The sequence below is a fragment of the Agromyces sp. NPDC057679 genome (assembly GCF_042799635.1).
Taxonomy (GTDB): domain Bacteria; phylum Actinomycetota; class Actinomycetes; order Actinomycetales; family Microbacteriaceae; genus Agromyces.
The window spans coordinates 1-57671 of sequence record NZ_JBHVIK010000006.1; the positions used below are offsets into that span (position 1 = coordinate 1).

Annotated in this window: 47 protein-coding genes (1 of these 47 running past the window's edge); 32 read left to right on the forward strand and 15 right to left on the reverse strand. The window is 71.5% G+C overall.

The annotated features are described in order from the left end of the window. Positions 1–135 precede the first annotated feature (135 nt). Together ACFVAJ_RS21355 and ACFVAJ_RS21360 are read right to left on the reverse strand one after the other, a co-directional pair. Positions 136–531, reverse strand: a complete 396-nt coding sequence (locus tag ACFVAJ_RS21355; RefSeq protein WP_376947831.1) for a hypothetical protein — start codon at positions 529–531, stop codon at positions 136–138. 27 nt (positions 532–558) lie between these two features. Next, complete coding sequence (locus ACFVAJ_RS21360; RefSeq protein WP_376947833.1) at positions 559–2085, reverse strand: PLP-dependent aminotransferase family protein; 1527 nt, start codon at positions 2083–2085, stop codon at positions 559–561. Positions 2086–2163: 78 nt separating this feature from the next. On the opposite strand from ACFVAJ_RS21360, the gene ACFVAJ_RS21365 reads away from it, so the two are divergent. From ACFVAJ_RS21365 to ACFVAJ_RS21385, 5 genes are all read left to right on the forward strand, one after another. Then, a complete protein-coding gene (locus tag ACFVAJ_RS21365; RefSeq protein ID WP_376947835.1) occupies positions 2164–2853 on the forward strand; it encodes a pyridoxamine 5'-phosphate oxidase family protein in 690 nt (229 codons plus the stop codon). Between the two features lie 251 nt (positions 2854–3104). Further along, entirely contained in the window at positions 3105–3293 is a 189-nt protein-coding gene (locus ACFVAJ_RS21370; protein WP_376947837.1) for a hypothetical protein, read from the forward strand. Between the two features lie 113 nt (positions 3294–3406). Then, positions 3407–6382 (forward strand): AAA family ATPase, encoded by a 2976-nt coding sequence (locus tag ACFVAJ_RS21375; protein ID WP_376947921.1) that lies wholly within the window; start codon positions 3407–3409, stop codon positions 6380–6382. Between the two features lie 359 nt (positions 6383–6741). Further along, entirely contained in the window at positions 6742–7458 is a 717-nt protein-coding gene (locus ACFVAJ_RS21380) for a tyrosine-protein phosphatase (protein WP_376947839.1), read from the forward strand. A 9-nt stretch (positions 7459–7467) separates the two neighbouring features. Further along, complete coding sequence (locus ACFVAJ_RS21385) at positions 7468–8001, forward strand: GNAT family N-acetyltransferase (RefSeq protein WP_376947841.1); 534 nt, start codon at positions 7468–7470, stop codon at positions 7999–8001. A gap of 35 nt (positions 8002–8036) precedes the next feature. On the opposite strand, the gene ACFVAJ_RS21390 is transcribed toward ACFVAJ_RS21385, so the two are convergent. The 3 genes from ACFVAJ_RS21390 to ACFVAJ_RS21400 all read right to left on the reverse strand — a co-directional run bounded on the left by ACFVAJ_RS21390 (position 8037) and on the right by ACFVAJ_RS21400 (position 12069). Next, positions 8037–8750 carry a carbohydrate kinase family protein gene (locus ACFVAJ_RS21390; protein ID WP_376947843.1) on the reverse strand — a complete coding sequence of 238 codons (714 nt, stop codon included), beginning with the start codon at positions 8748–8750 and terminating at the stop codon, positions 8037–8039. Positions 8751–8833: 83 nt separating this feature from the next. Beyond that, positions 8834–10357, reverse strand: coding sequence for a leucyl aminopeptidase (locus ACFVAJ_RS21395; protein WP_376947845.1), 1524 nt, complete (start codon positions 10355–10357; stop codon positions 8834–8836). Next, positions 10354–12069: an MFS transporter gene (locus ACFVAJ_RS21400; RefSeq protein ID WP_376947847.1), complete on the reverse strand. Its 1716-nt coding sequence runs from the start codon at positions 12067–12069 to the stop codon at positions 10354–10356. Before ACFVAJ_RS21400 ends, ACFVAJ_RS21395 begins: the two co-directional genes overlap by 4 nt. Before the next feature lie 90 nt (positions 12070–12159). Between ACFVAJ_RS21400 and ACFVAJ_RS21405 the strand changes: the two genes are divergently transcribed. The 3 genes from ACFVAJ_RS21405 to ACFVAJ_RS21415 all read left to right on the forward strand — a co-directional run bounded on the left by ACFVAJ_RS21405 (position 12160) and on the right by ACFVAJ_RS21415 (position 15491). Next, complete coding sequence (locus ACFVAJ_RS21405) at positions 12160–13740, forward strand: SLC13 family permease (RefSeq protein ID WP_376947849.1); 1581 nt, start codon at positions 12160–12162, stop codon at positions 13738–13740. Between the two features lie 98 nt (positions 13741–13838). After that, on the forward strand, positions 13839–14465 hold the full coding sequence (locus tag ACFVAJ_RS21410; protein WP_376947851.1) for a TetR/AcrR family transcriptional regulator: 627 nt from the start codon (positions 13839–13841) through the stop codon (positions 14463–14465). 51 nt (positions 14466–14516) lie between these two features. Next, a complete protein-coding gene (locus ACFVAJ_RS21415) occupies positions 14517–15491 on the forward strand; it encodes a DUF389 domain-containing protein (protein WP_376947853.1) in 975 nt (324 codons plus the stop codon). An 80-nt stretch (positions 15492–15571) separates the two neighbouring features. On the opposite strand, the gene ACFVAJ_RS21420 is transcribed toward ACFVAJ_RS21415, so the two are convergent. After that, a complete protein-coding gene (locus ACFVAJ_RS21420) occupies positions 15572–18439 on the reverse strand; it encodes an immune inhibitor A domain-containing protein (RefSeq protein WP_376947855.1) in 2868 nt (955 codons plus the stop codon). Between the two features lie 532 nt (positions 18440–18971). Between ACFVAJ_RS21420 and ACFVAJ_RS21425 the strand changes: the two genes are divergently transcribed. The 7 genes from ACFVAJ_RS21425 to ACFVAJ_RS21455 all read left to right on the forward strand — a co-directional run bounded on the left by ACFVAJ_RS21425 (position 18972) and on the right by ACFVAJ_RS21455 (position 27231). Beyond that, the gene (locus ACFVAJ_RS21425) at positions 18972–20345 is read left to right on the forward strand and encodes an MFS transporter (RefSeq protein ID WP_376947857.1); all 1374 of its coding nucleotides are present in this window, start codon (positions 18972–18974) and stop codon (positions 20343–20345) included. A gap of 18 nt (positions 20346–20363) precedes the next feature. Further along, positions 20364–21884 (forward strand): FGGY family carbohydrate kinase, encoded by a 1521-nt coding sequence (locus ACFVAJ_RS21430; RefSeq protein ID WP_376947859.1) that lies wholly within the window; start codon positions 20364–20366, stop codon positions 21882–21884. 14 nt (positions 21885–21898) lie between these two features. Beyond that, a complete protein-coding gene (locus ACFVAJ_RS21435; RefSeq protein WP_376947861.1) occupies positions 21899–23572 on the forward strand; it encodes an FAD-dependent oxidoreductase in 1674 nt (557 codons plus the stop codon). Further along, positions 23569–25098: an FAD-binding oxidoreductase gene (locus tag ACFVAJ_RS21440; protein ID WP_376947863.1), complete on the forward strand. Its 1530-nt coding sequence runs from the start codon at positions 23569–23571 to the stop codon at positions 25096–25098. Before ACFVAJ_RS21435 ends, ACFVAJ_RS21440 begins: the two co-directional genes overlap by 4 nt. 7 nt (positions 25099–25105) lie before the next feature. Beyond that, the gene (locus ACFVAJ_RS21445; protein ID WP_376947865.1) at positions 25106–25726 is read left to right on the forward strand and encodes a glycerol-3-phosphate responsive antiterminator; all 621 of its coding nucleotides are present in this window, start codon (positions 25106–25108) and stop codon (positions 25724–25726) included. 82 nt (positions 25727–25808) lie between these two features. Next, on the forward strand, positions 25809–26114 hold the full coding sequence (locus ACFVAJ_RS21450) for a putative quinol monooxygenase (RefSeq protein ID WP_376947867.1): 306 nt from the start codon (positions 25809–25811) through the stop codon (positions 26112–26114). After that, entirely contained in the window at positions 26107–27231 is a 1125-nt protein-coding gene (locus ACFVAJ_RS21455) for an alcohol dehydrogenase catalytic domain-containing protein (protein ID WP_376947869.1), read from the forward strand. Before ACFVAJ_RS21450 ends, ACFVAJ_RS21455 begins: the two co-directional genes overlap by 8 nt. Before the next feature lie 39 nt (positions 27232–27270). Here ACFVAJ_RS21455 and ACFVAJ_RS21460 read toward each other — a convergent pair whose 3' ends face one another. The 4 genes from ACFVAJ_RS21460 to ACFVAJ_RS21475 all read right to left on the reverse strand — a co-directional run bounded on the left by ACFVAJ_RS21460 (position 27271) and on the right by ACFVAJ_RS21475 (position 30462). After that, positions 27271–27945 (reverse strand): HAD hydrolase-like protein, encoded by a 675-nt coding sequence (locus ACFVAJ_RS21460; RefSeq protein ID WP_376947871.1) that lies wholly within the window; start codon positions 27943–27945, stop codon positions 27271–27273. A gap of 74 nt (positions 27946–28019) precedes the next feature. Beyond that, positions 28020–28427 (reverse strand): hypothetical protein, encoded by a 408-nt coding sequence (locus ACFVAJ_RS21465; protein ID WP_376947873.1) that lies wholly within the window; start codon positions 28425–28427, stop codon positions 28020–28022. 28 nt (positions 28428–28455) lie between these two features. Further along, complete coding sequence (nucS, locus tag ACFVAJ_RS21470; RefSeq protein WP_376947875.1) at positions 28456–29151, reverse strand: endonuclease NucS; 696 nt, start codon at positions 29149–29151, stop codon at positions 28456–28458. Between the two features lie 9 nt (positions 29152–29160). After that, the gene (locus ACFVAJ_RS21475; RefSeq protein ID WP_376947877.1) at positions 29161–30462 is read right to left on the reverse strand and encodes an MFS transporter; all 1302 of its coding nucleotides are present in this window, start codon (positions 30460–30462) and stop codon (positions 29161–29163) included. Between the two features lie 200 nt (positions 30463–30662). On the opposite strand from ACFVAJ_RS21475, the gene ACFVAJ_RS21480 reads away from it, so the two are divergent. The 11 genes from ACFVAJ_RS21480 (at position 30663) to ACFVAJ_RS21530 (ending at position 43044) form a co-directional block, all read left to right on the forward strand. Beyond that, positions 30663–32105, forward strand: a complete 1443-nt coding sequence (locus tag ACFVAJ_RS21480) for a sulfatase (protein WP_376947878.1) — start codon at positions 30663–30665, stop codon at positions 32103–32105. A gap of 121 nt (positions 32106–32226) precedes the next feature. Then, a complete protein-coding gene (locus ACFVAJ_RS21485) occupies positions 32227–33501 on the forward strand; it encodes an ABC transporter substrate-binding protein (RefSeq protein ID WP_376947880.1) in 1275 nt (424 codons plus the stop codon). Positions 33502–33505: 4 nt separating this feature from the next. After that, the gene (locus tag ACFVAJ_RS21490; RefSeq protein ID WP_376947882.1) at positions 33506–34480 is read left to right on the forward strand and encodes a carbohydrate ABC transporter permease; all 975 of its coding nucleotides are present in this window, start codon (positions 33506–33508) and stop codon (positions 34478–34480) included. After that, positions 34473–35378 carry a carbohydrate ABC transporter permease gene (locus ACFVAJ_RS21495; RefSeq protein WP_376947884.1) on the forward strand — a complete coding sequence of 302 codons (906 nt, stop codon included), beginning with the start codon at positions 34473–34475 and terminating at the stop codon, positions 35376–35378. Before ACFVAJ_RS21490 ends, ACFVAJ_RS21495 begins: the two co-directional genes overlap by 8 nt. Before the next feature lie 4 nt (positions 35379–35382). Further along, the gene (locus ACFVAJ_RS21500; RefSeq protein WP_376947886.1) at positions 35383–36516 is read left to right on the forward strand and encodes a LacI family DNA-binding transcriptional regulator; all 1134 of its coding nucleotides are present in this window, start codon (positions 35383–35385) and stop codon (positions 36514–36516) included. Between the two features lie 8 nt (positions 36517–36524). Beyond that, positions 36525–37748, forward strand: a complete 1224-nt coding sequence (locus ACFVAJ_RS21505) for a Gfo/Idh/MocA family protein (RefSeq protein ID WP_376947888.1) — start codon at positions 36525–36527, stop codon at positions 37746–37748. Positions 37749–37874: 126 nt separating this feature from the next. Then, positions 37875–38918 (forward strand): L-threonine 3-dehydrogenase, encoded by a 1044-nt coding sequence (gene tdh / locus ACFVAJ_RS21510; RefSeq protein WP_376947890.1) that lies wholly within the window; start codon positions 37875–37877, stop codon positions 38916–38918. Positions 38919–38920: 2 nt separating this feature from the next. Next, positions 38921–40105, forward strand: coding sequence for a glycine C-acetyltransferase (locus ACFVAJ_RS21515; RefSeq protein WP_376947892.1), 1185 nt, complete (start codon positions 38921–38923; stop codon positions 40103–40105). A 101-nt stretch (positions 40106–40206) separates the two neighbouring features. Next, on the forward strand, positions 40207–40638 hold the full coding sequence (locus tag ACFVAJ_RS21520; protein WP_376947894.1) for an SRPBCC domain-containing protein: 432 nt from the start codon (positions 40207–40209) through the stop codon (positions 40636–40638). A 43-nt stretch (positions 40639–40681) separates the two neighbouring features. Beyond that, positions 40682–41767, forward strand: coding sequence for a LacI family DNA-binding transcriptional regulator (locus tag ACFVAJ_RS21525; RefSeq protein ID WP_376947896.1), 1086 nt, complete (start codon positions 40682–40684; stop codon positions 41765–41767). A 47-nt stretch (positions 41768–41814) separates the two neighbouring features. Further along, on the forward strand, positions 41815–43044 hold the full coding sequence (locus ACFVAJ_RS21530) for an amidohydrolase (RefSeq protein ID WP_376947898.1): 1230 nt from the start codon (positions 41815–41817) through the stop codon (positions 43042–43044). Positions 43045–43060: 16 nt separating this feature from the next. Here the strand turns inward: ACFVAJ_RS21530 and ACFVAJ_RS21535 are convergent, their stop codons facing one another. Both ACFVAJ_RS21535 and ACFVAJ_RS21540 read right to left on the reverse strand, forming a co-directional pair. Beyond that, positions 43061–44401, reverse strand: a complete 1341-nt coding sequence (locus ACFVAJ_RS21535; RefSeq protein ID WP_376947900.1) for an MATE family efflux transporter — start codon at positions 44399–44401, stop codon at positions 43061–43063. 81 nt (positions 44402–44482) lie between these two features. After that, the gene (locus ACFVAJ_RS21540) at positions 44483–44854 is read right to left on the reverse strand and encodes a YccF domain-containing protein (protein WP_376947901.1); all 372 of its coding nucleotides are present in this window, start codon (positions 44852–44854) and stop codon (positions 44483–44485) included. A gap of 44 nt (positions 44855–44898) precedes the next feature. Here ACFVAJ_RS21540 and ACFVAJ_RS21545 point away from each other — a divergent pair, with 44 nt between their 5' ends. The 4 genes from ACFVAJ_RS21545 to ACFVAJ_RS21560 all read left to right on the forward strand — a co-directional run bounded on the left by ACFVAJ_RS21545 (position 44899) and on the right by ACFVAJ_RS21560 (position 49474). Then, the gene (locus ACFVAJ_RS21545) at positions 44899–46902 is read left to right on the forward strand and encodes a M13 family metallopeptidase (RefSeq protein WP_376947903.1); all 2004 of its coding nucleotides are present in this window, start codon (positions 44899–44901) and stop codon (positions 46900–46902) included. Positions 46903–46997: 95 nt separating this feature from the next. Beyond that, positions 46998–47906 (forward strand): serine hydrolase, encoded by a 909-nt coding sequence (locus ACFVAJ_RS21550; protein WP_157423888.1) that lies wholly within the window; start codon positions 46998–47000, stop codon positions 47904–47906. A gap of 13 nt (positions 47907–47919) precedes the next feature. Next, a complete protein-coding gene (locus ACFVAJ_RS21555; RefSeq protein WP_376947905.1) occupies positions 47920–48447 on the forward strand; it encodes a GNAT family N-acetyltransferase in 528 nt (175 codons plus the stop codon). A 121-nt stretch (positions 48448–48568) separates the two neighbouring features. Next, positions 48569–49474: a hypothetical protein gene (locus ACFVAJ_RS21560; protein WP_376947907.1), complete on the forward strand. Its 906-nt coding sequence runs from the start codon at positions 48569–48571 to the stop codon at positions 49472–49474. On the opposite strand, the gene ACFVAJ_RS21565 is transcribed toward ACFVAJ_RS21560, so the two are convergent. Together ACFVAJ_RS21565 and ACFVAJ_RS21570 are read right to left on the reverse strand one after the other, a co-directional pair. Beyond that, positions 49440–50966: an alpha/beta fold hydrolase gene (locus ACFVAJ_RS21565; RefSeq protein WP_376947909.1), complete on the reverse strand. Its 1527-nt coding sequence runs from the start codon at positions 50964–50966 to the stop codon at positions 49440–49442. The two genes, ACFVAJ_RS21560 and ACFVAJ_RS21565, sit on opposite strands and share 35 nt — an antisense overlap. 20 nt (positions 50967–50986) lie before the next feature. After that, on the reverse strand, positions 50987–51391 hold the full coding sequence (locus ACFVAJ_RS21570; RefSeq protein ID WP_376947911.1) for an NUDIX domain-containing protein: 405 nt from the start codon (positions 51389–51391) through the stop codon (positions 50987–50989). A 77-nt stretch (positions 51392–51468) separates the two neighbouring features. Here ACFVAJ_RS21570 and ACFVAJ_RS21575 point away from each other — a divergent pair, with 77 nt between their 5' ends. Together ACFVAJ_RS21575 and ACFVAJ_RS21580 are read left to right on the forward strand one after the other, a co-directional pair. After that, positions 51469–52779, forward strand: coding sequence for an alpha-hydroxy-acid oxidizing protein (locus ACFVAJ_RS21575; protein ID WP_376947913.1), 1311 nt, complete (start codon positions 51469–51471; stop codon positions 52777–52779). A 113-nt stretch (positions 52780–52892) separates the two neighbouring features. Continuing rightward, positions 52893–54278: a glycine--tRNA ligase gene (locus ACFVAJ_RS21580; protein WP_376947915.1), complete on the forward strand. Its 1386-nt coding sequence runs from the start codon at positions 52893–52895 to the stop codon at positions 54276–54278. A 72-nt stretch (positions 54279–54350) separates the two neighbouring features. Here ACFVAJ_RS21580 and hrpA read toward each other — a convergent pair whose 3' ends face one another. Then, positions 54351–57671, reverse strand: the 3' portion of a protein-coding gene (gene hrpA / locus ACFVAJ_RS21585; protein WP_376947917.1) for an ATP-dependent RNA helicase HrpA. Its footprint extends 705 nt past the window's final position; 3321 of the gene's 4026 nt are visible here — the last part of the coding sequence; its start codon lies off the right edge, out of view — the gene reads right to left on this strand; it ends in the stop codon at positions 54351–54353.

A 57671-nucleotide genomic window follows, 5' to 3' on the forward strand; every position in this document is an offset into this window, starting at 1 on the left:
CGCAAGATGATGCAGGCGATCAAGGACACCGACCAGGCACTCGCCGGCAACTAGTCCCCACGGCTCGGCGGGTGCGGCATCGGCCGCACCCGCCGCCGCCCGCGGCGGTCCGACCGGCCGCAGGCGGCAGGCCGATCAGTCGTCGGCTTGGATCTCGGCGATCTCCCACTGCGCATCGCCCTGGTGCCGAAGCACGCCGCGCACGCGCTCGCCCTCGCGCTCGGCCTGGAATGCGACGGCGGCGGGTTCGCCCGGGCCGACGATCTGCTCGGCCGAGAACGTCGGCGATTCGTAGCCGACCGCGATGAGCGCCTTCCGCCGCTCGCCCTGATCCCAGGAGCCGGGCATGATGCCGAACATCGCGGCGAAGGCCACGATGGCGATGAGGAAGACCCCCGAGCCGAGCTCGCGCACGGGCTTCGATCGTCGCCGGGTGCCGAGGCTCGACACGACGACGCCGGCCGCGGCGATCACGATGGGGATCGCGAGCGGCCAAGGGCTCCACGGTTCGATGGTGACGATCTCGTTCACGGCAGGATGCCTCGCTTCAGCCCAACACTAGCCCTCGCCTCCGGCGGGGTCGAGGGTGTCGACCAGCGCTGCGCGGATGCGGGCGAGCCCCTCGCCCAGCTGGGCGTCCCCGACGCCGGCGTAGCCGAACACGATTCCGCCCGGCCGCTCGCCGGGGACGGCCGAGTAGTCGGCGAGCGGCGCCACGCCGACGCCCTCGTCCGCGAGGCGGGCGACGATCGACGCGGAGGCCTCGGCGTCGGCCAGCTCGACGACCGCGTGCAATCCGCCGTCGAGCCCGCTGAGCGGTGCGCCGGGCAGCTCGCCGAGGGCGGCCTGCACCATGCGACGCCGGTGGGCGTAGTCCCGCCGCGTGGCGGTGATGTGGCGGCGGAGTGCCCCTGACGCGAGGAACGCGCGCATGGCCTCCTGCGCGGGCCCGGGCACGGGGCACGGCTCGTCGGCACGGATGCGGAGGACGGCGGCGCGCAGCGCCGGGTCGCCCGGCAGCACGAGGTAGCCGAGCCGCAGCCAGGGAGTGAGCACCTTCGAGAAGCTGCCGACGAGCACGGTGCGCTCGGCACCCCGCTCGTCGCCGACGCTCGCGGCGCCGAGCCGGTCGAGCGAGGCGAGCGCGGGCAGCGGCGCACCGAGGTGGCGGAACTCGCTGTCGTAGTCGTCCTCGATGATGAGCGCCCCGGTCGCACGCGCCCAGTCGATGAGTTCGAGCCGGGATGCCACGGGCAGCCGCCCCCCGAGCGGGTACTGGTGGCTCGGGGTGACCATCACGGCCTGCGGCGGGCGGTGCATCCGTCGCAGCGCGTCGAGGTCGAGGCCGTCGACGTCGACCGGCAGCGGGGCGATCGCGAGTCCCCGTCGCTCGAGCAGGCGCCGTGCCGAGGGGTAGCCGGGGTGCTCGACGGCGACGACGGGCGGTGCGCCGCCCGGTCGGTCGTCGCGCACGAGCTCGAGGAGCGCGGCGCCGAGCAGGCCCAGTGCATCGCTCGTGCCCGCGGTGACGACGATGTCGTCGCGGGTGCAGGCGACCCCGCGCGCCTGGCGGAGATGGTCGGCGATCTCCTCGCGCAGGCCGGCGAGGCCCGCGCGTGGCGGCGACACCCGAGGGATCGGTGCCGCGGCGGCCCGTCGCCAGGCCGAGCGCCAGGCCCGTTCGTCGATGCGGGCGGTCGACGGGCTGCCGGGCAGCAGGTCGATGCGATGGTGCGGGCGTTCGTCATCGTGCGCGGCGTCGGCCGAGGTGGTCCGGTCGCCCGACCGCCCGACGGTCATCGGCCGGGCCGACGGCGCGGATGCCTCGGGCTCGACGACGAGCCGGGCCACCCGGGTCGGCGCGCCTTGGCGCAGTTCGAGGTAGCCCTCGCCGGCGAGCTGCTCGTACGCGGCGACGACCGAGCTGCGCGAGATGCCGAGCTCGGCGGCGAGCGACCGTGTTGACGGCACGGGGTCGCCGGGCTCGAGGAGACCGCCGAGGATGCCCCGGCGGATCCCGTCGACGAGTTGGACGCCGAGCGGCACGCCCTCGCGGCGGTCGAGCACGAGCAGGGGGCCGTCCACGGCTGCTCCTCACTGGACTGGTCGATACTGCAGCGACTGGACTGCAGACGAGGCCAGTGTACGTCCGAGACTCGAGCCATGAGCACGATCGAGACCCCCGCCGACCGCCCCGTACGACGCATCCGCCGCATGGCCGAACGCCAGACCACCGACCGTGGCGCTCTCTTCGAGCTGCTCGACGGCGAACTCGTCGGCCACCTCGCCGCCGTCGCCGACGGCGTGCCGATCGTCGTGCCGATGGGCTACGCCCGCATCGGCGAGGCGATCTACGTGCACGGCTCGACGGGCGGCGGGTTCGCCCTCCGGGCCGCCGCCGAGCGGGCCACGGTCGCCTTCTCGGTCACCGCGCTCGACGGGCTCGTCTACGCGCGCTCGCTCTTCGACAGTTCGATGAACTACCGCAGCGCCGTCGCGTACGGCGTGCTCGACGAGGTCGGCCCCGACGAGGCGGATGCCGCGTTGCTCGCGCTCTCCGAACGGCTCATGCCCGGGCGCTCCGCCGAGGTGCGCGGCATGCGGCGCAAGGAGGTCGCGGCGACCCGCGTGCTCCGGATCGCCCTGGACGACGTCGTCATGAAGTCGCGTGCGCACGGGGCATCCGAGGCCGTCGACGACGGCGAAGACCACTCGCAGTGGGCGGGCGTCGTGCCGCTCGAACGCGTGTGGGGCGAACCGCAGGCCTCCGGGCTGACCCCGGCGGGCACGCCCCTGCCCGAATCGGTGCGGGCGCTGACGACGCGCGGCGCCCGCTCCCGCAGTATCTCGTGACGGAAAGGGGGTTTCATCATGCTCGCGACCATGCTCATGCTGGGGCTGATCGGCGCGTCGGCGCTCGTCACCGCGCTCGTGCAGTTCCGCCGCGACGGCCTGCGCCGTCTGCCGACGATGCCCGCCTGACCGGCGAGCGGGCGCCCGTCTGAGGCGCCCGCGGACGAAATAGGGCGATCGTCCGATGAGACCGGGGTGCCTTAGCGAGCACCATCGAGACATCCGATCGCACAAAGACCGAAGGAATGATCATGCAGTACTCAGCAGAACTGCTCGCCGTGCACACCCACGAGGCGAACCTGCTGCAGGCAGAGCGTCGCATCGCCCACCGCCTCGCAGCGGAGGAGCGTGCGGTCGCGAGCGAGCCGGCGGACCGGGCCGAGCAGGTCTCCCGCCACCGTGCGTTCGGTCGCCGCGGCCTGCGTCTCGCCGTGCGGTGAGCGCCACGGTGGCGGCGCCCGCCGCGGCGCCCGCCGCGGCGCACGCGGGCCCGGATGCCTCGCATCGAACAGGGCCGCATGTCGGCGGCACGTGGCACGATGAGATCGTGACCATGTCAGCAGCGGCCATGATCGGCCGCGGCGCCGACCTCTCGCGGCTCGACGAGCGCCTCGACGGGGTGCGTGCCGGCGCGCCGTTCACGGTGATCGTCGGCGGTGAGGCCGGCATCGGCAAGACCCGCTTGATCCGCGAGTTCCAGCAGCACCTGCCGAGCGACGTTCTGCTGCTCGCCGGGCAGTGCGTCGACCTCGGCAGCGTCGCGGCGCCGTACGCCCCGGTCAAGACGGCCCTGCGGGCGCTCGTCGCCGAGGTCGGCGCGGCACCGGTGCTCGAGGCGGTCGGCCCGGGGCGTGCCGCGCTCGTCGCGCTGCTGCCCGAACTCGCGGCGGAGTCGGGCGAGGTGGGCGCACCGGGCGCCGGCATCGCCGCCGGCCAGCTGCACGAGGGCATCGCGGTGCTCCTCGAGACCTTCTCGCGCGAGCGGCCGATCGCGTTCGTGATCGAAGACCTGCACTGGATCGATGCGGCGAGCCTCGCACTGCTGCGCTTCCTGCTGCGCGCCCTCGGCTCGAGCCGCGTGCTCACCGTGCTCAGCTACCGCACCGAAGACGTCACCCGCGGGCACCCCGTCCGATCCTTCCTCTCCGAGGCCGAGCGCGACCGCTGGGTCGAGCGTCTCGAGCTCGGGCGGCTGTCGAAGTCGCAGGTGAAGCGGCTCGTGAAGTCGCTGATCGTCGACGAGGCCCCGAACGATCGGGTTCTCGAGACGGTCTTCCGCCGCAGCGACGGCATCCCCTTCTTCGTCGAAGAGCTCGTCGGCATCGACGGATGCCGCGACGAGGGCTTCGTGCCCGACACCCTCCGCGAGCTGCTGCTCGCCAGGTACGAGCGGCTGCCCGAGTCGGCCCAAGAGCTGCTGCGCCTCATCTCGACGGGCGGGGTGCGGGTCTCGCATGCGCTGCTGGCACAGGTCTTCCAGGGCGACGACGCCGAGCTCGACGCGGCCGCCCGGCAGTGCGTGCACTACGGGGTCATCACGATCGACGGCGACGACTACTCGTTCCGGCATGCGCTCGTGCGCGAGGCGATCCTCGACGATCTGCTGCCGGGCGAGCGCGCCCGGTTCCATGCCCGCTACGCCGAGGCGTACGAGGCCGCCGCCGAGGCCGGCTCCCGCCGCCTCGCCGCCGAGATCTCCTACCACTGGCTCGGGGCGCACGACGCGGTGCGCGCGTTCCCGGCGACGATGCAGGCCATGCGCGAGGCGCGCGCCGCCGCGGCCTACGCGACCGCCGCCCAGCTCGGCGAACGCGCGCTCGAACTGTGGGACGTGGTGCCCGACCCCGAGACGGCTGCCGGCATGGGCAAGCTCGAGCTCATGGGCCGCACCGCCTCGCACCTGCGCAACGCGGGCGAGATCGAACGCGGGCTCGCGCTCGTGAAGGCCGCGCTCGCCGAGTGCCCGCGAGACGAGCCGCAGTACCCGCGGTTCCTCCGCGACAAGGCGCTCTACCTCGCGGCCATCGGCAAGCCCGGCTCCATCCCGCTCCTCGAAGAGGGGCTCGAGGTGCTCGGCGACGACGGCGACCCCGAGATCAAGGCGGGGTCGCTTGCAACCCTCGCCGGACGATTCCTGATCGAGGGGCGCACGGGCGAGGCGGTCGAGACGGCCGAGCAGGGCCTGGCCGTCGCCCTCGAGCACGACCTGCCGCGCTCGGCCTCCATCTCCATGAACATCGCGGCCGCCGGCCGCGCCGTCCGCGGCGAAGTCGAGCGCGGGCTCGAGATGCTCGCCGAGGCCCGCGAGCTGGCCGAGGGCGACGGCGCAGCCCTCCTGCGCTACTGGGTCAACTCCTCAGACCTCGCCTACCTCATCGGCGACTACCCCGAGGCCGTGCGCCTCGCCGAAGACGGGCTGGGGCGCGCACGGGCCCAAGGCGTCGAGCGGAGCACCGGAGTCATCCTCGCCTCCAACGCCGTCGACCCGCTCTTCGCGCTCGGCGAATGGGAGCGCGGAGAAGAGATCATCGAACGAGCGCTGTCGCTCGACCCGCCGGTGCCGTTCACCGTCTACCTCCACCGCGCCCGCATCTCCTCGATGCTGTGGCGCGGCGACCCCGTCGGGGCGGCCGAGGCGCTGCGCCGGGTGCGGCCGATGATGGCCGGGGTGCAGGCGGTCGAGATGCAGACCCGGCTCGCGGTCGGCCAGATGGCCGCCGAGGTCGCACTCGCGAACGACGACCTCACCGGCGCGTGGGCCGAGATCCGGGGCATCTTCCACGAAGAGCACGCGCTCCACCCCGGCTACGCGCACCCGGGCTTCTGGGTCGCCGCACGCGTGGCCGCTGCGATCGCCGTACGACCGCATGCAGTGCCCGAGGCCGTCGTCGCCGAGGTCGGTGCATCCGCCGTCGAAACCGACCGCCTCCTCGAGGCGGGGTCGTTCTGGCCGCATCACGAGACCTGGGTCGCGCTGATCGAGGCCGAACGCGCAGAGGCGACCGAAGGCGCCGGCGCCCAGGTTCCGGGTACCGATCCGGCCGCCTGGCGCCGAGCGGCCGACGCCACCGGACGCGGGGGCGTCCCCGGCTTCCTCCACCCGTACTCGCTGCTGCGGCTCGGCGAGGCCGAGTTGGCTGCGGCCGACCGCACTGCCGCTCGGGCGACGCTGCAACTCGCCCTCGACCGGGCCGAGGCCGGCGGGGTGACCGCGGTACGCGAGCGCGTCGAACGCGTCGCGGCGACCGCGGCGCTCGTACTCGACGGGGCGCACCGCCCGGCCGGCGGCGAGGTCGCGGGCATCGCCGGCGCCGCGGCATCCGACGCCGATGCCGCCGCGACCGCGGAGCTCACCGCACGCGAGCGCCAGGTGCTCGAGCTCATCGCCGAGGGCCTCAGCAACCGCCAGATCGGCGAGCGGCTCTTCATCAGCGGCAAGACGGCGTCCGTGCACGTCTCGGCGATCCTGCGCAAGCTGGGCGCTGCAACTCGCACCGAAGCCGCTTACCGTGCGGGCGCCCTGCGCTGAGCGGAGCATCGCCGCCGCTCGCCCGTCGTCCGCCCCGACCGCCCCTGGTGCCGAGCCGCGCGTTCACCGGTGCGGCGAGCAGTTTCCGGGCGGCCGCTGCGGCGGGCCGAGAACGGTACGCCGGGGTGGTCACGGAGTGGGCGGCCATCGCCGTGGACGACGTCACTGATATGCGAGTGGTATCGGCCGGCCGGGAGATCGTCGGCGCGCCGCGAGGCGATGCCACTCGCGTATCAGTGACGTAATGGTCTGCCTCCACACACCCCACTCCGAGGCGCTTGACTCCGGCCGTTGAACCTGCAGCGCCGGGGAACGGCTCCCGTGGGACGGGGAGGGCTGCCTCCGGTAGCGTCGACCGCATGACGCGTCGTATGACCTGGGCCGGGCTTCCGAACACGTGGGATCTGGGAGGGCTCGAGGGTGCACTCGGCACGACCCGGCATGGTCGGATCTACCGCTCAGCGCAGCTCGACCACCTCGACGAGACCGGGCGCGCCGAGCTCTACGACGAGGGCGTACGCACGATCATCGACCTGCGCAACGGCGACGAGGTCGGCGCCGCGATCGATGCGCCGTTCACGCGGCATCACCGCCCGGTCGAAGACCAGTCCGACGCCGAGTTCATGGCGCGATGGCCGCATCTCGACACTCCCGGCTACTACGCGGAGGTGCTCGAGCGATGGCCCGGGCTCATCGCGGCGGTGTTCGGCGAGCTCGCGGCGGCCGGCACGGGTACCGGCGCCGGGGAACCGGCCGACGGCGGCGCCGTGCTCGTCCATTGCGCCCATGGTCGGGACCGCACGGGCATGATCACCGCGATGCTCCTGCAGCTGTGCGAGGTCGATCGGGGTGCGATCGTCGCCGACTACCTCGCAGCAGTCCACGCCATCGCCGAGCAGTCGAGCGCCGGTGATGGTGGCGGCGAGACCGCCGATGCCGACGTGCGCGATCTCGACGCGCGTCGCGTGCGTGAACTCGAGGAGTTCCTCGACGGTGTCGACGTCGCCGGATTCCTGCGCGAGAACGGACTCACCGCACCCGACCTCGAGCGCGTGCGCGCTCGCCTGCTCGGCTGAGGCGCGCCCATGACACCCCCCGACAAGCAGGCCGCTCCCGCCTCCGCGCCGGTCATCCGCGCGGCGCGGGCCGACGACGCACCCGGCATCGCCCGCATGCACTGGGAGAGCCATCAGACGACCTACATCGATCCGGGGTTCGTCACGCGCGAGCGCATCGAGGCGTGGACGCTCGAACAGCGCCTCGAGGGATGGCGGCAGGTGCTCGACGTCGCCGGGGGCCCCGAGCGAACCGTCGTCGTCGCCGTCGACGGCGATCTGATCGTCGGCTTCGCGGACGCGTGTACGGTCGATCTCGCCGACGAACCCGATGCGCCGCGCGATCTCGAACTCAAGGGCCTGTACCTGCTCGACGCCCACCAGGGCACTGGGCTCGGGCAGGCGCTGCTCGACGCCGCGATCGGCGACCGGCCCGCCTACCTGTGGGCGATGGCGGGCGAGACGAGAGCACGGGCGTTCTACCGTCGGAACGGCTTCGAACCCGACGGCGCCGAAGCGCCGTTCGAACTCTGGGACATCATGACCGTGCGGCTCGTTCGCTGACGCGAGTCGGTGGCACGCTACGACGCAGTCCGAGGTCAACTGCCCCGATCGCTGGGAGCGCTCGGCGATCGCGATCCGGCGGCTCGTCCGGGCCATGGGGCCGCGGCGAGTGCCGCCAGTGGCGCCGCGAGTGCGTCATCCCATGCCGCGTCCCGCGCGTCGGGTGAGCCGGGTCGATCGCCGTGCGCGAGGAGATGCGCGACCGCGGCGACGGTACCGCACGGCCGCAGCGGGGGAGCGCCCCCGCTCGTCGTCGTGAACGCCGCGGAGCGCGCGAGCCGGTCGAGCCCCGCGGAGGAGCCGGTGCGACCGCGAGGCATCCACACCGGTGCTTCGCGGTCGACGACGAGCCGAACCTCCGGGTGCTCGACCGCGGCGAGCAACTCGTCGAGCCGGGCCTCGTCGGTGAAGGTGACCCCGCTCACGACGACGAGGTCGGCGTCGGCGATCGCCCCGCGAGCCTCCTCGTCGATGGGGATATCGCGCAGGGCGATCGCGGGCTCGTCGGGTCCGGCGCGTCCGCCTCCGTCACGTCGATCGATGACCACCCGTGCGGTGCCGCCACCCGGCCCGCCCGCGATGAGGCGCACGCCGTAGTCGCGGAGCACGGAACGGATGCGATCCCCGTCTTCATCGTCGCCGACCGCTGAGACGAGCGTCGCCTCATCGCCGAGGATCGAGAGCCCGATCGCCGCGTCGACCCCCCGGCCGCCCACGAACTCGCGCGACCCGCCGGCATCGCGGTGCACTTCGACATGCGCGTCGCCGACGACCGTCACACGCGCTCGAGCGCGCGGCTCGCCCGAGTTCGCCGAAGCGTCCACCCGCCCGCTCACCCGTCCGCCCGGAACCCCCGTGCCACCTCGATGAGGATGCGCGTGCCGAACCCGGTCGCGCCCTTCGAGCGCCACGAGTCGTCCGAGTCGGACTGCATGGTGCCGGCGATGTCGAGATGGGCCCACGGGGTCTCGCCGACGAAGTGCGCGAGGAACAGTGCGGCCGTCGTCGCCCCGGCGTAGGGGCCGCCCAGGTTCGAGAGGTCGGCGATCTCCGAGTCGAGCTGCTTGCGGTACCGCCGTTCGAGGGGAAGCCGCCAGACCTGTTCGTCGGTCGCGGCGGCGGCCCGCTCGACCTCGCCGAGCATCGTCTCGTCGTTGCCGAGGAGTGCCGCCGTGATCTGCCCGAGCGACATGAGCGCCGAGCCCGTGAGCGTCGCGATGTCGACGATCGCGTCGACGCCGTCCTCGTTCGCGAGCACGATGCCGTCCATCATGACGAGGCGGCCCTCGGCGTCGGTGTTCTTCACCTCGACGGTCGTGCCGCCGCGCGCGGTGAGCACGTCGCCGAGCTTGTAGGCCGAGCCCGAGGGCATGTTGTCGGTGCACATGAGCCAGCCGCTGACCGTCGCGGTGGCGCCGAGGTCGCGGAGCGACGTGAAGGCCGCGAGCACCGAGGCCGCCCCGCCCATGTCCATCTTCATGAGCAAGTGCATCGGGTCGGACGGCTTCAGGCTGATGCCGCCCGAGTCGTACATGATGCCCTTGCCGACGAGGCCGAGATGCCCGGTCGACTCGCCGTCGGGCGTGTAACGCAGCTTGACCATGCGGGGTTCCTCGGCCGAGCCCCGGTTCACGCCGAGCAGCCCGCCGCAGCCGAGCTCGATGAGCTGCTGCCGATCGAACACCTCGACGTCGAAGCCGAACCGTTCGCCGAGGGCGACCGCGACGTCGGCCATGCCGGTCGCCGTCAGGTGCCCGGGCGGAGAGTTCGCGAGATCTCGGGCGAGGTTCGCGGCGCGCGCCGTGACGAGGCCGACGTCGACGCCCGACGTCGCCTGCGAGGCATCCGCACCGTCGATGCGCAGCTCGACCCGCTCGAGCGCGACGTCCTTCGGTTCGCGCTTCAGGGTGTCGAATCGGTAGCGCGCGAGCAGCGCGCCCTCGGTGAGCGCCTGCGCGGCGCCGGCGGCGTCGGCGCCGCCCGTCGACGGCACGCGGAGCCCGATGCGTGCGAACCTCGCGCCGGCGCGGGCGAACGCCGCGGCGGCGTCGCGCAGCCCGTTCACACCCAGCTCGCCACCGGGGCCGACCCCGACGAGCACGAGCAGCGGGCCCGAGCCGTACGGCAGTGCGAGCGTCGTGCCCGGTTTCGCTTCGAACCCCGATCGGGCGAGCGCCGCACGGTCGAGGTCGACGCCGGCGGGCAGTTCGCCGTCACTCGTGACCAGCACGCCGATCGCGCCGAGCGACGATTCGTCGAGCTCGTCGACGACGGCGACCGTCGCCGCGTCGGACCTCGCGAGCGAAGGCGTCGCCGTGAAGTCGTCGGGGATGAGTGAGTTCGGATCGCGGGTCATGCGCGCGCCTCCTTCTGTGCCTGGTCGATGCGCGGGCCCCGGTCGGTTCGCGCGGGCGCCTCGTCGTCGACGACCGGATCGATGGCGTCGTCATCGTCGGGCTCGAGCTTCTCGGGCAGATCGCCGTCGCGGCGCCCGGGCATGCGCGTGGCCGGCACGATCGCGAGCAGCGAGAACGCGGCGAGTCCCAGCAACGAGATCTGGAGGGCCTGGAGGCGGGCCTCGGCGTTCACTGCGATCGCCGCATCGAGCTCGGGACCGGTCGCCCGCGACTCCAGCACGGCGGCGAGCTGTTCGTTCGTGAGGAAGTTCGCCTCGTTGAAGTTCACCTGCGCGATGAGTTCGTCGCTGATCTCGGGGTGCTCCTGCGCGCCCGCGAGCAGCAGCGAGGAGAGCATGCCGACCGCGAAGGCGCTCGCGACGGCGATGCCGACCGAGCCCGAGAGGTTGTGCACCAGTCCGCGCCAGGCACCGACGTCGCCGGCCAGCTGCTTCGGGGCCGCCGACAGCAGGGTGTTGAACACCAGGGCGACGATCGCGCCCTGACCGAGACCGAGCAGGATGAGGCCGGCGATCACGAACCCCTGGCTCCACTCGCCGCGCACGGTGAAGCCGAGCAGGGTGAGCGCGGATGCCACGACGATGAAGCCGACGGTGGCGAGCACCCGCGGCGTGAAGCGCCCGTAGAGGTACGCGACGAACGTCGAGGCGAGGAAGATCGAGAGCGTGTAGGGGATGATCGAGAACGAGGTCTCGATGCTCGAGCGCCCCTGCACCACCTGGATGTACAGCGGGATCAGGAAGTTCGCCGCAGTGCCGACGAAGAGCATCGTCGCCATGCACGCGGTGACCGCGCGCTCGGAGCCCGTCGCGAGCACCCGGAGGTCGAAGATGCGCGGCTTGTCCTCCCGTGCTCGCCGTCGCAGCCAGGAGAAGAACACCTGGCCGACCACGAGTCCGGCGATCACGAGCAGCGGTGCGGGCGAGATGCCGAGCACCTCGAACGGCGCCTGCGGCGTCGCGAGCCAGACGCCCCAGGTCGCGAGTCCGCTGAATCCGAAGCTCAGCAGGATCACCGCGACGGCGGCGATGATCGCCCCCGTCCAGTCGATCGTGAGGCCGGGCTGGGCCGGCACCTTCTTCACGGCGAAGCTCAGCCCCAGGTTCACGACCGCGAGTGCCACCATCAGGATGAACGACCAGCGCCACCCGATGGTGGTCGCGAACGAGCCCGCGATCAGGAGGGCGAGCACGCCCGCCGCGGGGATGGCCGCGGCCAGCAGGCCGATCGCCTTGCCCTGCTGCTCGCCGTGGTAGTTCGTGGCGATGAAGACGGTGAGCGCGGGCGCGATGAGCGCGATCACGGCGCCCGAGGACGCCTGTGCGATGAACAGCATCGCCGGGCTCGCGCTGAGTGCCACCCCCAGCATCGCGAGGCCGTGCACGGCGACGGCGATCTGGAACACCCCGCGCGTGCCGAACCGCGACCCCACCTTCGCGCCGAGCAGGATGAACGCCGCCATCGCGAAGGTGCCCGCGGTGATCGCGGTGCCGACCGAGGTCGCGGGGGTGTCGAGGTCGCTCGTGATCCCGGCCATCGACACCGTGAGCGCGTTCACCGCGAAGGAGGCCTGGATCTGGGTGAGCACCACCACGATGAGCGGGAGCCACGATGTCTTCGATGTCGGCTCGACCTGCCGTGCTGCGGTCATGCGTCCCCCTCGCATCGGCATTGCACTGGGGATGCGCCTCGTCGCGGCATCCGCTCGCCTTCACTGTATTGCGCCGCTAGCCTGAGCGCCATGGACCCCGTCGTGGTGACGTTCGTGATCCTCGGCGTCGCCGTGGCGGCGTTCATGACGAGCCGGATCCCCGTCGCCGTCACCGCCGTCGGCGTCGCACTCGCGCTCTGGGCCACCGGCATCCTCACCCTCGAGCAGTCGCTCGCCGGCTTCGCCGACCCGACGGTGATCTTCATCGCCGCGCTGTTCGTCGTGAGCGAGGGGCTCGACGCGACGGGCGTGACCGCCCGGCTCGGCCGCATCGTGGCCGCCAGGGGCGGCTCGAACCGGCGACGGGTGCTCGTGCTCGTGATGGTCCTCGTCGCCCTGCTCACCGCGCTCATCAGCGTCAACGGCGCAGTCGCGGCACTCCTGCCGATGACGGTCGTCGTCGCCGTCCGCATCGGCCTGCCGCCGTCGCAGCTGCTGCTGCCGCTCGCCTTCGCGGCGCACGCCGGTTCGATGCTCGCGCTCACCGGCACGCCGGTCAACGTGATCGTCTCGGAGTTCGCGGCGGAGTCGGCGGGCGGGCCGTTCGGCTTCTTCGAGTTCGCGATCGTCGGCGTCCCGCTCGTGATCGGCACCGTGCTGCTCGCCATGCTCCTCGGCGATCGGATGCTTCCGGCGCGCAGCGCCGCCACCGTTCCGCGCGACCTCAGCGACCACGCCTGCACCCTCCTCGGCGATTACTCGGTGCTCGCGGACGCCGACGGCGGCGGCCGCGCGGTGACGATCGACGCCGAGAACGGCGTCGCCGAGGTGCTCGTGCCGCCCCGGTCGGAGCTCGTCGGCATGCGCGTGTTCCCGGGCATGACGACGCCGAGCGGCAAGCTCGTGATCCTCGCGGTCTCCCGCAACGGACGCGAGCTCACCTCGCCGGAGGCCGATGTCGAGGTGGGCGACGTCCTGCTCCTGCAGGGCACCTGGGACGACCTCGAGGAGAACACGGCGGGCGACGACGTCCGCGTCGTCGACGCACCGGCTGCCGTGCGCGGGCAGGCGGCGCCCATCGGTCGCCGCGGCGTCGTCGCGATCGTCGTCCTCGCCGCGATGGTGCTGCTGCTCGCGACCGGGCTGGTGCCGCCGGTGGTCGCGGGGCTCGTCGCCGCCGGCGCGATGATCCTCACCGGCGTCGTCTCGCTCGGTCGGGCGTATCGGGCGATCTCGTGGACGACGGTGATCCTCGTCGCGGGGATGATCCCCATGTCGACCGCGTTCACGACCACGGGTGCCGCCGAGCTCGTGGGCTCGACCCTCGTCGACCTTGCGGGCCCGGGCGGACCGCTCGCGGTGCTGTTCGTCGTGTGCCTGCTCGTCGTCGTGCTCGGCCAGCTCATCAGCAACATGGCGACCGCGCTCATCGTCGCGCCGATCGCCATCTCCGCGGCCGTCGAACTCGGGGTCTCGGCCCGTCCGTTCCTGATGGCGCTCACGGTCGTGGCGGCGGCGGCGTTCCTGACGCCGATCGCGACGCCGGTCAACCTCATGGTGATGGGGCCGGGCGGCTACCGCTTCGGCGACTACGCCCGCTTCGGGTGGCCGTTCACCCTGCTGTTCCTCGTCGTCGGGGTGCTGCTCGTGCCGCTCGTCTGGCCGTTCTGAACGCGTTCGGCGCGCTCGCGCGGCGAACGGGGGAGTGCCGCCGACGGCCTCCGGCGTCGAGTAGCGTTGATCGTCGACCACGAGGAGCAGCACCGCACATGAAGCCCGGCCCCCGGCGCAGCGTCAGCCAGTCAGACATCGTCGACGCCGCCTTCGAGATCCTCGAGGAGAAGGGCGTCGCCGCGGTCTCGGTTCGCGGCGTCGCCGGCGCGCTCGGCCTGACGCCGACGGCCATGTACACCTACTTCGCGTCGAAGAACGCGCTGCTGCAGGCGATGGTCGAGCACCTGCTCACCGGCGTCGCGGATGCCTCGGCGCCCGACTGGCGCGATCGGGTCGTCGCGATCGCGCTCGCGTTGCGGGCGAAGCTCGCCGAGCACTCGGGTTCGCTCGTGCTCGTCACGAGCGGGCCGCTCGACGGCCCGAACGCGCTCTCGCTCGCCGAACGACTCATCGAGAGCTTCGTCGAGGCCGGCCTCTCGGTCGACGACGCGGCTCGTGCCGGCCACGCCGTGCGCGCCTTCGTCGTCGGTCAGTCGGCGCTCGAGGCGGCCCGCCGCACCGAGCCGGTCGAGGTGTCGGAGGTGCAACCGCTCTGGTCGGACTCGCGGCATCCGCTCGTCGAGCAGACTGCGGGCCTCTCGCTCGATGACGGCGGAGACGAGGAGTTCGCGGCGCTGCTCGGGCGCCTGATCGACGGCTTCACCGCGGTCTCCGTCGTCTGACGCGGCGCGCCTCGCGGCGCTGCGGCCGGGTGCCTCGGTCACACTGGGTGAGTGCTGCACTTCCGGATGATCGTTCCGATCGAACTGACCGCGAGGGTCGACGCGGTGCTGACCGAACACGGCGACGACATCTCGAACATCATCCGCTTCCCGGGTGCGGCGACCAGCCCGAACGGCGACCTGCTCCTGTGCGACGTCGCACGGGGCACCGCGAGCGACCTGCTCGCCGAGCTGCACGCCGTCGGTCTGGACCGCCAAGGGTCGATCACGGTCGAATCGGTCGATCTGGCGCTCTCGCGCACCGCGACGCGCTCGACCGTGGGCGCGTTCGGCGGAGACGACGATGCCGTGGTCTGGCAGGAGGTCGAAGCGCGAGCGGGTGACGAGGTGCGCCTCTCCGCGACCTTCCTCGTCTTCATGTCGGTCGCCACGATGATCGCGGCGGTCGGAGTCGTCACCGACCAGCCCATCCTCATCGTCGGCGCCATGGTCGTGGGTCCCGACTTCGGTCCGCTCGCGGCGATGGCCGTCGGCATCGTCCGTCGTCGGTGGCTCGTCGTCGGCCGCTCGGCGGTCGCGATCACGGTCGGGTATCTCTCGGCCATCCTGGTGACCGTCGCGTTCTCGTTGCTGATGATCGCGGTCGGGTGGTTCCCGCCCGATGCGCTCGATTCAGAACACCCGTACACCGGCTTCATCTGGCAGCCGAACGTGCTCAGCTACGTGGTCGGCTTCCTCGCCGGCATCGCCGGGGTCCTCTCGCTGACCTCGGCCAAGTCGGGGGCGCTCATCGGCGTGCTCATCTCGGTGACCACGGTGCCCGCGGCGGGGGCCGCGGCCGTGGCGTTCGCCTCCGGTGAGTGGGCGACGGCCGGAACCTCGCTCGTGCAGCTCGGGGTGAACCTCGTCGCGATCGTCACGGGCGGAGCGGTCACGCTCGCCGTGCAGATCGCGATCGTGCGCCGCAACGACCGTCGGCGTCGCGCGCACGGTGCGTCTCGCCGTCCGGCGGCCGGACCGCGTTGAGCCGATGACGCCCGACGCGGCGAGGCGCCGACCCCCGGAGGGGCCGACGCCTCGTCGGTACTGCGTGGTTGCGTCGCTGCTCAGCCTGCCGTGGGGGGCGTGATGCTGATGAGCGCTGCGGTGTTGCCCTTGAAGGCCTTCTTCACCTGGATGACGGTGCCGTAGCCCACGCCGGCGTCGGCGGGGTTGCCCGAGCCGAACGGGCCGAGGCCGATGTCCTCACCGTCGTAGGCGGGCAGGCGGTTGCCGGCGAGGTCGTACAGCGGGGTGCTGTACTGGCCGTTGCCGACCGAGGGCACGACGGTCGAGGCGTCGCGGTCGCGGTAGAAGAGCGCACCGTCGGACTCGCGCAGGGCGAAGCCGGGCACCCAGCCGCGGTCGTCGGTGAAGGTGCTCACCGGGGCCTGGGCCGGGACGTCGGTGCAGTACTCGCTGCCGTTGGCGCCGATGAAGCACTCCGAGAACGGGTACGTCTTCGTGAGACCGAACGACGCGTTCGACGACTGGGCACGCGACGGCATGATGTTCAGCGTCGACGGGTCGGCGTCGGCCGCGGCACCGGTGCGCTGCAGCGGGTTGAAGTGGCTGTCGACGAGCAGGAGCCCGCCCTTCGCACCGTAGCTCGGCAGCGCCGCCTCGTTCGAGAGGATCTGGTTCGAGTTGCCGTACGTGGTGTCGCGGTACCAGACCAGAGCGCCCGGCGCGTTGTACGCGAGCTTCTCGACCCTCCAGGCGCCGTCGCTGTAGACGGAGTTGTAGCCGTACTTCAGGCCCTCGTCGAAGCCGTCGAAGTTGCGCCACTCGACCAGGTAGTACTGGGCCTTCACCGAGGATCCGGTGTCGATGCGCCAGCCCGGGCCCGTGGTGTCGGCGAAGCTGCCGACCTTCGGGGTCCAGCCGTTCTCGCCCGACTCGACGTCGTCGCTCCACGTGGTGGTGGCGCCGCTCGTCAGCGAGAAGTCGTCGGCGAACCAGCCGCGCTCCTGGAAGGCGGCGTCGGTCGCCATGCGCAGGCGCACGCCGATCGACTGACCCGCATAGGCCGAGAGGTCGACGTACTGGTGCTGCCAGCCGTGCGAGTCACCGGTGAGGCCGTACTTGCGGTCGCCGAAGCCGTGCAGGTTGCCGTTCGGGTCGGGGTAGCCGTCGGGGGTGGTCGCCTCCGTGCCGTTCTCGTTGTACACCTTCTGGTCGGTCCAGGTGGTGCCGCCGTCGGTCGAGATCTCGACGAAGCCGAAGTCCCAGTCGGACTCGATCACGAAGTTGTTCCACATCCAGAACTTCGCGTCGGCGCCCACGTCGAGCGTGCGCTCGATGCGGATGTCGCCCCAGTCCTGGTCGGAGCCGGTGAACCACATGTTCTCGCCGCCGTGCGGTTCGGCGAGGGTGATGTGCTTGTCGGGGAGGTTGATCTTCACGCCGTCCTCGCTGCCCTTGAGGGGGCGCGAGTTCTGGCCGACCTTGACGGTCGTCTCGTCGTCACCGGGGTTCACGACCTGCGGGTCGGCCCAGCCGAGCACCCACTTGTCCCAGAGGCCCATGTGCGTCGGCATCGACTGGAAGATGGGGCCCGCGTGCGAGCCGGAGCTCATGAGGTCCCAGAAGTCGATGTCGCTGCTGCCGGCGTTCGAGGTGTCGTAGAGGTCGGGCAGACCGAGGTCGTGTCCGTACTCGTGCGCGAACACGCCGACGCCCGAGTCCTCGGGCTGCACGATGTAGTTCGACAGCTGGAGGTCGGTGCCGGGGATCGTCGCGCCGCCGAGGACGGCCGAGGAGTGCGCCCACAGGGCGTAGGTGCCCTGTGCGCCGCCGCCGCCGGACTTGTCCTCACCGGCGTGCACGAGCACGACGTGGTCGATCACGCCGTCGGGCTCGTTGACGTTGCCATCGCCGTCGCGGTCGCCCTGGTCCTCGATGTCGTAGTCGGCCCAGGGGAAGTCGGGCTGCGCCGCGGCGAGGGCTGCGACCGCGTCGATCGGCAGCTGGCCGGGGCCCTTGGGGTTCGAGGGGTGGCCCTGCTGGTCCTGCATGGGACCGGCCTCGTAGACGCCCTCTTCGTTCTGGTGGCACACCGTCGCGCCGTAGTACGCCTCGGAGTGGGGAACCGTGATCCACGGGGTCGCCTCACCGGTGACGGTGTAGGCGCCGCGCGACATCTCCTCGTACATCGACTTCATCGTGTAGCCCGAGATGTCGAAGCCGGGCTTGCCGTCGGGGCCGGTGAGGTCGGTGCGGACGCGCTCGGTGATGCCTTCGTCGGTGAAGAGCATCTTGTTGAAGTGCTCCGACGAGAAGTCGGGCACCCACATCGAGTTGTTGTCCTCGAGCTCGTAGTCGGCCGGGTTCGGGATGCCGTTGTGGAGGGGCCCGTTCTGGACGTTGCCGGGCTTGCACGTGGTCGCACCGAACTCGGTCGGCACGTAGCTGCCGGTGAAGTCGTCGTTCGCCGCGTCGTTGAACTCGACGAGGATCGTGAGGAGCTTGGCCTCCTGGGTGACGTCGGCCTGCTTGTAGTTGGGGGACTTCTTCGGCTTCTTCGCCTTCTTGTCGGCCTTGAGCTGCTCCTGCTTGAGCTGCTTGGGGCTCTTGCCGGTCTCATTGGACTTGTTCTCGAGCTTGGCCAGGCCGCTCGCGGCCTGCGGGTTGCCGGCGGCGAACTTGGCGTCGATCTCCATGGCGGTCTCGAGCGCGGTCCGGGCGCTCTGGTCGACGACCTTGTTGCCGTGGATGTCGAAGGCGGCTTCGTCATCGGCGCCCACGACCGCCTCCGCACGGGGGGCGACATAGTTCATGTAGTACTCCGAGTCGCTGATCACCGGCGGCGACACCGGTGATTCAGCCGCGGCTGCGGTGCTCACTCCGAACGACACCATTCCGGTGGCGGCGAGTGCGAGCACCGGAACGACCGCGACCGCGCGCTTGCGCGCGCGGCTGGTGAATCCAGACATGCTTCTCCCTTCGAGTGACTCGGCGGAGGTGACCGTCGAGACACGCACGGCGCCCGTCGGTGGACGGACGTAATCGGCATCCTGCCGTGGAGTGCCGGGTCTATGGAAGAGCTGTGCCGAAACTGTGGAGAACCTCGCACCGTCGTTGCGCGGAACGGTGCGGATCGTCGGTCGAGAGCCGTTTCGGGCTGTCGTGATCCCGCCACGTGGCGGGATTACGACACCTGCCGACACGGGGTTGCACCCGTCCGCCCCGACCGATGGGTCCGACGTATCCGAGCGGGTGCGGGAGCACGAGCTCCGGCCGCAGCGGGTTTGACCGGCGCCCGAACATCGGCTAACGTCGGCGGCAATAGGGTAAGAATGGAGACCTCCTGTTGGAGGTTTTCGTCTGCCCTTTTTTGGTTTGTGCGCGTCTCTGACAGGGTTTCCCGACAGAGAGGTCGGACACGTGGCACAACATGTTCTGAGAGGCGTCAGCGACGTCATCTCCTTTATCGACGCACGGTCGCGCATCGGCGGCCGAGCGGGCGTGATCTGGTGGCTCGCGCTCAGCGGGCTGTTCCTCGACGCGTTCTCGAACTCGGCGCTCTCCGCCGGTCTCGGCCCGATGACCCGGGATATGGAACTCAGCGCCACGCAGGTCGCGATCCTCACGTCGATGGCCTCATGGGTCGCGATCGCGTTCAACCCGATCGGCGGATGGCTCGCCGACAAGTGGGGCCGCATCCCCCCGCTGCTCATCGCCAAGGTGCTCGCGCTCGCCGGAGCGATGCTCGCCGCGTTCGCCCCGAGCTTCGAGATGGTGCTCGCCGGCCGCTTCTTCGTCGGCGCCGCCTACGGCATCGACTTCGCGATCGCGATGGCGCTGCTCGCGGAGTTCACGCCCGCCCGGTTCAAGGCCCGTCTGAACACCTGGCAGGGCATCTGGTACGTCGCGGTCTGCTCGAACCTCGTGCTCGCGATCCTCTTCTACAACCTGAACGTCGGCGACTCGATCTGGCGCTACTCGGTCGGCACCGCCGGTCTCGTGGCCCTCGTGCTCTTCGTGCTGCAGGCGACCTTCATGGTCGAGAGCCCCACCTGGCTCGCCCGGAAGGAGAAGCTCGGCCGCGCCGCGTCGTCGATGACGAAGATCTACGGCGAGCCCTTCAGCGCCGCGCCCGTCGAGGACCGGATCCCCGTCACGAACCAGGCCACGAAGGGCTTCGCGAACGTCGCCCTCATCTTCCGCGGCATCTACCTCCCGCGCACCGTGCTCGCGGCGACCGTCCAGATGGCGCAGTCGATCCAGTACTTCGCCGTCGGCTGGTACCTGCCGATCATCAGCATCGCCCTGTTCGGCGAGGACTTCGTCGTCGCGACGCTCGGCGCCCTCGTGTTCAACGTGTTCGGCATCGTCGGCGGCTTCATGTCGCCCGTCATCGGCAAGCGCTTCGGCCTGCGCCGGGCGTCGGCGATCGGCTTCGGCGCGGTCTTCGTGATGCTCGTCGTGCTCGGCTTCTTCTACGAGTCGATGCCGCTCTGGCTCGCCTTCGTGGTGCCCTCGCTGTTCATCCTGTTCCACTCGGGCGGCCCGGGCGCCAACGGCAAGAGCCTCTCGACGCTCTCGTTCCGCAGCGAGCTCCGTGCGGGCGCCAACGGCATCATCGGCGCGATCGGCAGCGCCGGTGCAGCGCTCGGCCTGCTCGTGTTCCCGCTGCTGAAGGAGGGCATCGGCCTCGGCCCGACGTTCCTCATCCTCTCGCTCGTGCCGCTCGTCGCGTTCATCATCTGCTCGGTCATCAAGTGGGACCCGACGCGCACCGCGATCAGCCCCGACGAGGAGCAGGACGCGCCGCAGTTCAAGAGCGACGCCGCGGCGCAGGCGGCTGCCGCCGAGGCATCCGTCCTGGCCGCCAAGTAACGCGAAACGGCATCCGACATGACGACTCCCGCGATCCTCGCGATCGATGAAGGAACGACCGGCACGCGTGCGGCGTGGGTCACGGCCGACGGCCTCGTGCACGCGCTCGAGTACCGTCCGCTCCGTGTCAGCACTCCCGTCGCGGGCGTGGTCGAACAGGATGCGAACGCGATCCTCGACAAGACCATCGACGCCTGCCGTGCGGTCATCGCGCGCGCGGCAGGCGACGGGGTCACCCTCGTCGGGCTCGCCATCGCCACCCAGCGCGCGACGACCGTGCTCTGGGACACGTCCACCGGGCGGGCCCTCGTGCCCGCCATGGTCTGGCAGGACAGCCGGTACGCCGACGAGCTCGCGGCACTCGGGCCCGAGTGGAACGAACGCCTGATCCGCACCGTCGGGCGCCCGACGGGGGTGCGCTCGCCCTACCTCTGGGCGGCGCACCACCTGCGGGAGACCCCCGAGGTCGCCGCCGCCCACCGGGCGGGACGCCTCGGCTTCGGCACGATCGAGACGTGGCTCCTCTGGAGCCTCTCCCGCGATCGCACCTACGCCGCCACCTCGACGAACGCGACCTCGGCGGGCGCCTACGTGCTGGCCCGCCACGAGTACGAGCGCGAGTGGATCGAGGCGCTCGGCTTCCCGGGCGAGCTCCTGCCCGAGCTGCGCCAGGACGCCGACGACTTCGGCGTCACGGATGCCTCGGTGCTCGGCATCGAGGTGCCGATCCTCTCGGCGGCGGGCGACCAGCACGCCGGCACCGTGGGTCTCGGCTGCCTCCGCAAGGGGCAGGCGATGTGCGTGCACGGCACCGGCAGCTTCGTCGACCTCGTCATCGGCGGCGAGGCGCCGGCGAGCCCCGGGCTCTACGACGGGGCGCTCACCCTCACGGCCTGGCGGCGGCACGGGACATCCGTCTTCGCCATCGAGACCTTCACCGCGACGACCGGGTCGGCGCTCGACTGGGTGTGCGACACGCTCGGCTGGTTCGAGTCGTCCAAGCGCATCAGCGAGCTCGCCGCGACCGTCTCGTCGGCGAAGGGCGTCATGTTCGTGCCCGCCCTCACGGGCCTGCGGATGCCCGTCATGGAGCCCAGGGCGAAGGCCTCGCTCACGGGATTCTCGATGTCGACGACGCTGCCCGAGATCGCCTACGCGGTGCTCGAGGGCATCGCCCACTCGGTCGCCTCGAGCGCCGAGGCCGACGAGCAGGTCGCCGGCACGGCGATCACCGAGATCGTCGTCGGTGGCGGGATGTCGGCGAGCGACCCCCTGATCCAGATGCAGGCCGACCTCGTCGGCGTGCCGATGCGGCGCCTGCCCGCCTCGGAGGGGGCGAGCCTGCGAGGCGCCGCGTTCCTCGCAGGCTCCGACGGCCTGCTCTGGAACTCGCTCGAGGAGGCCGCGGCGTCGATGGGCGACGGCGACGTCTTCGAACCCCTGATCAGCGGCGACGAGCGCGCCGAACGCCGAGCGGCGTGGAACGAACGCATCGACAACGAACTCCGGCTCACGCAGAGCCGTGCAACACGGAAGTAAGAGAGAACCACACGATGGTAGGACTGCCAGCCCGCAAGACCGACACCGCGCGCGAGCGCATGACCAGGGTCGAGCCCCTGCAGCTCAGCCGAGCCGAGCAGGTGGCGGACGTCGAGGGCGGTCGCTTCGACATGATCATCGTCGGCGGCGGCGTGACCGGCGCGTACGCCGCGATGGACGCGGCGCTCCGCGGCTACCGGGTCGCGCTGCTCGAGAAGGACGACTTCGCGTCGGGCACCTCCTCGAAGTCGTCGAAGATGATCCACGGCGGACTCCGCTACATCGAGCAGGGCAACCTGCCGCTCGTGCGCCACTCGCTGCTCGAGCGCCAGCGCCTGCGGAAGAACGCCAGGCACCTCGTGCAGCGGCTGCCGTTCCTGTTCCCCGTGCTCTCGCACGACGGCGTCTTCGACCGCCGCCTCGCGGCCGGCTTCGAGAGCCTGCTCTGGACGTACGACCTCGCGGGAGGATGGCGCGAGGGCGTGCTGCACCAGAAGCTCTCGAAGAACGAGGTGCTCGCGCACTGCTCGACCTTCAAGGCCGAGAACCTCGACGGCGGCTTCATGTACTACGACGCCCGCGCCGATGACGCCCGCCTCACCCTCACGCTCGCCCGTACCGCGGCGCACCACGGGGCCACGATCCTGAACGGCGCGAAGGTCACCGGGATCACGCGCAGCCGCGGAAAGGTCAACGGCGTCGTCGCCGAGGTCGACGGGCGCGAGATCGCCGCGCTCGCCGGCGTCGTCGTGATCGCGACGGGCGCATGGCTGCGCGACTGGAACGGCGCGGGCGCCGACGCGGACGCCCCGAACATCCGCCCGGCCAAGGGCGTGCACATCGCCGTGCCGTGGCACAAGATCCGCAATGACTGCACCGTCACGATCCCGATCCCCGGCCGCAACCGCCGCGCGACGATCACCCGCTGGGGCGACACCGCTTACCTCGGCACCACCGACGAGGACTACACGGGCGACCTCGACGACGTGAACTGCACCCGCGAGGAGATGGAGTTCCTCATCTCGGGGGCACGCACCGCGCTGAACACCGACCTCGAGGCCTCCGACGTCGTCGGCAGCATCGGCGGCTGCCGCCCGCTCGTCGCGCCGCCCGGCGGCAAGACCATCGACGTCAAGCGCAAGCACGAGATCCGCACCGACCGCGACGGCCTCGTGACCGTCGTCGGCGGCAAGCTCACGACCTCGCGCCACATGGCCCAGCAGACGATCGACGCCGCGCAGAAGGTGCTCGGCGAACGCCGCCGCTGCGTCACGAAGGACGCCTACCTGCTCGGCGCCGCGGGCTACGACCCCGAGGCCGTCACCGCTTCGGGCGGCCTCGCCGCCCACCTCGGGGAGCGCTACGGCAACGAGGCGCCGTTCATCACCGACATCCTCGGCAGCGACCCGTCGCTCGCGAAGCCGATCGTCGAGGGCCTGCCCTACCTCGAGGCCGAGGTCGTCTACTCGGCCCGCCACGAGATGGCCCGCAGCGTCGACGACGTGCTGAGCCGCCGCACCCGCGCCCGCCTCATGGCCCGCGACGCCTCCGCGGCCGCCGCGCCGCGCGTGGGGCAGCTGCTGCAGGCCGAGCTCGGCCTCAGCGACGCCGCGGTCACCGCGCAGGTGACCGCCTACCAGACCGCCACGGCGCACGAACGCGCCATCCTGATGGGAGAGTCCGAATGATCAGCAAGGAAGCCGTCAAGCGCGGTTACAACCGCGGCAACTACGTGGTGGGCGCACCCACCCAGCCGCACTACGCCGCGAGCATCGAGACCATCGGCGAGGAGGCGTCCTTCCAGGATGGCGTCGTCGCCGTGCCGGCGGCCGTGGTCGCCGACCTCGAGGCGGCGGCCGACGAGGTGATCACCGACGCGGCATCCGTCGTCGAGGGCACCCGCGACTGGTGGGCCGGCACCATGATCGGCGAGACCGGGGGCCGGCCCGCGACGCCGGACGCCGTGATCGTCAAGGTCTCGACGACCGAGCAGGTGCAGGCCGTCATGCGCATCGCCGACGCGAACGACCTGCCCGTGACCGTCTCGGCCGGTCGCAGCAACGTGACGGGCGCCGCCCTGCCCGTGCGCGGCGGCATCGTGCTCGACGTGTGCGAGCTCAACCGCTTCGTGAGCTTCGACGAGGAGAGCCAGATCGTCGAGGTCGAGGCCGGCATGTTCGGCGACGTCTTCGAGGAGCTCATCCAGTCGGAGTACGGCATGACGATGGGCCACTGGCCGTCGTCGTACGGCATCTCGACGGTCGGCGGCTGGGTCGCCTGCCGCGGCGCCGGCCAGCTGTCGACCCGCTACGGGAAGATCGAGGACATGGTCTACGGCATGGATGTCGTGCTGGCCGACGGCTCGCTCATCACCGTGGGCGAGAGCGCCCGCGCCGCCGTCGGACCCGACCTGCTGCAGCTCGTGATCGGCTCGGAGGGCACCCTCGGCGTCATCACGACGATCCGCTTCAAGCTGCACCGCCTGCCGTCGTACGGCCGCGCGATCGCGTACGGCTTCCCGACCTTCGCCGCCGGGCTCGAGGCCTGCCGCCAGATCATGCAGCAGGGTGCGAACCCCGCCGCGCTCCGCCTGTACGACGACCTCGAGAGCGGCGTCCAGTTCGACCTGCCCGAGCAGAACGTGCTGCTCGTCGCCGACGAGGGCACGCAGGAGCTCGTCGACGCGGGCCTCGCCATCAGCGAGCGGATCTGCGCCGAGACGGGCGTGAAGCTCGACGACGAGGCGATCTTCGAGCGCTGGCTCGACACCCGCTACCTCACGGGCAAGAGCGCCGAGGGCTTCACGCGCAGCCCCGGCTTCGTCGCCGACACGCTCGAGATGATCGGCCGCTGGCGCGACCTGCCCGCGATCTACGACGAGGTCGTGGCCGCGATCGACGCCGTGCCCGGCACCCTCGCCGGCTCGGCCCACCAGTCGCACGCCTACGTCGACGGCGCCTGCCTCTACTTCTCGCTCCGCGGCGACGTCGAGGTCGACCAGCGAGCCGACTGGTACCGGGCCGCGTGGGATGCCGCGAACGCCGTGATCCTGAAGCACGGCGCGACCCTCAGCCACCACCACGGCGTGGGCCTGCTGCGCGCGCCGTACATGGCCGAGTCGCTCGGCGCGGGCTTCGAGGTGCTGCGCGCGGTGAAGGCGGCGCTCGACCCGAAGAACCTGCTGAACCCGGGTAAGCTCGGGCTCGACGCCTGATGCTGCGATGAACGAGTCCGCAGACGAGGGCAGGAATGCGGTGAACGTGCTGGAGTTTCCGCGCTCGCTCGACGAGCGGCTCTACCGGAACCCCGTCGTCGCCTCCCTCTACGGCACGGAGTCGGTCGAGGCGTTCCTCGCCGGCCCGTGCCAGGTCGCGATCGCCGCGAACGTGGCGCTCCCCGACCTCGAGGGCATCGTGTCGACGCTCTCGTCTGCGGGCAAGTTCGTCTTCGTCAACATCGACAACAGCGACGGGCTCGCACAGGACCGCGGCGGTGTCGAGTACCTGCGCAAGATCGGCACGCAGGGCCTCATCACCACCCGCACGATGCTCATCCAGAAGGCCAACCAGCTCGGCATGGTGACCATGCAGAAGGTCTTCATCACCGACCGGTCCACGCTGCCGCGCAGCACGAACGCGGTGCGGCAGAACCGGCCGCACCTCGTGCAGCTCATGCCATGGCCGGTCATCCCCTACATCAAGCAGCAGGAGCTCGCCGAGCTCACGCCCTACGTCGCAGCCGGCTTCGTGCAGAGCCGCGACGACGTGATCGCCGCCCTCAAGGGCGGGGCGAAGGCCGTCTCGACGAGCGACGTCGAGCTCTGGTCGATCACCAGGCGCTGACCGGATGCCCCGTGGCCGATCCTCGGCCGCGGGGCTCCGCCGCTCCGACCGGCCCGCTGCGCCACTTCGACAGGAGACCCACGTGTCCGCACCCCAGTTCCAGGTCATCGCCCGCTACTTCCCGCTGCCCGGCGAGACCGAGGCCGTGCTCGAGCTGCTCGGGGAGCTCGCCGCCGCCAGCCGCACCGAACCGGCGAACCGCGCCTACGACTTCTACCGCGGGGTGGCGAACCCCGACGAGATCGTCATCCTCGAGCGGTACGACGACGAGGCCGGCTTCGCCGCGCACCGCGAGTCCGAGCACTTCCAGCGCATCGGCGTCGGCCGGATCATCCCGCTGCTCGCCGATCGCGTGATCGAGCGCTACCGCGAGGCCGCGGATGCGTAGCGCGGTCCTCAGGGAGCAGGGCGCGACCCGGCCCTATGCCGTGAGCCGTCCGCTCGAGATCGAGTCGCTCGGGCTCGCCGCCCCGCGGGCCGGCGAGGTCGGCGTGCGGATCGAGCGGGCGAGCCTCTGCCACTCCGACCTCTCGGTCGTGAACGGCTCGCGGCCCCGCCCGCTGCCGATGGCGCTCGGCCACGAGGCCGCCGGCGTGGTCGAGGCGGTCGGCGAGGGGGTCGACGGCATCGCGGTCGGCGACCACGTCGTGCTCGTCTTCGTGCCGAGCTGCGGGGCGTGCCGTGAATGCCGCTCCGCCCGGCCCGCGCTGTGCTCGCGCGCGGCCGAGGTGAACGGCTCGGGCGAGCTGCTGCACGGACCGTCCGTGCTCACCGACGGGGCGGGCGACCCGGTGCACCACCATCTCGGGGTGTCCGCCTTCGCCGAGCGCGCCGTCGTCGCGGCGGAATCGCTCGTCGTCATCGACCGCGACGTGCCGTTCGACATCGCCGCGATGTTCGGCTGCGCCGCCCTCACCGGCATGGGCGCCGTCTTCAACACCGCCGAGGTGCGGCCCGGGCAGTCGGTCATCGTCTTCGGCCTCGGCGCGGTCGGCCTCGCCGCGGTCATGGCAGCGGCCCAGATCGACGACGTGACGGTCATCGCCGTCGACCCGAACACCGACAAGCACGAGCTCGCGCTCCGGGCGGGGGCGAACGCCGTCGCGACCCCCGACGGCGCGGCGGAGCTCGTCGCCGGGCTCACCGACGGCGGGGTCGACGTCGCGATCGAGGCGGTCGGCAGCGCGCGCGTCATGGCCGCGTGCCTCGAGCTGCTCGCGCGGGGCGGAGCGCTCGTCTCGGTCGGACTGCCGCACCCCGAGCAGGAGCTGTCGGTGCCCGCGCTCCAGTTCGCCGGCGCGGGCAAGCGGCTGCTCGGCTCGTACATGGGCGACGCCTCGCCCGCGCGAGACATCGCCCGCTACGTCGAGCTGTGGCGCGCCGGGCGCCTGCCGATGGAGCTGCTGCACACCGACACGGTGCCGCTCGCCGAGGTCAACGAGAGCCTCGACGCGCTCGCCGACGGCCGGGTCGTCCGCCGGCTGTTCGTTCCCAGCGCCGCCTGAATCGGCCGGCGGCCCGTCCACCGGGCCGCCGCAGGGCGCTCAGCCGAGCAGCAGCGAACGCAGCTGGTCGGCCGAGTGCACGACGGCCATCGCGTCGCCGGCCTCGGCGGGCGAGCCGTAGCCCCACTCGACGAGGATGGTCGGCACGCCGTTGGCGAGCGCGCCGAGGGTGTCGTAGCCGCGGTCGCCGACCATGACGGAGTTCGTGGTGTCGACGCCCTCCGACTTCAGGCGGCGGAGCGCCTCGGCGACGACGTCGGCCTTGGTGCTGCGCGACTCGTCGTCGCTCGCGCCGGTGATGACGGTGAAGTACTCGCTGAGCCCGGCGTGGTCGAGCACCTGGCGCGCCATGCGCTCGGGCTTCGAGGTCGCGAGGGCGATCGGGATGCCCGCGGCGTGCAGCCGCTCGAGCACGCCGGCGACGCCGGGGAACACGGGGGAGCGCAGCACGTGCTCGCCGTAGTGGTCGCGGTAGACGTTCAGGGCCTCCCACGCCTCGGCGTCGGAGAAGCCCGCGGTCATGCGCAGGCTGTCGAGCAGCGGCGGGCCGACGTAGGCGCGCAGTGTGTCGTCCGAGGGCACGGGCAGGCCCATCTCGGTGAACATGTGCGCGAGCGAGCCCGTGATGTCGGCGGCCGAGTCGATGATGGTGCCGTCGAGATCGAAGAGCACGGCCGACCACGTACGGGTGGGGGAGAGGGTCGGGGAAGTCACCGTGACATCCTAGGACGCGAGAATACGAGCGATGCTCGAATTACAGCAGGCCCCAGTGAACCCGCAGCGCACGTTCAGGCGGCCCAGACGTCGATCCAGACCCGGCTCGGCGAGTCCATGTCATGAGACGGTGAGCCAACGCGAACGAATGATGCGGTGGTGAGCCCGTTCATGACGACTTCGTCGTCCGCGTCACCGATCTGAAGTCGGCCCGACGGCGTCTCAAGCCGGCCTTCGAAGACCTGGGTCCGCCCGTCGAGAGTCGGCGGGGCCTCCGACCGATGGATCACGGTCACCTCTGCCTCGGCCCACTCGAGATCGCCATTGAAGTCCTCGACGTCCTGCGCGTGGCGAACCAAGACGATGAGCCCGCTCTCGTTCGCCGAGACCCGCGATTCCGGATCGACCTCGGGGATCTGGCCGCCGAGGTCCGGGTCCGAGACGATCACGATGCCCCAGTGCCACGGTCGCTTCACCGTCACGGTCGCCAGAGGCTGCATGGGGAATCGCTCAGAACAGGCGCGAGTCGCCGTCGTCGACGCCGCGCATCGCGTCGTAGTCGAGCACGAGGCAGCGGATGCCGCGGTCTTCGGCGAGGGTGCGCGCCTGCGGCTTGATCTCCTGCGCGGCGAACACGCCGGTGACGGGGGCGAGCAGGGGGTCGCGGTTCATGAGCTCGAGGTAGCGGGTCAGCTGCTCGACGCCGTCGATGTCGCCGCGCCGCTTCAGCTCGACGGCGACGCTCGCGCCCGAGGCATCCGTCGCGAGGATGTCGACCGGGCCGATCGCCGTCATGTACTCGCGGCGCACCAGCCGGTGCCCGTCGCCGAGCAGCTCGATCTGCTCGGCGAGCAGCTTCTGCAGGTGGGCCTCGACGCCGTCCTTCTGGAGGCCGGGGTCGATGCCGAGCTCGTGTGCGGAGTCGTGCAGCACCCCGTGGATCGAGACGATCAGACGGTCGGCCGTCTTCTTGTGCGTGACCGTCCAGAGCTCGACGATGCCGGCCTCGCGCTGCTCGTCGTCGGGCTCGCTCGTCGCGAGCGTGCAGGGCGGGCTCATCCAGTTGAGGGGCTTGTAGCTGCCGCCGTCGGAGTGCACGAGGAGGCTGCCGTCGCCCTTCACCATGAGCAGGCGGGTCGCGAGCGGGAGGTGGGCTTGGAGCCGCCCCGCGTAGTCGACGGAGCAGCGGGCGATGACGAGACGCACCCGACGAGTCTACGTGCGGTCGGATGCCTCGTCGCCGCCTGCGACGGTGGTGCGGCTGCGTTCGCGCGCGGCCGGCGCCGCGAGGAACGAGAGCACGAGCAGCACGAGGATGACGAGCAGCGCATTCAGGATGCCGAGCTGCTGGCCGATGAACCCGAGCAGCGGCGGGCCCGTGAGGAAGGCGCAGTAGCCGATGATCGCGACCGCGCTCACGCGCGCCGCCGAGTCGGTCGGGTGATCGGCGGCGGCCGACATGCCCACCGGGAACCCGAGCGACGAGCCGACGCCCCAGAGCACGGTGCCGACCACGAGCATCCAGGTCTCGGTGCCGAAGATGAAGAGCGAGAGCCCGATGATGCCGACGACTGCGAGGGTGCGCAGCACGGGCACGCGTCCGTACCGGTCGAGGATCGGCCCGCCGACGACCCGGGCGGCCGTGATCGAGACCGTGAACACGCCGAACATGATCGCGCCGATCGTGGCGTCGAAGCCGTGCCCGTCGACGACGGCGAGGGCGAGCCAGTCGTTGGCCGAGCCCTCGGCGAACGACATGCCGAGCATGATGACCCCGATGAGGAGGAGGCGCACATCGCCCCAGACGGCGAGGTTCGCCTTGAGGCGCTCGGCGAACGGCGGGCGAGGGGTGTCGGCGTGGGTGTCGTCGCCGACCTCGGCGCGCAGGGGCACGTAGCGCACGGCCACGAAGATGGCGACGGCGATGCCGAGCGCGATGGCCAGGAGATGGATCGACACCGGCACGGCGGTCGCCGAGGCCGCCGCCGCGACGCCCGCTCCGGCGACCGTGCCGAAGGAGAAGAAGGCGTGCATGAGCGGCATGACCGTGCGGCCGATCTCGCGCTCGGCCTCGGCGCCCTCGACGTTCATCATCACGTCGACGGCGCCGTTGCCGAAGCCGAAGAGGGCGAGGCCGATGACGACGAGCGGCACCGAGGGGAGGAGCGCGGAGCCGCCGATGCCCGTGAAGACGAGCCCTGCCGAGACGGTCACGAGCGCACCGATCATGCCGAGGCGCGCCCCGAGCCGGGCGAGCAGCCAGGGTGCGGCGATGAGGCCGAGCACCGCGCCGGCCGACGACGCGAGGATGACGAGTCCGACCCCCTGCGTGCTGAGTCCGGTGTCGTCGCGGATCGCGGGGATGCGCGCGACCCAGCTCGCCATGCCGAGCCCCGAGAGGAAGAAGATCGCGAAGATGGCGTTTCGCCAGGCGACGAGCTCGCGGGGTGCGCGGGGCGAGCGGGCCGCGCTCGCGGCGCGGTCGCGCGACTCGTGGTGGGCGGTCGGTTCGGCCATGTCGGTCCTCGAGGTGGAGTGGGTGGTCGTCGGTCATCGATCCGGTACCGTTCCGCGAGCCCGGGATCGGCGTGGATCGAATCGATTCGATAACTGTAGCCGAGATGCCCGGCCACCGCACCCGGTGTGCTCGCTTGCCCGCCCGGCGCAGGCGCACTATCGTCGATTGCTAATCGATTAACAGCGGCGAAGGGGCAGCGATGACGAGGTCGGACGGCAGACGCGAAGTCGAACGCGAGGGTGCGGGTCCGAACCGCCGCCCGCCCAACATCCTCCTGATCGTCTCCGACGACCACGGCTATGCCGACCGATCGCATCTCGGCCTCGACCCCGACGTCCGCACCCCGTCCCTCGACCGCCTGGCGGCCGAGGGCGTCGCCTGCGACGAGGCGTACGTGACCGCACCCGTCTGCTCGCCCTCGCGAGCGGGCCTCATCGCCGGCGCCTACCAGCAGCGCTGGGGCGCGCACTGGTTCGACGACTCCTCGATGGCGGGCCCGGAGCATCCCTCGCTCGCCGAGCGACTGCGCGACGTCGGGTACCGCACCGGGTACTACGGCAAGGTGCACTACGGCGCCGAGCGCGAGGGCGACCGCGGCGCACCGCCCCAGCACGGCTTCGACGACAGCTTCTACGGGCTCGCCGGCCAGTCGATGGGGCGCCTCAACTACCTGCACCACTCGGATGCCGCGGTCGCCGACTACGGCGACGCGGCGAAGGCGATGGCGGTGCAGCCGATGTCGGCGGGCGGGGAGCCGGTCGAGGTCGAGCGCTTCCTCACCGACGAGATCGCCGATCGCGCCGCCGCGTTCATCGCGCAGGACGACGATCGGCCGTTCTTCGCCATGGTCGCCTTCAACGCCGTGCACAACTTCTGCTGGCAGCTGCCCGACGAGGAACTCGAGGCGCGCGGCCTGCCGAGGTTCGAGGACTGGTACCCCGGGGCGTCCGAGTACCTCGACTGGTACGACGGGGCGATCAGCCCGAACCTGCCGAACGGGCGCGCGTACTACCTGGCGCAGCTCGAGCTGATGGACCGCCGGATCGGCCGGCTGCTCGACCTGCTCGACGAGCGGGGCGAAGGCGACGACACGATCGTCGTGTACACGACCGACAACGGCGGCTCCCACTGCAACTACGGGGTGAACGCCCCGCTCCGCGGCTCGAAGTACACCCTCTACGAGGGCGGTGTCCGCGTGCCGTTCCTCGTGCGCTGGCCTGCAGCGCTGCCGGGTGGCGTCGTGCGCGACGGCCTCGTGAGCTCGATGGACATCGCGGCGACCGCGCTCGCCGCGGCGGACGGCGACCTCGATGGGCTCGACGGTCGCGACCTCCTCGCGTTCCTCCGCGGCGACCACGGCGCCGTGCGCGACGAACTCCACTGGGACTGCGGCTGGCAGTGGTCGGTGCGCCGCGACCGGTGGAAGCTGAGCTGGGTCGAGCCGAGCTCGCCGCACGCCGAGGAGATCCGCCGCGTCGAGCACACCGAACCGGGCGACGGCTTCCGGCTGGCCGACCTGGCGGCCGATCCGGCCGAGCAGCACGACGTGCACGACGACCGGCCCGAGGTCGTGGCCGAGCTCCTCGCGGCGCGTGCGGCCTGGCGAGCGGAGATGGACCGTTCGTCCGCTCGTCGCGGCTGACGCTTGCACGCGGCGCGCAGTGCCGCTACAGTCACGTGTTAATCGTTTAGCTAAACGATTAACATTCGGCGGGCGCAGCACCGCCGACCCCCACCAAGAGACAGATCCAAAGGAGGATCGGATGCTTCGAAGTGCAATCACCCGTCGCGGGGCCGCCGCGGTGGCGCTGGCCGCCACGGCCGCACTCGCACTCAGCGCCTGCAGTGACTCGGGTTCGGCCGAGGGCGACGGCGAGGCCGTCACGCTCGAGTACGGCGTCTGGGACCAGAAGCAGGAGGCCGCGATGAAGGAGATCGCCGCCGCCTTCACGGAGGAGCACCCCGAGGTCACCGTCAAGCTCGTCACCACGCCGTACAAGGAGTACTTCACGAAGCTCCAGACCTCGGTCTCGGGCGGCTCGGCACCCGACGTCTTCTGGATGAACGGCCCGAACTTCCAGCTCTACGCCTCGAACGGCGTGCTCGCCCCGCTCGACGACCAGGGCATCGACCCGGCCGACTACCCCCAGGGACTCGTCGACCTCTACACCTACGACGGCGAGCTCTACGGCGCCCCGAAGGACTTCGACACGGTCGGGCTCTGGTACAACAAGGAGCTCTTCGACGCCGCCGGCGTCGCCTACCCCGAGGCCGGATGGACCTGGGACGACCTCGCGGCGACCGCCGCGAAGCTCACCGACCCCGCGAAGGGCCAGTACGGCATCGCCGCCTCGCAGTTCGGCCAGGAGAACTACTACAACTCGATCGCGCAGGCCGGTGGCGAGGTCATCAGCGCCGACGGCACCGAGTCGGGCTACGGCAGCCCCGAGGCGCTCGCGGGCATCGAGCTGTGGACCGACCTCATCGCCGCGGGCTCCTCGCCCACCGCGCAGCAGATGACCGACACGAACCCCGAGGACCTCTTCTTCTCGGGCAAGGTCGCCATGTTCCAGAACGGGTCGTGGGCCGCCGGTGCCTATGCCGACAACCCCGACATCGCCGACAAGGTGAACGTCGCCCCGCTCGCCGAGGGCCCCGACGGCAACCAGAGCGTCATCCACGGCCTTGCGAACGTCGTGAACGCGAAGGGCGACCACGTCGAGCTCGCCAAGGAGTTCGCCGCCTTCGCGAGCGGCGAGGCCGCGTCCGACATCATGGCCGACTCGGGCACCGTCATCCCGGCGTTCGACGGCAAGCAGCAGGCCTGGGTCGACGCGCTGCCCCAGTACGACCTCCAGGTGTACATCGACGCGCTCGACACGGCGGTGGCCTACCCCGTCTCGAAGAACACCGCCGCGTGGACCTCGATCGAGAGCGAGGTCCTCTCGCAGATCTGGGCCGGCTCGATCTCGCCGAAGGACGGCCTCCAGCAGCTCGCCACCGAGATGCAGGCAGCGCTCGACGCGGAGTCGGAGTAGCACCATGACCGAACTGATCGCGCAGCGCGCGAGCGCGCCGATCTCCGAACTCGATCGGGGGCGGCCGGGCGCCGCCCCCGGTCGGGGGCGCCGGCGCGGGCGAGGGCCCGGCCAGTCGCCGTGGTGGGCGCTGCTGTTCATCGGCCCCACGGCGGCGGGTCTCCTCGCCTTCTACCTCTGGCCGACGGTGCGCACCTTCTTCATGTCGTTCACCGAGTCGGGCCCGTTCGGCGGCTCCGAGTTCGTCGGGATCGACAACTACGTGCGCCTCTTCCAGGACCCCGAACTGCTCGGAGCCCTCCGCAACACGGCGCTGTACACGGTGATCGCCCTCGTCGGCATCCCGCTCGCGGTCGCGATCGCCGCGCTGCTCAACACGACCGGCCTGCGCGGCCGCGGCGTCTACCGCACGCTCTACTTCATCCCCGTCGTGACGATGCCCGCCGCGATCGCACTCGTCTGGCGCATGATCTACAACGGCGACTACGGGGTGCTCAACGAGGCGCTGGGCTTCTTCGGCATCGACGGCAAGAGCTGGCTGACCGACCCGAGCACGGCCCTCGTCGCCATCGCCGTGGTCGGCATCTGGGCGGGCCTCGGCACGAACATCGTCATCTTCCTCGCCGGGCTCCAGGGCATCCCCGACACGGTCATGGAGGCCGCGGACCTCGACGGTGCCGGCCCCGTGCGCAAGTTCTTCTCGATCACCATCCCGCTCCTCAGCCCGAGCATCTTCTTCGTCAGCGTGATCAGCGTCATCGGCGCACTGCAGGTGTTCGACCTCATCTACATGATGCTCGGCCAGTCGAACCCCGCGATGCCGAACACCCGCACGATCGTCTACCTCTTCTACCAGGCGGGATTCATCGACAACGAGAAGGGCTACGCGGCGGCGATCGCGTTCCTGCTGCTCATCATCATCCTCATCCTGACGGTCGTGCAGTTCCGTCTGCAGAAGAAGTGGGTGCACTATGAGTGACCTCTCCCTCGACACCCGGGCGATGACCGGCGCGGATGCCGCGAGCGAACGCGGGCGCGGGGCATCCGCCGCCCGTGGCCGTCGCAATCGCGGCCACTGGCTCGTCCACCTCCTGCTCGCCGGCGGCGCGATCCTGATGGTCTTCCCGTTCGTCTGGCAGACGCTCACCGCATTCAAGACGTTCCAGGACTCCGTGCAGGTGCCGCCCGTGGTCATCCCCGACCCGTGGGTGTGGACGAACTTCGCCGAGGTCTTCGACTCGATGCCGTTCGGCCAGATGTTCCTCAACTCGGTGCTGCTCACGATCGGTCGCACCGTCGGCCAGGTCGTGCTCTGCACGATGGCGGGCTACGCGTTCGCGCGCATCCCGTTCCGCGGGCGCAACGTGGTGTTCGTGCTGTTCCTCTCGGTGCTCATGGTGCCCTCGCAGCTCTACCTGCTGCCGCAGTACGAGATCATCCAGAACCTCGGCTGGCTGAACACCCTCCAGGCGCTCATCGTGCCCGGCATCTTCAGCGCGTTCGGCACCTTCCTCATGCGGCAGTTCTTCATGTCGATGCCGGCCGAGCTCGAAGAGGCGGCGCGCATCGACGGCGCCAATCCGTGGCAGACGTTCTGGCGGGTGATGGTGCCGCTCGCGAAGCCCGGCATCGTCGCGCTCACGGTCTTCACGGTGCTGTGGTCGTGGAACGACCTGCTGTGGCCGCTCGTCGTCACGACCGACCCCGAGAAGATGCCGCTCTCGGTGGGCCTGTCGCAGCTCGTCGGCCTCCACGGCACTGACTACCCTGTGCTGATGGCGGGCGCACTCCTGGCGACGCTGCCCATGCTGATCACCTTCATGATCCTGCAGAAGCAGTTCATCCAGGGCATCGCCTTCTCGGGAACGAAGGGGTGACGTGATGGTGCGGACGAATGCTGACGGGTCGACGACGAACGGCGGACTCGGCGGCAACGGCCACGGCCACGGCAACGGCAACGGCCACGGCGGCGGAAGCAGTGCCGCCGCGCGCCGGCGCCCGACGCTGCGCATGGTCGCCGAGCTCGCCGGCGTCTCGACGGCGACCGTGTCGTACGTCTTCTCGGGGCGCAGCGGCGGCGGTTCGGGCGTCGCCGAGGCGACCGCGAAGCGCGTGCTCGAGGCGGCCGAGCAGCTCAACTACCGTCCCAACCGCGCCGCCCGCACCATCCGGACGGGCCGCAGCGACACGGTGCAGCTCTCGCTCCACATGCTGAGCGACCCGTGGTCGCTCGCCGTCGCCGCCGCGGTCAACGAGGAGGCGAACCGGCACGGCCTCACGACGCTCATCCTCGCCGACGGCGACTGGTACGCGGCGCTCGACCGGGTCGAGAGCGACGTCGCCTACCTCGACGGCGCGATCGGCACCGACGACGCGGAGCGCAAGGTGCAGGCCCTCGCCGAGCGCGGCCAGCGCCTGGTGGTCTTCAGCGAGACGCTCGAGCCGAACGGCTACGACGTGATCCGCTCCGACGCGATCCCGGGCTGCTACCTCGCGATGGACCATCTGCTCGAACGGCACACCGCGATCGGATGCCTCGTGGCCGAGGACGCCGTGCACGCGGCCGAGGGCTCGCGGTACACCCCGTACCTCGAGCGCATGCTGGAGCACGGCCTGCCGGCGGTGCCCGAGCGCACCGCGACGTACGCGAACACGCAGGCGAGCGCGTTCACGGCCGCGGCGGCGCTGCTCTCGCGCGACGACCGCCCCACCGCCATCTACGCGACGACCGACTTCGCGGCGATCGCGGCGATCAACGCGGCGCACATGCTCGGCCTCCGGGTGCCGCACGACGTGGCCGTCATCGGCGTCGGCAACACCCCCGACGCGCAGGCCGTCGCACCGACCCTGACCACCGTCGGCCCGACCGACTTCTACCGCCGCCAGGCCGAGATCATCGTCGCGCGGGCACTCGAGCCCGACGACGAGTTCCGGCTGCACGAGTTCGCCTGGTCGCTCGTGCCCGGCGGCTCGACCGATCTCGACGCACCGCCGCGCGCGGCGCGCACGCATTGACCCTGCGCATGCAGGAACACCTGAAGGAGCACCACCCCGTGGATCTGAACATCGGCATCGTCGGCTTCGGCGCGCGCTCGACCCTCGTCTCGGAGGCGCACCGCCCCGGGCGCGGCTCGCGGGTGACGGCGGTCTGCGACCTCTCGGAGCGCTCGCGCGCCGAGGCGCGCGCGGCGCTGCCCGAGGCATCCGTCACCGACTCGCTCGACGAGCTGCTCGCGAGCGGAATCGACGCCGTCATGGTGCTCACCCCCGACCACCAGCACGCGCCCGTCGCGATCGCGGCGCTCGAGGCGGGCGTGCCCGTCTTCTGCGAGAAGCCGCTCGCCGTGACGGTCGAGGACGCCGACGCGATCCTCGAGACGGCCCGCCGCACCGGCACGCGCCTCTACGTCGGCCACAACATGCGGCACATGTCGGTGGTGCTGCTCATGCGCCGCCTCATCCTCGAGGGGCGGATCGGCGAGGTCAAGGCGGTCTGGTGCCGTCACTTCGTCGGCAACGGCGGCGACTACTACTTCAAGGACTGGCACGCCGAGCGCGAGAAGACCACCGGGCTGCTGCTGCAGAAGGGCGCGCACGACCTCGACGTCATCCACTGGCTCGCGGGCGCGTACACGACCGAGGTGCAGGCGATGGGCTCGCTCAGCGTCTACGGCGACATCGACGACCGGCGCGACCGCTCGGGCGAGCGGATGCGCGACTGGTTCAGCCTCGACAACTGGCCGCCCACCGCGCAGACCGGGCTCAACCCGGTGATCGACGTCGAGGACATCTCGATGGTGAACATGCGGCTCGGCAACGGGGTGCTCGCGAGCTACCAGCAGTGCCACTTCACGCCCGACTACTGGCGCAACTACACGGTCATCGGCACCGAGGGCCGCATCGAGAACTTCGGCGACGTCTCGGGCTCCGAGGTCGGGCTCTGGAACCGCCGCCACCACGGCGCGGCCCCCGCCGACGAGACGTTCATCGTGCCCGAGTCGCCCGAGGACGTCGGGCACGACGGCGCCGACGCGCTGCTCGTGGCCGAGTTCCTGCGCTTCGTGCGCGACGGAGGGGTCACCTCGACGTCGCCGGTCGCCGCGCGCGAGGCCGTCGCGGTCGGCATCCGGGCGACCGAGTCGCTGCGCGGCGAGGCCGGCACCCTCGAGGTGCCGCAGCTCGACGACGAGCTCGTCGCCTACTTCGAGGCGGGCCAGGTCGAGGCGTCCGCCGTCGTCCAGGGCTGACGCCGAGCCTGAAACAATCCACCTCGCGCCGGTACGATGGCTGAGTCATCCGGCGCACCCACCGGACCTCTCGCATGAGCCGCCGCACCCAGCGGTTCGTGCGCCGAACAATGGAGTCACCCTGCGATGAAGGCCCTCTACAAGTCCGCTCCCGGCGCCGGTTTCGAGTTCGTCGAACGGCCCGAGCCCACGCCCGGCCCCGCAGACGTGAAGATCCGGGTGCTCCGCACGGGCATCTGCGGCACCGACCTGCACATCGAGAAGTGGGACGACTGGGCCGCGTCGACCATTGCGACGCCGCTCATCGCGGGGCACGAGTTCTACGGCGAGGTCGTCGAGGTCGGTCCGCTCGTGCATGACGTCGCGGTCGGCGACCGCGTCTCGGGGGAGGGCCACGTCGTCTGCGGCATGTGCCGCAACTGCCGCGCCGGCCGTCGTCAGATGTGCATCCGCACGCTCGGCGTGGGGCTGCACCGCGACGGGGCGTTCGCCGAGTACATCGTCATCCCGGGCGAGAACGTGTGGGTGCACCACTCGCCCGTCGACCCCGAGGTCGGCGCGATCTTCGACCCCTTCGGCAATGCCGTGCACACGGCCCTCGCCTTCTCCGTCGTCGGCGAGGACGTACTCGTCACCGGCTGCGGCCCGATCGGGCTCATGTCGATCGCGGTCGCGCGCCACGTGGGCGCCCGCTTCATCGTGGCGTCCGACGTGTCGCCCGCGCGCCTCGAGCTCGCCCGGCAGATGGGCGCCGACGACGTCGTCGACGTCTCGAAGGAGCGCGTGCGCGAGGCGCAGGGCCGGCTCGGCATGCGCGAGGGCTTCGACGTCGGCTTCGAGATGAGCGGTTCGCCTGCGGCGCTGCCCGAGATGATCGAGAACATGAACCACGGCGGCCGCATCGCGATGCTGGGCCTGCCTGCGCAGGAGTTCCCCATCGACTGGGGCAAGGTCGTCACGCACATGCTGACGCTGAAGGGCATCTACGGCCGCGAGATGTTCGAAACGTGGAACTCGATGTCGGCGATGCTGCAGACCAGCTCGGAGCTGCGCGGGCGCGTGGCCTCCATCATCAGCGACCGCTACGCGGCGCGCGACTGGCGCGAGGCGTTCGACATGGCCGCCTCGGGCGGCGTGGGCAAGGTCATCCTCGACTGGACGGAGGTCTGAACATGTTCGGAGACGTGAAGGCGCAGCTGCGGGCCGAGCTCGACGAGATCGAGGCCGCGGGCCTCACGAAGCGCGAGCGCGGCATCCACGGTCCGCAGTCCTCCGAGATCGAGGTCGCGGGCCGCGAGGTGCTGAACTTCTGCGCGAACAACTACCTCGGCCTCGCGAACGACCCGCGCATCGTCGCGGCCGCGCACCGCGGGCTCGACGAGTGGGGCTACGGCCTCGCGAGCGTGCGGTTCATCTGCGGCACGCAGGAGCTCCACCTCGAGCTCGAGCGTCGCGTGTCCGAGTTCCTCGGCTACGACGACACCATCCTCTTCTCCTCGTGCTTCGACGCGAACGGCGGCGTCTTCGAGACCCTGTTCGGGGCCGATGACGCGATCATCTCCGACGAGCTCAACCACGCCTCGATCATCGACGGCATCCGGCTCTCGAAGGCGCAGCGGTTCCGCTACAAGAACCGCGACATGGCCGACCTCGAGGCGAAGCTGCAGGAGGCCGCGGGCGCACGCCGCACGGTCATCGTCACCGACGGCGTCTTCTCGATGGACGGCTACATCGCCCCGCTCCAGGAGATCTGCGACCTCGCCGACCGCTACGGGGCGCTCGTCTTCGTCGACGACTCGCACGCCGTCGGCTTCGTCGGCGAGCACGGCCGCGGCACCCCCGAGTACTGCGGCGTCGAGGGCCGGGTCGACATCACGACCGGCACCTTCGGCAAGGCGCTCGGCGGGGCATCCGGCGGCTACGTGGCCGCCCGCCAGGAGATCGTCGACCTGCTGCGCCAGCGCGCGCGCCCCTACCTCTTCTCGAACACGCTCGCCCCCGCGATCGTCGCGGGCACGATCGAGGCGCTGTCGCTCCTCGCCTCCTCGGGCGAGCTGCGCACGCGCCTGAAGGCGAACGCGGCGCTCTTCCGCGAGCTCATGGATGCCTCGGGCTTCGAGCTGCTGCCGGGCGAGCACGCGATCGTGCCGGTCATGTTCGGCGACGCCGCGCTCACCGCCCGCATCGCCGACGCGCTCCAGCAGCGCGGCGTGTTCGTCACGGCCTTCTCGTACCCCGTCGTCCCGAAGGGCGCCGCCCGCATCCGCGTGCAGCTCTCGGCCGCGCACACCGAGGACGAGATCCGCCGCTGCGTCGCCGCGTTCGTCGAGGCGCGCGACGCGGTCGCCGCCGGCTGAGACCGTCGGGCCTGGCCCGTCAAGGCCTGCCGCGCCGTCGGACGTCGGGCGTAGCGTTCGACCCGACGGCGTCGATCGGCGACGCCGGGAGGGAGACGATCATGGCCGAGGACTTCGACGCGATCTCGACCACCACCGTCGAGGCATCCAGCGACCGCGTCTGGGCGGTGATCACCGACCCCGTCGCCGCCCGCGAGTTCATGTTCGGCACCGAGCTCGTGACCGACTGGGCGGTCGGCGGGCCGATCCGCTGGCGTGGCGAGTGGAAGGGCGAGCCGTACGAGGACCACGGGACCGTGCTCGAGGTGATTCCGGGGGAGCGGTTGGTGCACACCCACTTCAGCCCGCTGAGCGGTGAGCCCGATCTGCCCGAGCACCATCACACCCTGACCTGGACGCTCGACGAGCAGGGCGGTTCCACCGTGCTGACGCTCCGCCAGGACAACAATCCGTCGGCCGAGGCGATGGCGCACTCGAAGCGGATGTGGGACTCGCTCGTCGCGAAAGTGAAGGAGATCGCCGAGCGCTCCTGACGCCGCACGGCTCCTTCGAATCGATTCGGCCTAGAATCGCCCCATGCAGTCCGAACCTGCCGCACCGGATCCGGTCGCGACCACCTCTCGGCCGACCCTCGCCGACGTCGCGGCCAAGGCCGGCGTCTCCGCCTCGACGGCGTCGCTCGCGTTCAGCGGCGCCGGCCCGGTGTCTGACGCCACGAAGCAGCGCGTGATCGACGCCGCCGCCGAGCTCGGCTATGGCGGCCCCGACCCCCGCGCCCGCTCGCTGCGGCGCGGTCGCTCGGGCATCGTCGGAGTCGTCCTCGAAGAGCGCGTGCGCGCGGCGTTCCTCGACCCGGTGAAGATCCAGATGCTCGACGGCATCACCGAGGGCATCGCGCCGCTCGGCGCCGGCCTGCTCCTCCTCACCGACACCGGCGAGCCCGGCGACAACGCCGTGAGCATCGAGAGCGCGCCGGTCGATGCGGTGGTGCTCATCGGGTGCAGCCCGCGCCTGGCCGAATCGGTCGAGGCGCTCCGACGGCGGGGCATCCCGGCCGTCGCGATCGAGGGCGCGACCGGCGACGGCATCCCCGAGATCTCGATCGACAACCGGCAGGCGACCCGGCGCGGCGCGGAGTACCTGCGCCAGCTCGGGCACTCGCAGGTCGCGATCGTCTCCCTGCCCTTCGATGCGGCGCGCACGCGCGGCGCGCTCACCCCCGAGCTCGAGCTCGCGGGCACCGCGGCGACGACGCGCGAGCGACTCGCCGGCGCCCGCGAGGTGTTCCCCGATGCGCCGGTGCAGGTCGCCGGCACGAGCTCGATCGAGGAGGGCCTCGAGGCGGGGCGTTCGGTGCTCGCCGACCCCGCGACCCGGCCGACCGCGATCATCGCACAGAGCGACCTGCTCGCGGCGGGCGTCATCCTCGCCGCGGAGGAGTACGGCATCGCCGTCCCGGCCGAGCTCAGCGTGCTCGGGTTCGACGGCATCCGCGTCGACGGCCTGCAGCACGACCTGACCACGCTCGCGCAGCCCTCCGTCGCGAAGGGCCGTGCGGCGGGCGAGGCCGTCGTACGGCTGCTCGCGGGCGAGGCGCCCGAGTCGGTGTGCTTCACCAGCACGCTCCACGTCGGCGACACGACGGCCGCGCCCGCACGCTGACCCCGGCCCTCCGCCGAGGGCAGGCGACCCCGCCCTAGGCTGACCCCATGAGCCTCGACCTCGGTGCCGTCTACCGCGACCTGCACGCCAACCCCGAGCTGTCCTTCCAGGAGCATCGCACCGCCGGCATCGTCGCCGCGACGCTGGACTCGCTCGGGCTCGAGGTCACGACCGGGATCGGCGGCACCGGGGTCACCGGGGTGCTGGTGAACGGCCTCGGCCCGACGGTGCTGCTGCGCGCCGACATGGACGGACTCCCGGTGCACGAGGAGACGGGGCTGCCGTACGCGAGCACGGCGAGGTCGACCGACGTCGACGGCAACGACGTGCCCGTGATGCACGCGTGCGGGCACGACGTGCACGTGACCTGCCTGCTCGGGGCGACCGAACGCCTCGTCGCCGACCGCGCCGGCTGGTCGGGCACACTCGTCGTGGTGTTCCAGCCCGCGGAGGAGCAGGGCGGCGGCGCCGAGGCGATGGTCGCCGACGGACTGTACGACCGCGTGCCGAAGCCCGACGTCGTGCTCGGCCAGCACGTCGCACCGCTGCCGGCCGGCTTCGTCGGCCTGCGCCCCGGCCCGGCGATGGCCGCGGCCGACTCGCTCTCGGTGCTCGTCCACGGCACCGGCGGGCACGGTTCCCGGCCCGAGGCGACCGTCGACCCGGTGCTGCTCGCGGCATCCATCACGGTGCGGCTCCAGGGCATCGTCGCCCGCGAGATCGCCGCCACCGACTCGGCGGTCGTCACCGTGGGGCAGCTGCACGCCGGAACGAAGAACAACATCATCCCGTCCGAGGCGAAGCTCGGGCTGAGCGTCCGCACCTTCGACGAGGCCGTGCGCGAGAAGGTCGTCGCTGCGATCGATCGCATCGCGAAGGGTGAGGCGGCCGCGTCGGGTGCGCCGCGCGAGCCCGAGGTCGTGTTCGAGGAGCGCTTCCCGCTCACCGTCAACGACCCCGTCGCATCCGAGCGCACCGCCGAGGCGCTCCGCCGGGCCTTCGGCGAGCAGCGCGTGTTCGACCCGGGCGTCGTGTCGGGCAGCGAGGACGTCGGGGTGCTGGCGACCGCGGCGGGCGCCCCGCTCGTGTACTGGCTCCTGGGCGGGTTCGATCCGGCGCGGTTCGACCCCGTGGCGCTCGCCGCGGGCCGCCTGCCCGACGACCTGCCCTCGAACCACTCCCCGCACTTCGCGCCGGTGATCGACCCGACGCTCGAGGTCGGCGCGGCGGCGCTCGTCGCCGCGGCTCGCGAGTGGCTCGGGGCCGGGGCGGAGTGAGGGCCGGCCCGCCGCTTCAGTCGGGTGCGCCGGTGACCATCCAGCGGTCGCCGCGCGCCCGCAGCCCGAGGGTCACCGCGCGCGCCGCGAGGTAGCCGATCGCGAACGCCGCCATGAGCCAGGCCGGCCCGGCCGCGCCCGGCGGGGCGACGGCGACGACGCCGAGCGCGAGCGGCACGAAGGCGGCGAGGTTCACGAGTCCGGTCCAGGCGAGGTAGCGGGCGTCGCCCGCGCCGATGAGCACGCCGTCGAGCACGAAGACGAGGCCGCCGAGCGGCGCGGAGAGTCCGAGCACGACGAAGGCGGGCGGCAGCAGCGCGGCCACCTCGGCGGAACTCGTGAAGAGGCCCGGCAGCACCCACGCCGTCGCGATGAGGATCGCCCCGAGGACCGCGCCGGCGCCGATGCCCCATTCGACGCAGCGCCGAAGGATCCGCCGCACGACGACGACGTCGCCGACGCCGAGCCCGCGGCCGATGAGCGCCTGCGCGGCGATCGCGAGCGCGTCGAGCGCGAAGCCGAGGGTGAAGTAGATCGTCATCGCGACCTGGAACGCCGCCAGCTCGTCCGAGCCGAGCGAGGTCGCCGCCCACGTCGCGAGCAGCAGGGCGACGCGCAGGCTCGCGGTGCGCAGCAGCAGCCAGCCGCCCGAGGCGGCGCCGCGCAGCACCCCGGCGTGGTGCGGCCACGGGCTGGCCCCGGCGCGCGCGGCGTGGCGCGCGACGACGGCGAGGTACACCGCGACCATGCCCCACTGGGCGACGACGGTGCCGATGGCCGAGCCCGCGATGCCCCACCCGGCGACGTAGATGAACACGTAGTTCAGGGCGATGTTGACGGCGAAGCCGATGCCCGCGACCCAGAGCGGCGTGCGCGTGTCCTGCAGGCCGCGCAGCAGGCCCGTGGCGGCGAACACGACGAGCATCGCGGGCAGCCCCGCCATCGAGATCGAGAGGTAGACGGATGCCTCGGCGGCGACCTCGCTCGTCGCCCCGAAGAGCCCGACGAGCCAGGGCGCCGCGAACCAGCCGGCGACGGCGAGCACGACGCCGATGCCGAGCGCGAGCCAGAGCCCGTCGATGCCCGCCGCGACCGCGCCGCGCAGGTCGCCGGTGCCGACCCGCCTGGCGACCGCCGGGGTCGTCGCGTAGGCGAGGAACACCATCAGCCCGATGATCGTCTGCAGCACGGCGCTCGCGAGCCCGAGGCCCGCGAGCGGGGTCGCGCCGAGGTGCCCGACCATCGCGGTGTCGGCGAGCAGGAAGAGCGGTTCGGCGATGAGCGCGCCGAGCGCCGGCACGGCGAGGCGCAGGATGTCTCGGTCGACGGTGCGGGGCGTGGGCGTCTCGGTGCTCATGTCCCTTGAAGCCTAGGCGCGGCCGCCGACGCGGCTCCGAGGGGAGCGTCGACCGCCGTCGACCGCCCGCCGACCCCGCGGTCAGGCGTCGACGATCTCCTTGCCGAGCGGCGCGAGCGAGACCGGCACGAGCTTGAAGTTCGCGATGCCGAGGGGGATCCCGATGATCGTGATGCAGAGCAGCACGCCGGCGATGAGGTGCTCGAGCGCGAGCCACCAGCCGGCGAGAATCACCCAGATGACGTTGCCGATGAACGACCATGCGCCCGAGGTCGGCTTCTGCACGACGGTGCGGCCGAAGGGCCAGAGCGCGTACCCGGCGATGCGGAACGAGGCGATGCCCCAGGGGATCGTCACGATGAGGATGCACATGACGACGCCCGCGAGCACGTAACCGAGGAACAGCCAGATGCCCGAGAGCACCAACCAGATGATGTTGAGGAGCGTGTTCATGTCGGGAACATCCAAGCATGTCCGCCCCGGCTTAGGCTGGGGGGATGACCGACGTCGCGCTCCCCTCCGGTATCAAGCAGGACGAACTCGATGCGGCGGTGCGTCCGCAGGACGACCTCTTCCGCCACGTGAACGGCGCATGGATCGAACGCACGGAGATCCCCGCCGACAAGGCGCGCTTCGGCTCCTTCATCGAGCTGCACGAAGAGGCCGAGCAGGCCGTGCGCGACATCATCCACGAGTCGCAGGAGGCCGAGCCCGGCACCGAGGCGCGCAAGGTGGGCGACCTCTTCTCAAGCTTCATGAACGAGGAGCGCGCCGAGCTGCTCGGGGTCACGCCGATCGCCGGCCAGCTCGTCGACGTCTCGCTCGTGAGCTCGGTGCCGAGCCTGCTCGAGACCCTCGGCCGCCTCGAGCGCCAGGGCGTCGCGGGCTTCGCCCAGCTCTACGTCGACAACGACCCCGGCGACCCCGAGCGCTACCTCGTCTTCGTCGAGCAGGGCGGCATCGGCCTGCCCGACGAGAGCTACTTCCGCGAGGAGCGCTTCGAGAGCGTTCGCGAGGCGTACCGTTCGCACCTCGAGCGGATGCTCCGGCTCGCGCAGCTCGACGAGCCCGCAGAGCGGGCGGCGCGGGTGTTCGAGCTCGAGTCCGCGATCGCGGCCGTGCACTGGAACAACGTCGAGTCCCGCGACAGCGAGAAGACCTACAACCTGAAGCCCTGGCAGGGCGTCGTCGACGAGGCATCCGTCGACCTCGCGATCTGGCGCGACGAGATGGGCGTGCCTGCTCACGCGTTCGACGAGCTCGTGGTGCGCCAGCCCTCGTTCCTCGCGGGGCTCGGTGCCCTGCTCACCGACGAGCGCATTCCCGCCTGGCGCGACTGGCTCGCCTGGCAGGTCGTCCGCTCGAACGCGGCGTACCTCTCGAGCGACCTCGTCGAGGCGAACTTCGACTTCTACGGCCGCACCCTCACCGGCACCCCGCAGATGCGCGAGCGGTGGAAGCGCGGCGTCTCGCTCGTCGAGGGCGCGATGGGCGAGGCGGTCGGCCGCATCTACGTCGACCGGCACTTCCCGCCCGCCGCGAAGGTGGCGATGGACGAGCTCGTCGCGAACCTCGTGCTCGCGTACCGCGAGTCGATCGAGGCGCTCGACTGGATGGGCGAGGCGACGAAGGCGAAGGCCCTCGACAAGCTCGAGAAGTTCACCCCGAAGATCGGGTACCCCGTGAAGTGGCGCGACTACTCGGTGCTCGAGATCACGGCCGACGACCTCGTCGGCAACGTGCGCGCGACCGCCGAGTTCGAGTTCAACCGCGAGCTCGGCAAGATCGGCAAGCCGATCGACCGCGACGAGTGGTTCATGACGCCGCAGACGATCAACGCGTACTACAACCCCGGCTTCAACGAGATCGTGTTCCCCGCGGCGATCCTGCAGTACCCGTTCTTCGACGCCGGGCGCGACGCGGCCGCGAACTACGGCGCGATCGGCGCCGTCATCGGGCACGAGATCGGGCACGGCTTCGACGACCAGGGCTCGAAGTACGACGGCGACGGGCGTCTCACCGACTGGTGGACGGCCGACGATCGCGCCGCGTTCGAGGCGCGCACGAAGGCGCTCATCGAGCAGTACGACGCGCTCGTCCCGGCGCAGTTGCAGACCGAGACGGCGCCATCCGAAGCTGGCTCCGGCGACGAGCCGCACGTCAACGGCGCCCTCACGATCGGCGAGAACATCGGCGACCTCGGCGGGCTCGCCATCGCGTGGAAGGCGTACGTGCTGTCGCAGGGCGGCAGCGTCGAGCAGGCGCCCGTGATCGACGGCCTGACCCCGGCCCAGCGGTTCTTCCTGTCGTGGGCGCAGGCCTGGCAGATGAAGGGCCGCGACGAGGAGGTCGTGCGTCTGCTCGCCATCGACCCGCACTCGCCGAACGAGTTCCGGTGCAACCAGATCGTCCGCAACATCGATGAGTTCTACACTGGCTTCGGAGTGACTGCCGACGACGCCCTCTGGCTCGACCCTGCCGAGCGGGTGACGATCTGGTAATCACTGATCCGAAGTCCGAGAATCCGAACAACTCGTGCGCGCCGCAGCCCGCGGTGGGGGAGCGCCGACCGTCTGAGGAAGAGCGTGCAAGCACCGTGGTGACGTCGTCGCAGGGATCCGAGCGACGAGCACGTCATGCCGATCTGCGCAAGGGCAAGCACCGCACGGAGGAGCCGAACGAGAACTTCGCCCGCGGCTTCGCGGCCCTCGGCGAGCTCGCGCTCGCCGGCGTGCAGGTATCCGCCCGGGCGACCGACCTCGCGACCGGCAAAGTGCTGTTCTCCGTCGACGACCACGTCGTGATGCCGACGGCCTCGATCGGCAAGGTGCTGCTGCTCGTCGAGGTCGCCTCGCGCCTCGTCGGGGCGAGCGCCGAGTCGTTCACCGTGCTCGACCGGGCGCCGCGCGACGCCGTCGGCGATTCGGGCATCTGGCAGCACCTCCAGTCGCCGTCGCTGCCGATCGCCGACCTCGCCGCGCTCATCGGTGCGACGAGCGACAACCTCGCGACGAACGTGCTGATCCGCCACATCGGGCTCGAGGCGGTGCGCGCCCGCACCGAGACCCTCGGGCTCACCCGCACCGCCCTCCTCGACCTGGTCCGCGACCACCGCGGCCCCGACGACGCGCCGCAGCTCTCGATCGGCTCCGCGAAGGAGCTGACCTGGCTGTTCGCCTCGCTCGCCCGCGGCGAGATCGTCTCGCCCGAGGTGTCGCAGCGCGTCGTCGGCTGGCTCTCGCTGAACGCCGACCTCTCGATGGTCGCTTCGGCGTTCGGACTCGATCCGCTCGCGCACCGCTCACCCGATCACGGCCTGCTGCTCATGAACAAGACCGGCACCGACGGCGGCGTGCGCAGCGAGGTCGGCGTGCTCCGCGGCCCGCGGGCGAGCGTCGCCTACGCGGTGTCGATGTACTACGCCGACACGATGCTCTCGTCGCGGCTCGCAGTGCTCGACGGCATGCGCCAGGTCGGGCTCGACCTGCTCGAGTTCGTGCACTGACGGCGGCGTCGAGGTGCTGATCCGCGCGTTCCACGACCTCGACCGCGAGGTCGTCGACCGGCTGCTTGCCGAGGCGTTCTCGGGGCCGCAGCCCGGCGGGTCGCCGGCGGCGTCGCCGCCGATCGAGGTCGTCCTGAACGCGGCGCTGCTCGGCTCGGTCGAGTTCATCCCCGAGCTCGCGCTCGTCGCGGAGCTCGACGGCGCCGTCGTCGGCTACTGCATCACGACGCGCGGGTGGATCGGCGACCGACCCGCCCTCGGACTCGGGCCGATCGGCGTCGACCCCGGCGTTCAGCGCGGCGGGATCGGGTCGGCGCTCGTGCGCGAGACCCTGCGGCTCGCGACCGTGCGCGGCGAATGGGTCGTCGCGCTGCTCGGCGACCCTGCCTACTACGGCCGGTTCGGATTCGTGCCGAGCACCGATCTCGGCATCGTGGCTCCTGAGCCGGCCTGGGGCGCCTACTTCCAGGCGGCGCGCCTCGACCCGGGGGAGACTCCGGTCGGGACGTTCCGCTACGCCGCCCCGTTCGAGGCGTTCTGACTCGTCTGAGCGACGCTCAGGGATGCCCCCCTGTCGGCCGGCGGCGGCCCGCCGTACGCTGAACCCGAATCGAACCGAGCATTGCTCGCGTTCTTCGGCGCGAGCGGAAACGGGGTGCACCGTGTCCATCTCCGCAGAGCACGAATCGACGACGGGCGCCGACGACGGCAAGCCGATCGGCCCGCTCACCTTCTCGCCGCCGCCCGGTGTCGCGGCCCTCCACGACCGACTCGAGCTCGCGGTCATGGACGAGACGATCCCGCTCGACCAGCTCGTCGAGCTCCGCGACCTGATCTTCCGCGACTACTTCACCGACCGGCCGGTCTTCACGCTGAACTGGCCCGACAGCCTCTACATCCCGTCGGAGGCCGACTCGAGGGAGTACTGGTTCACCGAGGCGCCGGCCGACCGTCGCTATCGCTACAGCTGGGCGAACACGATCGGCGGGCAGCCCGCCGGCAGCCACGCATCCGAGAAGGACGGCCGCCTCTTCGCCTGGGTCAACGTGTCGGGGCTCGCGCCCGGCTACACCGGTTACGCGGGCACCGGGGTCCGTTTCGCGCCGAGCGCCAGCCTCTCGTACGTGCGGCTCGGGGCCGACATCGACCTCGTCGCCGAGCACCGGTGGTGGTACCTGCCCGGCACCGACGCCGGCTACTCGAACGTCGACTACCGCGGCACGGCGTACCTCGCCGTGTGGGAGATCGACCTCGTCACGGGCCGCTGGGAGCTCGTGCGCCCGTTCGGCGCCCGCAGCCTCTTCGCGTTCAGCCGGCAGGGCCAGGGCGGCAGCGCGATCGTGAGCACGAAGCGCACGTTCGCCGACCTCGGCGCCACGGTGCAACTGCAGGGAGGGCACGTCTACGCCGTCGGGGTGAGCTTCGAGGTGCAGATGGGTCACACCATGCTCGACCGGCGCGGCGCGCCCTACGTCAAGCAGCCGGGCGACGACATCAAGCTCTGGTCGTCGCTGCTCGGCACCGTGCACAGCATCAGCGTGTCGACGACGAAGGTGCTGATCCCGTAGCACCGTGGGCGTCGTCGGTGAGCCGCGCGATGCCGGCGAGCACCGCCTCCGCCGTCTCGGGCGCCGCGAGCACCCGGAAGTGGCCCGCGACGGCCACCTGCACGTTCATCGCCCCCTCGAGCGCGCTGCCGTCGGGCACGTGCGGGTCGAAGGTGCCGAAGACCGACACGATGCGCGCGTTGACGGATGCCGCATCCTCGAGCCGCACGATCGTCGCGTCGCCCGGCAGGAGGGCCCGGATGCTCGGGTCGCCGAACAGCCGAGCGCGGCGCGCGCCCGCGAACGGGGTGCAGATCGCCACGACCCCTCGAACCCCGAGCGACTCGCCCTCGTCGTCGAGGAGCACGTGCTTGCCGATGAGCCCGCCCTTGCTGTGCGCCACGATGACGCGCCCCGCCGGTGGGGGAGCGGAGCGCGCGAGCGCCTTCGCCACTCGGGCGGCGGTCTCGGCGATCGGGCGTCGGTTCGCGCGCATGCCGTGCACGACGACGACGCGGTGGCCCTCGGCGTTGAGTGCGTCGCCGAGCGGCCGCATGAACGACCAGTGCTCGTACACCCCGGGCAGCAGCACGACCTGCGGCTTGTCGGGCTCGCCCCGGCGCCAGGCGTGCGGCTCGTGGCGGGCGCCGAGCCAGGCGAACTGGCGCACCCCGGCGTAGGCGTAGTCGCGCGCCATCACGCCGAGTGCTGCGGCGACCCCCAGCGGCCGGTCGGTCGGCGGGGGGTCGACCAGCGAGGCCGGACGACCCGCCGGCAGCCCCTGCGCGTGCCGCGCGACGAGCTCGCCGACGCGGCGACCGGCTCGGATCATCGTCTCGTGTCCGCGCCCCGGGACCTCCGCGTAGCGGCCGTCGGGCACGAGCCGGGCCACCTCCTCGGCCCAGTCGCGCGGCACGATGCGGTCGTGCTCGCCGCGGATGACGAGGGTCGGCGCGGTGACCGCGGGGAGGACCAGTTCGATGCGGTGCTCGAGCATCGGGAGCAGGTTCGCCGCGTACCAGCGCGGACCCGCCTTCGCATAGAGCGAGACGCCGTACCAGAGGGCCTTCGGATGGACCAGGGCGATGTCCTGCAGGAACCGCATGGTCTGCTTCGCGAGCGTGCGTTCACGGGGATTGACCGTCGGTGCGATGAGCACGACCCGGTCGACCAGTTCGGGATGCCGCGCCGCCGTCTCGGTCACGACCTGCGCCCCCGTCGAGTGACCGACGAGCACGGCCCGGTCGATCCCCTCGGCGACGAGCAGCTCAGCCAGGAGCTCGCCGGCCGCCGGCATGCTCAGCGGTGCGGCCGGCTCGGGGGCGTCGCCGAAGCCGGGCAGGTCGAGCGCGTGCACCCTCCCGGTCTGCTCGAGCACGGAGGCGAGTTCGGACCAGTAGTCGTGCGCCATGCCGAGTCCGTGCACCAGCACGTACTCCGGCCCGTCGGGCCGTCCCGAGTCGTGGATCACGACCACGTCCTCGCCGCGGCGGAACTCGCGGGTCTGCGACATGACCGCAGTCTAGAGCGGCCTCAGTCGATGACGCCGGACGCCGCGAGCCGCCGCAGCACTTCCGCTCCGGCGGGCGGGCAGCGGTCGAGCTCGCTCGTAGTCACCCAGTGCAGGGTGCCGACCTCCGCCGAGGCGCGCGGCGAGGCATCCGTCTCTGCGCGGAAGACGCGCATGCGCACGAGCCGGCCGTCGGGTTCGCCGTGCGCCTGCGTGACGACCTCGAAGAGCTCGTCGAGCGCATCGGGGTCGAGCTCGAGCGCGACCTCCTCGTAGGCCTCCCGCGCGGCGGCCTGGGCGGCGGTCTCGCCGGGGTCGATCTTGCCGCCGGGCATGTAGTAGACCTCGCGGTCGCGCGCGGTCACCATGAGCACCCGCCGGTCGCGCACGAGGGCGATGGCCGAGACGAGGAGGTCGGGGAGAGGCATCGGTTCAACCCTAGGCGGCGACGCCGCTACGCTGGCTCGCACGTGCAGGGCGTCGACGATCGCGAAGGAGCGAACCGATGGCAGACGACGATCGCGGGTACGGGCGCGCGACGCAATCCGAGGTGTACCGAGCGGGCCTCTCGGGCATCCGGCCCGCGGTGCCGGTCGACGCCGAGGCGCTCGAGCGCGCCGCACGGAAGGCCGTCTCCGCCGAGGCCTTCGCGTACCTCGCGGGCGGCGCCGGTGCAGAGTCCACCATGGCCGCGAACCGTGCGGCGTTCGCGCGTCGGCAGATCTGGCCGCGCGTGCTCCGCGACGTCTCGACCCGCGACCTGTCGATCGAGCTGCTCGGCCGGCGCCGCGCGACCCCGTTCGTCCTCTCGCCGATCGGGGTCGCCGAGCTGGCCCACGCGGAGGCCGACGTCGCGGTCGGCCGGGCGGCGGCGGCCCTCGACGTGCCGTACGTGCTCTCGAACCAGGCGTCCCGTCCGATGGAGGAGGTCGCGGCGGCGATGGGGTCGCGCTCACGATGGTTCCAGCTGTACTGGAGCGCCTCCGACGAGCTGAACGCATCGTTCGTGCGGCGCGCGGAGGCGGCCGGCTGCGAGGCCATCGTCGTCACGCTCGACACGCACCTCCTCGGCTGGCGCACGCGCGACCTCGACGCCGCGTTCCTCCCGTTCACGCGCGGGCAGGGCATCGCGCAGTACACGAGCGACCCCGTCTTCGCCGAACTCGTGCGCGAGCGGGTCGCCCGAGCGGGCTCAGGAGGCGCGCCGGCCAGGCCGAAGGTCACCCCCACCCTGCTCGCCTCGGCGTTCTCGATCGCCCGTTCCGGCGCGCACACGCGGCTCGTCGACGGCGGCGTCCGGGAGGCGCTGCGCTCGCCGCTGCCGCGGGCCGCCGTCGAGACCTTCCTCGATGTCTTCAGCGATCCGTCGCTCACCTGGGAGTCGTTCGCGAAGCTGCGCGAGTGGACGTCGCTGCCCGTGCTGCTCAAGGGCGTCGTGCATCCCGACGACGCGGCGAAGGCCCTCGACCACGGCGTCGACGGCCTCGTGGTGTCGAACCACGGCGGCCGCCAGATCGACGGGTCCGTCGCGACGCTCGACGCGCTGCCCGGCGTCGTCGAGCGGGTCGGCGGGCGGGTGCCCGTGATCCTCGACAGCGGGGTGCGGGGCGGGGCCGACGCCTTCACGGCGCTCGCGCTCGGAGCGACCGCGGTGGGCATCGGCCGACCCTACGCGTACGGGCTCGCGGTCGCGGGGACCGACGGCGTGCGAGAGGTCGTGCGCAACCACATCGCCGAGCTCGACCTCACCATGGGGCTGGCGGGCCACCGCTCGGTGGAGGAGATCGGGCCGGACTCGCTGCGCGAGGCCGGCTGAGCGCCGCCCGCCCTCCGGCCCGCTCGGCGGGGCGCCCGGAGCGCGGCCGGATTTCGTAGGATGGTCTCCGATCCCCTCTCGGGCCTCTGGCCCCTTGCACCATTGGAGCCACCGTGGCCGCACCCAGCCGTCTCGAATCCGTCATCGCCCTCGCCCAGCACCGGGGCTTCGTCTTCCAGGCGGGCGAGATCTACGGCGGATCGCGTTCCGCATGGGACTACGGCCCCCTCGGCGTCGAGCTGAAGGAGAACATCAAGCGCCAGTGGTGGCGCTACATGGTGACCCGCCGCGACGACGTCGTCGGCCTCGACTCGAGCGTCATCCTGCCCAAGCAGGTCTGGGTCGCCTCGGGGCACGTCGGCGTCTTCACCGACCCGCTCGTCGAGTGCCTCCACTGCCACAAGCGCTTCCGCGAGGACCACCTGCTCGAGGCCTTCGAGGAGAAGAAGGGCCGCGCTCCCGAGAACGGCATGGGCGACATCGCCTGCCCGAACTGCGGCACCCGCGGCCAGTGGACCCCGCCCCGCGACTTCAACATGATGCTGCAGACCTACCTCGGCCCCGTGCAGGACGAGAGCGGAATGCACTACCTCCGCCCCGAGACCGCGCAGGGCATCTTCACCAACTTCGCGAACGTGCTGCAGGCCGCGCGCATGAAGCCCCCGTTCGGCATCGGCCAGATCGGCAAGTCGTTCCGCAACGAGATCACGCCGGGCAACTTCATCTTCCGCACGCGCGAGTTCGAGCAGATGGAGCTCGAGTTCTTCGTCGAGCCCGGCACCGACGACGAGTGGTTCCAGTACTGGCTCGACTACCGCTGGAACTGGTACCTCGACCTCGGCGTCGACCCCGAGAACCTGCGCCTCTTCGAGCACCCGAAGGAGAAGCTCAGCCACTACTCGAAGCGAACCGTCGACATCGAGTACCGCTTCGGCTTCACCGGCGGCGAGTGGGGCGAGCTCGAGGGCGTCGCGAACCGCACCGACTTCGACCTCTCGACGCACTCCGAGCACTCCGGCAAGGAGCTCAGCTACTTCGACCAGTCGAAGAACGAGCGCTGGATCCCCTACGTCATCGAGCCCGCGGCGGGCCTCACCCGCTCGCTCATGGCGTTCCTCGTCGACGCGTACCACGTCGAGGAGGTGCCGAACGCGAAGGGCGGCGTCGACACCCGCACCGTGCTGAAGCTCGACCCGCGCCTGGCGCCGGTCAAGGCCGCCGTGCTGCCGCTCAGCCGCAACGAGAAGCTCTCGCCGCTCGCCCGCGAGGTCGCCGCGTCGCTGCGCCAGCACTGGAACGTCGACTTCGACGACGCCGGTGCGATCGGCCGCCGCTACCGTCGCCAGGACGAGATCGGCACGCCGTTCTGCATCACGGTCGACTTCGACTCGCTCGACGACAACGCCGTGACGGTGCGCGACCGCGACACCATGGAGCAGCAGCGCGTGCCGCTCGCCGAGCTCGAGGGCTTCCTCGCCGCGCGCCTCATCGGCGCGTAGCAGCAGCATTCCGAAGGCGGGCGCCCGAGGGCGCCCGCCTTCGGCGTCCCCGGCAGCCGCCGGCAACCTGTCTCACGCCTTCGCGGCGAGCACCTTCGTGATCCGCTGCAGCGAGACGCTCTCGGCCGCGCGCAGTTCCTGCGCAAAGAGGCTGATCCGCAGCTCCTCGATGAGCCAGCGCGCGCGCACGAGGTTCGCGGGCGAGCGCGGCGCGAGGGGGATCGTGCCGCCGGCGTCGGCGAAGCGTCCGAGCGCGACCTGCACCTCGTTCATCCAGACGCGGTCGCGGCCGGGGTTCTGCTCGAGCTTGCCGACGCGCATCGTGACCCCCTCGAGGTAGCGCGGCAGGTGCCGCAGCCGTTCGAGCCCGGTGCGCGAGACGTAGCCGGGGAACACGAGCCCGTCGAGCTGCGCGCGCGCGTCGCCGAGCGCGGGCAGCAGGGCGAGGCTCGTCGCCGACTTCACCGCCTTCTCGGCGGTGCGCAGTGCGACGAGCGTGCTCGCGACGAGCGAGACCGTCTCGAACATCGTGTTCATGACGACGCCCGAGATGCGGTCGCGCACGGTGTCGAACTCGAGCTTCGTGAAGAGCATGCCGTCGTCCTTGACCCGGTACAGCACGTCGTCGACGCACGCGACGAGGCAGTCGGCGAACAGCGCCGCGGTGTTCGGGTAGGGGCTCGTGGCGAGCACGAGCTTCTCGTTGCCGGTGAGGTGCTGCTCGACGTACTTCACGGGCGAGGGCGTCGCGAGCATGAGCAGGCGCCGGATGCCGCCGGGCATCGCCGCGGCCTGGTCCTCGGGGGTCGCGAGCAGGCGGATGCTCACGGTCTCGCCGTCGTCGACGAGCGCGGGGTAGGCGCGCACCCGGTTGCCGCCCACGTCGGTGTCGACGTGGCGCGGGAGCTCGGGGAAGTCCCACTTCGTGAGCCCGCTGCGTTCGAGGCCGGCGCCGGCACCCGCGCCGCCGAGCGCCGCCGGGCTGATCGGCCCCTGCCCGACGTCGACGGCCTTCGGCCCGCGTCGTCGCTGCTCGCCCGCGCCGCCCGCGCCGCCCCCAGCAGCGAAGGTGCCGGCGACGGCGTCGCGCGCACGGTCGGAGAACTGCGCCTGCAGCGCCCGCAGATCCTTGCCGACGCCGAGTTGCTTGCCGCGTCCCTCGACCACCCGGAACGACATCTGCAGGTGCGGCGGGATCCGATCCATCACGAAGTCCGCACCCGTGACGGGCGTGTGGGTCAGCCGCTTGATGACGCCGGCGACCTCGTCGGCGAACGAGGCCTGCGCCGTGGCATCCCGCCCGTCGAGCTCGGCGACGATCTTCGCCGCCCAGTCGGCCGCGGGCACCACGTTGCGCCGGATCATCTTCGGCAGCGCCTTGATCATCGCGGTCACGAGCTCGGTTCGGAGCCCGGGCACCTGCCGGTCGAAGCCCTCGGGCCGCAGTCGCGCGAGCAGCACGAGCGGCACCTGCACGGTCACCCCGTCGTCGGATGCCCCGGGCTCGAAGCGGTAGCGGAGGGTCAGGGTCTGGTCGTCCTGCTGCCAGGTGGGCGGGAACGCCTCGTCGTCGATCGCCGGCGCGTCCTCGGGGGCGAGCGTCTCGGCGGTCATCGTGAGGAGGCCCTGGTCGAGCTTCTTCGCCTCGCGCCACCAGGTCTCGAAGAGCCTCGTCGAGGTCACGTCGGCCGGGATCCGCGCGTCGTAGAAGTCGAAGACGGCTTCGTCGTCGAAGAGGATGTCGCGTCGGCGGCTGCGCTCCTCGACCGCCTCGAGCTCGGCGCGCAGCCGGCGGTTGCGCCGGTCGAACTCGAACAGCGGGTCGCGCCGGGTCTCGTTCGGCCAGTCGCCCTCGACGAGCGCGTGGCGGATGAACAGCTCGCGTGCGTAGGGCGCGTCGATGCGGGCGAGCTGGATGCGCCGGCGCTCGACGATCGGCACCCCGTAGAGCGTGACCTTCTCGTACGCGACGGCCGAGCCCTGGCGCTTCTCCCAGTGCGGTTCACTGTGGCTGCGCTTCACGAGCGAGCCGGCGAGCGGTTCGGCCCACGCCGGGTCGATCGCCGCGTTGGTGCGGGCGAACAGGCGGCTCGTCTCGACGAGCTCGGCGCTCATGAGCGCCGCCGGCGGCTTCTTCGCGAGCGCCGAGCCCGGGAACACGACGAAGCGGGTGTTGCGGGCACCGAGGAACTCGGACTGCGGGCGGCGGCCCCGGCGTTCGGCCTCGCGGGCCGCACCCGCGCCGCCGCGCCCGCTGCCGGTCTTCGAGTCGTCGCGGAGGCCGAGCTGCGAGAGCAGCCCCGAGAGCAGCGCCTTGTGGATCCCGTCAGGGTTCGGGTCGGATGCCTCGCGCGCGATCTGCAGGCCGAGCGGCTTCGCGAGCCGTGCGAGCTGGCGGTACAGGTCCTGCCATTCGCGCACGCGCAGGTAGTTCAGGAACTCCGACTTGCACATCCGGCGGAAGGCGCTGCCCGAGAGCTCGCGCTGCTTCTGCTCGAGATGGTTCCAGAGGTTCAGCAGCGTGAGGAAGTCGCTGGTCGGGTCGACGAACCGGGCGTGGAAGCCGTCGGCCTGCTCGCGCCGGTCGAGCGGGCGCTCCCGCGGATCCTGCACGGTGAGCCCGGCGACGATCGCGAGCACCTCTCGCGAGACGTTCTGCGCCTTCGACTCGAGCACCATGCGTGCGAATCGCGGTTCGATCGGCAGGCGCGAGAGCTGCCGGCCCACCTTCGTGAGCTTCGGCCCCTCGCTCGACGTTCCCCCCTCGAGCGCGCCGAGCTCGCGCAGCAGGTCGACGCCGTCGCGGATGCCGCGGCTGTCGGGCGGGGTGAGGAACGGGAACTCCTCGATGGGGCCGAGCCCGAGCGAGGCCATCTGCAGGATGACCGCCGCGAGGTTCGTTCGCAGGATCTCGGGGTCGGTGAACTCGGGCCGCCGCTCGAAGTCCTCCTCCGAGTAGAGGCGGATCGCGATGCCGTCGCTGGTGCGGCCCGAGCGCCCCGAGCGCTGGTTGGCCGAGGCCTGTGAGATCGCCTCGATCGGCAGGCGCTGCACCTTCGAGCGCACCGAGTAGCGGCTGATGCGCGCGGTGCCGGCGTCGACGACGTAGCGGATGCCGGGCACCGTGAGGCTGGTCTCCGCGACGTTCGTCGCGAGCACGACCCGGCGGCGGAGCCCCGCCACCTTCGACGGCTCGAACACCTTGTGCTGCTCGGCCGAGGAGAGCCGGCCGTACAGCGGCAGGACCTCGGTCTCGCCACCGCGTCCGCCTGCGGTCGCGTAGTGCCCGCGCACCGCCTGCTCGGCGTCGCGGATCTCGCCCTCGCCCGAGAGGAAGACGAGCACGTCGCCGCGCGACTCGCGGTCGAGCTCGTCGAGGGCGTCGAGGATGCC

Excerpts from the sequence above, each read along its gene's own strand:
- ACFVAJ_RS21500 (WP_376947886.1), top strand. The coding sequence starts at position 35,383 with ATGGTGCGGACGAATGCTGACGGGTCGACGACGAACGGCGGACTCGGC.
- tdh (WP_376947890.1), top strand. The coding sequence starts at position 37,875 with ATGAAGGCCCTCTACAAGTCCGCTCCCGGCGCCGGTTTCGAGTTCGTC.
- ACFVAJ_RS21445 (WP_376947865.1), top strand. The coding sequence starts at position 25,106 with ATGAACGAGTCCGCAGACGAGGGCAGGAATGCGGTGAACGTGCTGGAG.
- ACFVAJ_RS21400 (WP_376947847.1), bottom strand. The coding sequence starts at position 12,069 with ATGACCGCAGCACGGCAGGTCGAGCCGACATCGAAGACATCGTGGCTC.
- ACFVAJ_RS21410 (WP_376947851.1), top strand. The coding sequence starts at position 13,839 with ATGAAGCCCGGCCCCCGGCGCAGCGTCAGCCAGTCAGACATCGTCGAC.
- ACFVAJ_RS21520 (WP_376947894.1), top strand. The coding sequence starts at position 40,207 with ATGGCCGAGGACTTCGACGCGATCTCGACCACCACCGTCGAGGCATCC.
- ACFVAJ_RS21430 (WP_376947859.1), top strand. The coding sequence starts at position 20,364 with ATGACGACTCCCGCGATCCTCGCGATCGATGAAGGAACGACCGGCACG.
- ACFVAJ_RS21540 (WP_376947901.1), bottom strand. The coding sequence starts at position 44,854 with ATGAACACGCTCCTCAACATCATCTGGTTGGTGCTCTCGGGCATCTGG.
- ACFVAJ_RS21545 (WP_376947903.1), top strand. The coding sequence starts at position 44,899 with ATGACCGACGTCGCGCTCCCCTCCGGTATCAAGCAGGACGAACTCGAT.
- ACFVAJ_RS21575 (WP_376947913.1), top strand. The coding sequence starts at position 51,469 with ATGGCAGACGACGATCGCGGGTACGGGCGCGCGACGCAATCCGAGGTG.
- ACFVAJ_RS21515 (WP_376947892.1), top strand. The coding sequence starts at position 38,921 with ATGTTCGGAGACGTGAAGGCGCAGCTGCGGGCCGAGCTCGACGAGATC.
- ACFVAJ_RS21490 (WP_376947882.1), top strand. The coding sequence starts at position 33,506 with ATGACCGAACTGATCGCGCAGCGCGCGAGCGCGCCGATCTCCGAACTC.
- ACFVAJ_RS21505 (WP_376947888.1), top strand. The coding sequence starts at position 36,525 with ATGCAGGAACACCTGAAGGAGCACCACCCCGTGGATCTGAACATCGGC.
- ACFVAJ_RS21405 (WP_376947849.1), top strand. The coding sequence starts at position 12,160 with ATGGACCCCGTCGTGGTGACGTTCGTGATCCTCGGCGTCGCCGTGGCG.
- ACFVAJ_RS21440 (WP_376947863.1), top strand. The coding sequence starts at position 23,569 with ATGATCAGCAAGGAAGCCGTCAAGCGCGGTTACAACCGCGGCAACTAC.
- ACFVAJ_RS21475 (WP_376947877.1), bottom strand. The coding sequence starts at position 30,462 with ATGGCCGAACCGACCGCCCACCACGAGTCGCGCGACCGCGCCGCGAGC.
- ACFVAJ_RS21530 (WP_376947898.1), top strand. The coding sequence starts at position 41,815 with ATGAGCCTCGACCTCGGTGCCGTCTACCGCGACCTGCACGCCAACCCC.
- ACFVAJ_RS21365 (WP_376947835.1), top strand. The coding sequence starts at position 2,164 with ATGAGCACGATCGAGACCCCCGCCGACCGCCCCGTACGACGCATCCGC.
- ACFVAJ_RS21375 (WP_376947921.1), top strand. The coding sequence starts at position 3,407 with ATGTCAGCAGCGGCCATGATCGGCCGCGGCGCCGACCTCTCGCGGCTC.
- ACFVAJ_RS21565 (WP_376947909.1), bottom strand. The coding sequence starts at position 50,966 with ATGTCGCAGACCCGCGAGTTCCGCCGCGGCGAGGACGTGGTCGTGATC.
- ACFVAJ_RS21570 (WP_376947911.1), bottom strand. The coding sequence starts at position 51,391 with ATGCCTCTCCCCGACCTCCTCGTCTCGGCCATCGCCCTCGTGCGCGAC.
- ACFVAJ_RS21380 (WP_376947839.1), top strand. The coding sequence starts at position 6,742 with ATGACGCGTCGTATGACCTGGGCCGGGCTTCCGAACACGTGGGATCTG.
- ACFVAJ_RS21535 (WP_376947900.1), bottom strand. The coding sequence starts at position 44,401 with ATGAGCACCGAGACGCCCACGCCCCGCACCGTCGACCGAGACATCCTG.
- ACFVAJ_RS21370 (WP_376947837.1), top strand. The coding sequence starts at position 3,105 with ATGCAGTACTCAGCAGAACTGCTCGCCGTGCACACCCACGAGGCGAAC.
- ACFVAJ_RS21395 (WP_376947845.1), bottom strand. The coding sequence starts at position 10,357 with ATGACCCGCGATCCGAACTCACTCATCCCCGACGACTTCACGGCGACG.
- ACFVAJ_RS21435 (WP_376947861.1), top strand. The coding sequence starts at position 21,899 with ATGGTAGGACTGCCAGCCCGCAAGACCGACACCGCGCGCGAGCGCATG.
- ACFVAJ_RS21480 (WP_376947878.1), top strand. The coding sequence starts at position 30,663 with ATGACGAGGTCGGACGGCAGACGCGAAGTCGAACGCGAGGGTGCGGGT.
- ACFVAJ_RS21385 (WP_376947841.1), top strand. The coding sequence starts at position 7,468 with ATGACACCCCCCGACAAGCAGGCCGCTCCCGCCTCCGCGCCGGTCATC.
- ACFVAJ_RS21495 (WP_376947884.1), top strand. The coding sequence starts at position 34,473 with ATGAGTGACCTCTCCCTCGACACCCGGGCGATGACCGGCGCGGATGCC.
- ACFVAJ_RS21420 (WP_376947855.1), bottom strand. The coding sequence starts at position 18,439 with ATGTCTGGATTCACCAGCCGCGCGCGCAAGCGCGCGGTCGCGGTCGTT.
- ACFVAJ_RS21485 (WP_376947880.1), top strand. The coding sequence starts at position 32,227 with ATGCTTCGAAGTGCAATCACCCGTCGCGGGGCCGCCGCGGTGGCGCTG.
- ACFVAJ_RS21455 (WP_376947869.1), top strand. The coding sequence starts at position 26,107 with ATGCGTAGCGCGGTCCTCAGGGAGCAGGGCGCGACCCGGCCCTATGCC.
- ACFVAJ_RS21525 (WP_376947896.1), top strand. The coding sequence starts at position 40,682 with ATGCAGTCCGAACCTGCCGCACCGGATCCGGTCGCGACCACCTCTCGG.